Consider the following 56,935-nt stretch of genomic DNA (forward strand, 5'->3'; position numbering starts at 1 on the left):
CGCCTGTCATCGGGTTCAGTTTCCCGGTTAGCAGCTTGGTCAGATTGTCTCTGGAAATGCGGATCGTACAGTCGGTATCCTGATCCTGCGTGGTAGCTTGATTGTCGGCCAGAACGATGACCCCGTCCTCTCCGCAATCGAACTTCAACGAGCCGTCAAAGCTTTTGCCGGTCAGGCCTTTTTGAATGCCGTCCGCGATCTCTTGCAACATGGTGTTCCTCCTCGGTTGACCTTTGCGTAAAGGGAATGCGCGACGTCAGGCAAGGGTGACCCAACGGGAACTGACGCGGCAGTAATGGCACAAGAAAACCCGGCGCCGTTTCGGGCACCGGGTTTCATCAAAGATCGGTCTTGGTTACTTCGATAGACGCTTGTCGCGCGCGGCCAGCAGCTTGAGGCGTAGCGCGTTCAACTGGATAAAGCCCGCCGCGTCGGTTTGATCATAGGCACCGGCATCTTCCTCGAACGTCACGTGCGCCTCGGAATACAGCGAGTGATCCGACCAGCGGCCCACGGTCGAGGCCAGACCTTTGTACAGTTTCACGCGGACGGTGCCGGTGACATGTTCCTGGCTCTTGTCGATGGCGGCCTGCAGCATCTCACGCTCGGGTGAGTACCAGAAGCCGTTATAGATCAGCTCGGCATATTGCGGCATCAGCTGGTCTTTCAGGTGCATCGCGCCCCGGTCCATGGTGATGGATTCGATACCACGGTGCGCTTCCAGCAGGATTGTGCCGCCTGGCGTTTCGTAGATGCCGCGCGATTTCATACCAACGAACCGGCCTTCGACCAGATCCAGACGGCCAATGCCGTGCTTGCCGCCATATTCGTTCAGCTTGGTCAGGATGGTAGCCGGGCTCATCGCCTCGCCATTGATGCTGACCGCGTCGCCTTTTTCAAAGCCGATTTCGATGAACTCGGGCTCGTTCGGGGCGTCTTCGGGATGAACTGTGCGCTGATAGACATAGTCGGGCGCCATATCGGCGGGGTCTTCCAGAACCTTGCCCTCGGACGAGGTGTGCAGCAGGTTCGCATCGACCGAGAACGGAGCCTCGCCACGTTTGTCCTTGGCGATCGGAATTTGATGCGCTTCGGCCCATTCGATCAGACGGGTCCGGCTGGTCAGATCCCATTCACGCCAAGGTGCGATCACCTTGATTTCCGGGTTCAGAGCGTAAGCAGCCAATTCGAACCGCACCTGATCGTTGCCCTTGCCGGTCGCGCCATGCGCCACGGCGTCGGCCCCGGTTTCGGCAGCGATCTCAACCAGACGCTTCGAGATCAGAGGCCGCGCAATCGACGTGCCCAGCAGGTACAGACCCTCATACTGGGCATTGGCGCGGAACATGGGGAAGACGAAATCACGGACGAACTCTTCGCGAATATCCTCAATAAAGATGTTCTCGGGGCTGATCCCCAGCATCTCGGCCTTTTGGCGAGCTGGTTCCAACTCTTCACCCTGACCCAGATCGGCGGTGAAGGTGACGACCTCACAACCATATTCGGTCTGCAACCATTTCAGAATGATCGAGGTATCAAGGCCACCGGAATAGGCCAGAACAACTTTCTTGGGCGCGGACATCTGACTTCCCTTTATGCGTAGAACGACTGGCCCCTAACGGGTTTTGCCGCGCGGGGCAAGTTATCTGCGTTGACGGGCTGCCTGATTTCGGGTGAAACATTCGCACATAAAACACGAATTGGTTGAAGGGACAGATTTTACGATGTTGGGTTGGCAGATTTTTATGCACTCAGTGCGAATGGTTTTTGGAAATCTCAAACAGGTTTTGCAGATCACACTTGGTCCGGCCATCGTGGCGACCGCGCGTTTGATCGGCTTGTTTTTTTGTGCTGGATGTCCCATTGGATCAATTGGATGCCGATGCGACTGAACCGTCTGGCTCGGTTGTACTGTTTTTCCTTTGCTTGGCGGTTATTTTCATCGTGACGATGTTCTGGATCGCAGTGTCGTGGCACCGGTTCATACTGCTTGAGGAATACCCTCGGGGTCTTTTCCCGACATTCCGGTTCGACAGAATTCTTGCCTATCTGGGGCGCGTATTACTGATCGGTTTGGTGATGACGCTGGCTTTTGTGCCGGTAAGCCTTGTTGCCGCCACCGTCGGAGCCAGCGTGTTATCCTTGGTGCTTGTGGCGGTTTTTTCTGTGTTTCTGTTCATTTGCTTCTATCGCCTTTCCATCATTCTTCCCGCTGCTGCGATAGGGCAACCTCTAACGCTGGGTGAGGCGTGGGCCAAAACCGTAGGGTCCAGTGGCGCGATCGTCGTTATTGTGATCGCAGCGGCAGTTTTCCAGTTTCTGATACAGCTTGTCATTTCAGCACTGGCTATTGTGCCGGTCTTGGGTGCCTTCCTGGCATTGTTTTTCGGCGCATTGGTTCTGCCAATGATCAATGTCAGTATCCTGACCACACTGTTCGGTGTGTTTGCCGAAGGACGCGAGCTGCGCTGAAGCTACGTACACATATGTATTACTTGCCCTTTCGGCTGGGATAAGCCACTGAACGGGTCATGAGTGATTTCATGACCCGCGCCCGCGCTGCCGAACAGGCGATGCGCTCAGTCTTTCCGGCAACGCCGTTGCAGCGGAATGCCCATCTGTCTGACCGTTACGGTGCAGATATCTGGCTAAAGCGTGAAGACCTCAGCCCCGTACGGTCGTACAAAATCCGGGGCGCGTTCAATGCGATGCGCAAGCAACAAGGACAAGACCTGTTCGTCTGCGCCAGCGCGGGAAATCACGCGCAGGGTGTGGCCTATATGTGCAAACACCTGAACGTGCGCGGTGTGATCTTCATGCCAGTGACGACTCCGCAGCAGAAAATCCAGAAAACCCGAATCTTTGGTGGCGACAATATCGAGATCCACCTGACCGGCGACTATTTCGATGACACTCTGGCCGCGGCACAAGCGTGGTGCGCCGATCAGGGTGGGCATTTCCTGTCGCCCTTCGACGATGAGGATGTGATCGAAGGGCAGGCATCCTTGGCGGTTGAGATCGAGGAACAGTTGGGTCATCTACCAAACCATGTAATCCTGCCGGTGGGCGGGGGTGGTATGTCCTCGGGCGTGGCGACGTGGTTCGGGGACCGCACCCATTGCCTGTTTGTCGAACCCAAGGGTGGGGCTTGCCTGCACGCAGCTATGGCGGCTGGGCATCCGGTTGCATTGGATCACGTAGACAATTTTGTTGATGGAGCGGCCGTCGGAAAAATCGGCGCGAAACCGTTCGAGCTGTTGAAATCGCGCCACTTGTCTGACGTGCATGTCTTGTCCGAGGACCGTATCTGTACCACCATGATCGAAATGCTGAATGTCGAAGGCATCGTGCTGGAACCCGCAGGTGCATTGGCGATCGAGGCGCTGGGCGACATTCAAAGCTTTATCCGAGACAAGACCGTCGTATGCGTGACCTCGGGTGGCAACTTCGATTTCGAGCGATTGCCGGAAGTGAAAGAGAGAGCGCAGCGTTATTCGGGGGTCAAGAAATACTTCATCCTGCGCCTGCCGCAACGTCCGGGTGCGCTGAAAGAGTTTCTCAATATCCTCGGCCCTGAGGATGACATCGCCCGGTTCGAATATATGAAGAAATCGGCCCGCAATTTCGGCTCGGTCCTGATAGGGATTGAAACGCGCAAACCCGAGAATTTCGCCCGCTTGTTTGCGCATCTGGACGAGGCTGGGTTCACCTATACCGATATCACCGAGGACGAAACGCTGGCGCAGTTCGTGATCTGATTGCAAGCGCGCCGACCGCCTTGTTTGCCTTCTGGTTTTCGCCTAGGCACGTTCAGGTGAACAGGACCGGAAAGTGCACAGATGAAGCCGCTTGCAGCAGTGACCATGGTATGGCACGATTATTGGTACCTTGAGAAATGGGTCGCCTACTACACAACTCAGCTTGGCCCCGAGAATGTGTATATCCTGTCCCACGGTGCTGATCCCGAGATTGACCGGATCGGGCAGCGCTGCAACGTCATCGCCATTTTGCGCGATGGGCTGCATCAAAGCTTTGACTACGCCCGCTGGCGCATGTTGTCGGATTTTTCTGCCATGCTGACGCAGTTCTATGACCGGGTGATCGTGGCAGATTGCGACGAATTGCTGGTAACGGCGGACGGGTCTGCACTGTTGGATTACAAGTTCGACTTCCAGGAAAATGTGGCCGGGGCGGTGGGGTTCAATCTGGTGGCAACGCAGGGCAGTGATCAGGAAACACTGTTTTCGAGCGACAAGTTTTGTCTTTTGGAGGTTCCACATTCCAAACCGTCTGTCGTCCAACGGCGGGTTTCTTTTGGGACTGGCGGGCATGGTGTGATGAATGACAGCTTCGACCTGCTGCCCGGTTTGTTCAATTTGCATTTTCACTATGGAAACTTGCAGGAAGTTCAGCGCCGCGAAGATGAGCGAGTGCCGTTGGTCGACGACGCGACAGCAGACGGCGTCTCAATCCCAGTGACGCCCGGTCAATCTGTTGGTATTGTCGGTTGGCGGCGGCGAATGTACCGCCACACACGTCTGGCCCGCGATGTGAAGCGATCCCCAGAATTTCCCATGGAAGAGTGTGTGGAGATGTGTCGGAGAGATGCGCTTCGAACATTGAAGACACTGGATGACGGTTATTTCACCCACGATCGGCGGGAGGACGTCACCTTTAGAAAATTCCGCTTCCCAGAAGAATTCGCGATAAGGCTGTAGCCGCTACAAACTATCCAATCCGGACTTGAACTCTGTACGCGAAGTCTCAAACACTTCGAATACCTGCGGGACGTCTACCATCTGAGATTGCCCCTGCGCAGATTGCCTCTCTCCGTCCTGACAAAGCTTTGCCAGCGATTTGAATCCAAGACTTTGTGCGGCACCCTTCAGAAAATGAAGATTTTGTTCGAACCCGCTGCGGTTGGAGTCGGTGCGCAGGCGGGAAAGTGCCTCTTGCACTTCGTCCAGAAAAATTGCGACCACCTCGTCGAACTCACTGGTCCCGACTTCGTCCCGCAACTGTCTGACCCTGGGCCAGTCGATCATAACCAAGCCTCCACAATTTCCGCTTCAAGAATTTGATAGCGCGGGATCGGTAAAAGCCTGGTTAAAGACCGCGAACCTCATGCTTTCACCGGATATTAAATAGCCGCGCGCTAGGGTTGCCGCGCAAGGATGGACATGAGGGTTCAGGTGGCAGAGGTCAGTCAGGCAGAAACCAGGGCAGAGCTGGGGTTTGGCGGTATCAGCACGGTGCTTGTCGTTGACGACAGTCGCCTGCAGCGCCGAATCCTGGTGGCGTCGCTGAAAAAATGGGGCTTCGATGTTCTCGAAGCTGACAGTGGCGATGCCGCAATTGAGATTTGTGCGCAGGACCTGCCCGATCTAGTGCTCAGCGATTGGGTTATGCCGGGGATGAGCGGGCCGGAATTTTGCCGGGCGTTTCGGGCGTTGGAAACGGATCAATACAGCTATTTTATCCTGCTGACCGCAAAAAGTGAAAAGCAAGAGGTGGCACGGGGTCTGGATGCCGGCGCGGATGACTTTCTGATCAAACCGCTTGAGGCGGATGAGCTGCGCGCGCGCATCTCGGCCGGGGCGCGCATCTTGGACATGCAGCACGAGCTTTCGGAAAAGAACCGGTTGATCGAAACGGCGCTCAGCGAATTGCGGGTGGCCCATGATGCAATCGACAAGGACCTGATGCAGGCGCGCAAGATCCAGGAATCTCTGGTGCCCGAATTGTCGCGGGAATTCGGTAAGTCGCGTGTCAGCATGTTGTTGAAGCCCTGCGGTCACATCGGGGGCGACCTTGTCGGCATGTTCTCACCGGGCGTGAATCGCGTGGGATTTTATAGCATAGATGTCTCGGGCCACGGGATCACTTCGGCGATGATGACCGCGCGTCTGGGTGGATATCTCTCCAGTCAGCATTTTGACCAAAACGTCGCGATGGAGCGGCGCTTTGAAAAGTTCTTTGCGCTTTTACCGCCTGAAGACGTGGCCGAAACGCTCAATTCCCGTTTAATGGCGGATGCAGGGGTCGAAGAATATTTCACCATGGTCTATGCCATTGTCGATTTGCGCAACGGGCATGTCAAAATGGTGCAGGCTGGCCATCCGCATCCACTGTTGTTGCGCCGGAACGGTGGGACCGAGTTTCTGGGCGAAGGCGGTTTACCGATCGGATTGCTGTCAGACGTGTCTTTTCAGCGGACCGAAATCTATATGGAACCGGGCGACAAGCTGCTGCTCTATTCAGATGGGTTCACCGAATGCAGCTTGGCCGATGGCTCTCTGCTAGACGAAGACGGGCTGCGGCGCCTGGCAACCGACTGCGTGCCGGGTCGCAGCGGGACCGAGTTTCTGGACGACATGTTCTGGCGGTTGACGCAATCCATGGCACCGGGGAAGGGCATGGATGATGACGTCTCGGCCGTATTCTTCGAATATAACGGGAACTAGAGATCCAGCAGATATTGCGTGGCAAAGTGACGATCCCCGTCATTTCCCAACATTTGGGCTGCATCTGTGGCCTCCATCCAAAGCGCTTCGTGAAACGGCTCGGTCGGGAGGCCGATGCGCCGCACCGGACGGGCGCGGTAGATCAGGCAGACCTTTTCGGCCCACAGGTCGTATTCCGGCATATAAGTAAAGCGCCGGAAGGCACCGACGCGCCGGGGCGCGGCGATCAGCCAGCCGGTTTCCTCGGCCACTTCGCGATGCAGCGCGGTGATGGGTGATTCGCCGGGATCGATACCGCCGCCCGGAAGTTGCAGATCGGGGCCGGGTTCCAACTGACAGGTCAGCAAAAGCTGCTGCCCGCGCGGCAATAAGGCGTAAACTCCTACCCGCTGCGTGTATTTGCGCCCTGCTTGCGGGGTTTCACCGAACCGTCTGATCATGTATGGCCCCTTACAACCCGAAATCTTCGACCTATATGCTGGCGGTATGCCAATCTGTGGCGTGTAAGGAAACCCCATGTCTCTTGGAACCAAAATCGCGTGGGACGACACCGTCCTGCCCTTTCAACTCGATGTATCCGATATGCGTGGCCGCGTAGCGCGGTTGGACGGGGTGCTGGACGGCATCCTGAAGCAGCATGACTACCCTGAAAAGGTCGAGGCTTTGGTGGCCGAGATGGCCCTGCTAACCGCATTGATCGGTCAGACGGTTTCGCTGCGCTGGAAGCTGTCTTTGCAGGTGCAATCCAAGGGGGCGGTGCGCATGATTGCAACCGATTACTATGCCCCGCAGGCCGAGGGTGAACCGGCCCGCATCCGCGCCTATGCCAGTTTCGACCATGATAAGCTGACCGATGCCGCGCCGTTTGATCAGGTTGGCGAGGGGTATTTCGCCATCCTCATCGACCAGGGCGAGGGTACGCAGCCCTATCAGGGCATTACGCCGCTGGCCGGTGGCTCACTCAGCGCCTGTGCCGAAGCTTATTTCGCACAGTCCGAACAGTTGCCGACGCGGTTCTCGCTGAGTTTTGGGAAATCGACCGAACCGGGCGTCGGTGAGCATTGGCGCGCGGGCGGGGTGATGTTGCAGCACATGCCCAAAGCCTCGCCTTTTGCGGCTTCGGGTCAGGGCGCGGGCGAGATTCTGACCGCCAATGATCTGGTGGACGGGGAAGAGGGCGAAAATTGGGGCCGCGTCAACATCCTGTTGGATACGGTGGACGATCTTGAACTAATAGGACCGTCCATAGCGCCGACCGACCTGCTGATCCGCCTGTTTCACGAGGAACAGCCGCGTGTATACGATGCGCAGCCGGTGCAGTTCGGCTGCACCTGCTCCGAAGACCGTGTGCGGCAAAGCCTGTCGATCTATTCGGCCAAGGACATCGAAAAGATGACCACGCCCGAGGGTGACGTGACCGCGGATTGCCAGTTCTGCGGTGCGCATTATGTGCTGGACCCCAGCACTGTTGGTTTCGATGCTGACAACGCTTGAACTGACAGACCAGCTGCGGGTGGCCCTGCGCCGCCCCGGCAACGGGTCAAGCGATTTTGACCTGAACCCCGACACGGTTCTGCCCGAAGGGCGCAAGCTGCGACCGGCCGGAGTTCTGGTTCCGATTTCCATCGCCGATGGCACGCCGCGCCTGATCCTGACGAAACGTTCCTCGGCCCTGAAACATCATCCGGGGCAGATCGCTTTTCCAGGCGGTAAGCAGGATGAGGGGGATGTGGATGTCACCGCCACCGCCCTGCGCGAGGCACGTGAAGAAATTGGCTTGCCCGAGGATCTGCCGGAAATTCTGGGTCATCTGCCCACGCATGAGACGGTGACGTCCTTCACGGTCACGCCGGTCGTGGCAATCTTGCATGACAGGGTCCGGTTTGTATCTGAACCTGGTGAGGTGGACGAGGTTTTCTCGGTCCCGCTTGCGCATGTGCTGAACCCTGAAAACTATCTCGTTGAATCGCGCCGGTGGCGGGGTCAGAAACGGTATTATTTTACGGTGCCCTATGGTCCCTACTACATCTGGGGCGCGACGGCCCGAATGCTGCGAGGTTTGGCTGCACGGATGAGCGAATGACGGTGATCACCGAAGATTGGGTGTCAAACCCTGCGACGCAAACAGTTTGCGCGGCGCTGGTGAATGCGGGCGCGCAATCCTTGTTTGTGGGTGGTTGCGTGCGCAATGCGCTGCTGGGGGCTCCGGTCTCGGATATCGACATCGCCACGGATGCGCGGCCTGAACGCGTGGTGGAACTGGCGCAAGGTGCTGGTCTGAAAGCGATCCCCACCGGGATTGATCATGGCACCATCACTGTCGTCAGCGATGGCATCCCGCATGAGATCACGACCTTTCGCCGTGACGTGGAAACCGACGGTCGCCGGGCCGTAGTGGCCTTTTCCGATCACGTGGAAGAGGACGCGGCCCGCCGCGATTTCACCATGAACGCGCTTTACGCCCAGCCTGACGGCTCGGTTTTGGACCCGCTGAACGGGTTGGGCGATTTGCAGGCGCGACGGGTGCGGTTCATAGGCACGGCAGAACACCGCATTCGCGAAGACTACCTGCGGTCGCTGCGCTATTTCCGGTTTCATGCGTGGTATGGCGACGCTGAGGCGGGGTTTGACCCCGATGCACTGGCCGCGATTGCGTCCAATCTGGACGGGCTTGTCGCCCTGTCTCGCGAACGCGTTGGCGCTGAACTGTTGAAACTATTGGGTGCGCAGGATCCTGCGCCTTCGGTCGCGGCGATGCGGCAGGCGGGGGCTCTGTCTCAAATCCTGCCAGGGGCGGATGACCGCGCGCTTGCTCCTTTGATTGCATTAGAAGAACAGGCGGGGGTTGATCCCGAACCGATCCGCCGTCTGGCCGCCATTGCCCCGCCTGAGATCGCCAAGACCCTGCGCCTGAGCAAAACCCAGCTTCAACGCTTGACCCGGATGCGGGATGAGGCCAGCGGCACCGCATCCATTGCCGAGTTGGGCTTTCGCGACGGCGAAGAGGATGGTCTGCACGAAGCTTTGCTGCGCTGCGCTCTTCTGGAACAGCCTTGGTCAGAAGACATGCGTGCTGATCTGCGCAAAGGGGCTGCCGCCGATTTCCCAGTTCAAGCGACCGATCTGATCCCGGATTTCACCGGCCCCGCGCTGGGCAAAAAACTGGCAGAGCTTGAGACGCGGTGGATTGCGTCCGGGTTTGTCCTCACCCGTGAAGAACTGCTGGGAAGCTGAGCCAAAGTCTCAAAAAGGGATGACAATTTGGTTTCTTTGTGCTTACGTGCGCCTGTCACATGAATGGAGGGATGCGAATGTATTACGGGACCTGGTTCGGCTAAAGCCGGGACACGTTGACCCGTAAGGGTGGTGTTCTGGCACCATCTTTCTTCGCACGACCTATTATCTGCTCAATCTGGAGCACGCTTCATGTTTCGCTATTTCGAAAACCTTGTTGACCCTTTTGCCGCTTACACGGAAACCAACACGCCGCCCACGCGGCTGTGGCCGTTCATGCTGGAATATACCCGGCCCTTCTATGGGCTGTTTGTCTGGGCGGCGCTGATCTCGATCATTGTGGCTGCGGTCGAAGTTGGGCTGATCTACTACATGGGCCGCGTTGTGGACCTGTTGTCCGGCTCTCCGGCCGAAGTCTGGAAAGCCCATGGCACCGAGTTGATTCTGATGGCCATCTTCGTTCTGCTGCTGCGTCCGCTGTTGCATGTGGTGGATGTATTGCTGCTGAACAATGCAATTTTGCCCAATGTAGGGACTATTTTTAGATGGCGTGCCCATAATCATGTGCTGCGCCAGTCGGTGAAATGGTTCGAAAATGATTTCGCCGGCCGTATCGCCAACCGCATCATGCAGACGCCTCCCGCCGCGGGTGAGGCGGTGTTTCAGGTGTTTGACGCGATCTCTTTCTCGCTTGCGTATCTGGTGGGTGCGGCGATCCTGTTGATGGCCGCCGATCCGCGCCTGTTATTGCCGTTGCTGATCTGGTTTGCGCTCTATGCGCTGCTAGTACGATGGACGGTTGCGCGGGTGGGGCCCGCGTCCAAGGCGGCCTCGGATGCGCGGTCCGAAGTGACAGGGCGGGTGGTGGACAGCTATACCAACATCCATTCGGTCAAAATGTTTGCCCATGACGCGCAAGAGCTGGGCTATGCCCGCGAAGCGATCGAGGAAACGCGTCGCACGTTCCAGATCGAGATGCGGATTTTCACCATCATGGATGCTGTCCTGGTTGCGCTGAACGGGCTTCTGATCGTCAGCGTGGTCGGCTGGGCCATTGCGCTTTGGATGCAGGGCAGCGCCTCGGTCGGGGTGGTCGCGGCGGCGACGGCGCTGACCTTGCGGCTGAATGCGATGACCGGCTGGATCATGTGGGCGTTGACCAGCTTCTTTCGGGAGCTGGGTGTTGTGGCCGAAGGGATGGAGACGATTGCTCAACCCATCGACCTGCTCGATGCACCGGACGCACAGCCTTTGCAGCTGACCCACGGTCAGATCGACATCCGCGATCTGTCGCATCACTATGGGCGCGAGACCGGAGGGCTGGATCACATCAACCTGACAATTCAGCCTGGTGAAAAGATCGGTCTGATCGGGCGGTCCGGAGCCGGTAAGTCGACGTTGGTCAAGTTGCTTTTGCGGTTTTATGATGTCGAACAGGGCGCGATCCTGATTGATGATCAGAACATCGCACAGGTCACGCAGAACAGTTTGCGCAGCCATATCGGCATGGTGCAGCAGGACAGCGCGTTGCTGCACCGCTCGGTCCGGGACAACATCCTCTATGGCCGCCCCGGAGCGACAGAGGAGCAAATGATCGCCGCCGCCAAGCAAGCCGAAGCGCATGAGTTCATCCTTGATCTGCAAGACCCGCAGGGGCGCACGGGTTATGACGCGCATGTGGGTGAGCGTGGCGTGAAACTGTCTGGTGGCCAACGGCAACGGGTGACGTTGGCGCGAGTCATTCTGAAAGATGCGCCGATTTTGCTGTTGGATGAGGCGACGTCCGCCCTAGATTCCGAGGTCGAAGCCTCAATCCAGGAAACGCTCTACGGCATGATGCAGGGAAAAACCGTGATCGCCATTGCTCACCGTCTTAGCACGATCGCCCGCATGGACCGTATTCTGGTCATGGATGGCGGCAAGATCGTCGAGCAGGGTGGCCATGCAGAGCTACTGTCGCAGGGCGGACTGTATGCTCAGTTCTGGGCGCGGCAATCCGGCGGCTTTCTGAACCCGGAGGCCGCGGAATGAGGGTTGCTGACCTCATAAACCCGTTCAAACCCACGGAAACGCCCCCGCCGCAAACGCTGGGGGCGTTCATTCGCTGGAGTCTGTCGGGCGCCTGGCCGATGATCTTTGTCGCCGCGTTCTTTTCGGCGTCGGCAGGTGCGATGGAAGCCGGAACCGCTTGGATCTTGGGGCGCGTCATCGACGTGGCGACCCAAGGCGGTCCCGAGGGTTTTCTGAGCGGCAGCAATCTGTGGGTCATCCTTGGCGGTGCCGCGTTCTTCATGCTGCTGCGCCCTGTGTTTTTCGGCATGTCGGCCCTGTCGAACAACTATGTCGTGATGCCCAATATCACGCCTTTGGTGTTGGCCAAGCTAAACCGCTGGACACTGGGCCAGTCGGTTACCTATTTCGATGACGATTTCGCTGGACGGATTGCGCAGAAACAGATGCAAACCTCGAACGCGATGGCCTCGGTCGTGTCCGAGACGATCAGTGCGATTGTCTTTGCGCTGGCCTCGCTTGTGGGTTCTTTGCTTTTGTTAGGATCGATTCATCCACTGGTGATGATGCCTTTTATCGGCTGGCTCATCGTCTACTTCCTTTTGATCCGCTGGTATCTGCCGCGAATCCGGTTGCGCTCGGCCGCGCGGGCCGGGGCGCGGGCGATGGTGTCGGGGCAGGTGGTGGATACGATCACCAATATCAAGACGGTCAAGCTGTTCGCCCATTCCGCGTTCGAAGATCAGGCCGCGCGTACAGCTATGGTCGATCTGCGCGAAAGATCTCTGGAGTTCGGCAGCCTGTCTGCCGCTTTCCGGTTCATCCTGATGGTGCTGGCAGGTGTTCTGCCGGTCTTGCTGATGGGCGCGACCTTGTGGCTGTGGCGCAGCGGTATTGCGACGGCGGGTGATATCGTTGCGGCAGGCGCAGTCTCGATTCGCATTTCGCAGATGACTGGCTGGGTCAGTTTCACCCTGATGGGTCTTTACGCGAATATCGGCGAGGTCGAAAATGGCATGAAAACCCTGGCCAAACGTGACCGGGTCGAGGATGCACCTGCGGCAAAGGAACTGAAAGTGGGTCAGGGTCAGATCGCCTTCGACCACGTTAGCTTTGCCTATGGTCGTGATATCGGCGGCGTATCGGATGTGGATTTGGTCATTCACCCCGGCGAAAAACTGGGGATCGTTGGGGCCTCTGGCGCAGGTAAATCGACGCTCGTCTCGCTGCTATTGCGGCTCTATGACGGGGAAAAAGGCGCTATTCGCATTGATGGGCAGGACGTGTCACAGGTGACGCAGGACAGCCTGCGCCGTCAGATCGGCATGGTCACGCAGGAAACCGCGATGTTCAATCGCTCGGCGCGTGACAATATTCTGTACGGGCGCCCCGATGCTTCTGAGGATCAGATGATTGCCGCCGCAAAAAAGGCCGAGGCGCATGAATTCATCCTGTCCCTGCAAGATGCTCACGGTCGCACCGGCTATGACGCGCATCTGGGTGAGCGGGGCGTAAAGCTGTCGGGTGGACAGCGTCAGCGCATCGCTTTGGCCCGCGCAATCCTCAAAGACGCCCCAATTTTGGTGCTGGATGAGGCGACCTCGGCGCTGGATTCCGAGGTTGAGGCGTCGATCCAGACAGCCCTGCACCGCGTGATGGAAGGCAAAACCGTTCTGGCCATTGCCCACCGCCTGTCCACCCTCAGCGAGATGGACCGGATCGTGGTTCTGGATCAGGGCCGCGTCGTCGAATCCGGCTCGCATGACGCGCTGCTGGATCAAGGCGGGCTTTATGCGCGGTTCTGGCACCGCCAGTCAGGCGGATTCATTCAGGCCGAGGCGGCGGAATAGGGCCCAAAGGGCTTTTGTTGTGTGCAAAGCACCGGTATCAGGCCCGCATGACTCAGACATTCACCATAAACCGCCTTGGCCATCAGGGCGACGGGATAGCCGACGGTCCCGTTTATGCCACCCGAACCCTTCCGGGTGAGGTGGTCAGCGGCACGCTTAACGGGCAGGTTTTGACTGATATCCGGGTCGAATCCGCCTCGGACCAACGGGTGAAGGCACCGTGTCGCCACTATAAGGCCTGCGGTGGCTGTCAATTGCAGCACGCGGCGGATGATTTTGTCGCTGACTGGAAAGTGGTGGTGGTGCGCAACGCGCTGGCCGCGCAGGGGCTCGATGCCCTGATGCGGCCCATTCACACCTCGCCGGAACGTTCGCGTCGCCGTGCAACGATTGCCGTTCGAAGGACGAAGAAAGGCACGCTTGCCGGGTTCCATGGACGCGCGTCTGATACCATCACCGAGATCCCCGATTGTCACCTGCAGGACCCGGCCCTGATCGCTGCCATTCCCGTGGCCGAGGCGCTGGCTCTGTTGGGTGGCAGTCGTAAAGGCGTGCTGGCGGTGACGCTCACCTTGTCCGAAGGCGGACTGGACGTTGCGGTCAAAGGCGGCAAGCCGCTGGATGGCCCGTTGGAACTGGCCCTTGCGCAAGCGACCGAGAAACACGGGCTTGCCCGCCTCAGTTGGGAGGGCGAAGTTATCGCGATGCGCCACGCCCCGGTTCAGCGCTTCGACGGAGCTGCGGTTGTACCGCCGCCCGGTGCGTTTTTGCAGGCGACGAAAGAGGGCGAACAGGCTCTGTTACAGGCAGTGTTGCAGGCCACGCAGGGGGCAAAGCGGGTTGTCGATCTGTTTGCAGGATGCGGAACCTTCTCGCTGCCTCTGGCGCAAACTGCCGAAGTTTATGCAGTTGAGGGCGAGTCTGCGATGACCGACGCGTTGGATCAGGGGTGGCGCCGGGCACAGGGGTTGAAAAAAGTCACGACCGAGGCGCGCGATCTGTTCCGCCGCCCGCTGATGCCGGACGAGCTGAAACCCTATGACGCCGTGGTGCTGGACCCGCCCCGCGCCGGGGCAGAGGCACAAACTGCCGAGCTGGCGCAGGCCAAACCGCCGGTGATTGCCTATGTTTCGTGCAACCCGGTCACCTTTGCCCGCGACGCAAAGACGCTGGTTAACGCAGGCTACACCCTTGAATGGGTACAGGTGGTTGACCAATTTCGGTGGTCGTCCCACACCGAACTTGCCGCCCGGTTCGCTCTGAACCCCTAATCGCACTGGAGATCCCGAATGGGCATCAATCAGCGTCTGCTGACCATTATAGAAGCGCCGATTTTCGGCAAATTCATCACCGGTGTCATCCTGTTTAACGCCGCTCTCTTGGGCATGGAAACCTCCGAGACGTTGATGGAGGCTGCGGGCCCTTTGATCGTGACTCTGGATAAGCTTTGTCTTGCGATCTTTGTGGCCGAGATCGCGATGAAACTGGTCGCGACCGGGCGTCGGTTCTTCACAAGCGGCTGGAATATCTTTGATTTTATCATTGTGGGCATAGCTCTTGTCCCCAGTGCCGGCGCATTGTCTGTGTTGCGCGCATTGCGAATTCTGCGAGTGTTACGCGTGATCTCGGTCGCGCCGCGCCTGCGTCGGGTGGTCGAAGGCTTTATCTCGGCGCTGCCGGGCATGGCCAGCGTATTTTTGCTGATGGCGATACTGTTCTATATCGGGGCTGTGATCTCGACCAAGCTGTTCTCGGGCAGCTTTCCCGACTGGTTCGGCGATCTGGGTCTGTCGGCCTATACACTGTTTCAGATCATGACGCTGGAAAGTTGGTCTATGGGGATCGTCCGCCCAGTGATGCAGGTTTATCCCTATGCATGGCTGTTCTTTGTTCCCTTCATCATGGTCACGACCTTTGCAGTGGTGAACCTGCTGGTTGGTCTGATCGTGAACTCAATGCAGGACGCGCACCATGCCGAGGATGAAGTGAAAACCGATGCCTATCGGGACGAGGTGCTGGAACGGCTGGAAAATATCGAACGACGCCTGGCCGAGCGGGCGAACAGCAAAAAGTGATTTCAGTTTTTGTGTTTTATGGCATAATTTCGGAAAAAAATAAGTAGCAGGCAGTGAAATATGGATCGTCGAGCATTTGGATTGGGTGCTGTGGCAGCGGTAGGCCTTTCGGCCTGTGCCTCGGCCAGCCCACGTTTTCTAACTTATGATGGACCCGAAGTAACATCTTTGGTCATCAACAAGGGCGCGCGGAAGTTGTATCTTCTGCACAACGAACACGTCCTCAAGGAATACAATGTAGATCTTGGATTCGCCCCCGAAGGGACCAAGACCAAGCGCGGCGATGGGCGCACCCCCGAGGGCACCTATCTGATTGACCGCCGCAACCCCAACAGCCGATATCACTTGTCGTTGGGAATCTCGTATCCCAATTCCAACGATGTTGCGCAGGCCAAAGCCGCCGGGGTTGATCCGGGTGGGGATATCTTTATCCACGGCCAACCGAACAGACGGGCTGAACGCAAACGCGCCAAGAAAACGCCCGATTGGACGGCAGGCTGCATCGCCGTCAAGAATGAAGAGATTGAAGAGATCTACGCGATGGTAAACCGCGGCACGATCATCACCTTGCGCGCGTAACCGGTTTCCACCGATCAAATCCGAATTGCATATAGTCGCGCTGGTAGGTTTCGGCCGCCAGCGCCTCGATTTTTTCGTCACAAATGTCTGACAGGTCGTAAGGCGCATCGCGCACTACGGCCGTTGGAGTCGGGGGGGCCTCATGGCCGAAACGGCGCGCCAACTCGGGCAGGGCAGTGGTGACGTCTTCTTCGCGTAGGATCAGATCAGGGGGCGTGAAACCCGCCATCCCCTCCAGCACTTGTGCCTGGCTACACCAGACCCCGTCAACGCGCACCGGAGTCTGACCGGCCAGATTCTGGCGGAGAAAGGTCAGGAATTCGCAAAAAGCCTGATGGTGCTGCTCGATCGGATAATTGCCGTCGCGCAATTGACCGGGGATTGGCAGTTTGAACCGATTGCGCAGCATGTTGCGAATTTTCAGATAAGCGCCCGGTTCGGTGCTGAGGATATAGCGGCAATAGGCCGTATGAGCCCGCGCCAAAGGGTGGCGCAGCACCGTGAATTTGCGGTGTCCGGGATGTGATTGCAGCCAGTTCCGTGCTTGTCGCCTGTTCTGGCCCGTGGTCAGATTATCCTGCGGCACGCCATCCAGATCCGCCAGCCATTGCGTGATCGGCCCTTCCAGCCCGCCGCGCACAGGCAGATACATCAGCGGCGTTTGCGGGGCGGCCACATAGGTCGCAACAGCCGGACCGCGCCGGGGCTCGAAATTCGGCGTGCGATGCAGGTTGAACCGGTCCAGAGTGGGCAGCGCGCGCTCCATCTCATCAGGGTTTGTCACTTTGGAGCGCGCCGGTTCCGGGTTTTGCGGTTTGAGCGTGTCGTCCAATGCATCCAACCGCGCCTCAACCCCCAACCATGCGGCCAGGCCGTTCAAACTGTCCAGCCGCCGCAGATCCTCATAGGCAAGGTAGAAGGGGGTCTGACCGGTGGCTTGCATCTGGTGCAGGATCGAGGTTTGGAAGGCGTGGTGTTGATCCAGAAACCGTTCGAACTCGGCCGCGTCAAAACCAACCTGCGCTTCGCGCCGCCGCTTTATGTTCTTGAGCTGCCATTGCTTGGTTTCCCGCGCGATCTTAAGCGAAACATAGCTGTCCAAAGGATTGCGCGTCAGAATAATCTTGGCGCAGCGCGGATCGGTCAAAACAGGCTCTAACACACGATTGTCGTGACCGTCGAAAAACCGAAACCCGTTCAGACCGTCGCCCGACCGGATGGCGTCCAGCAGGGACAGCGGGTCCGCATCGCGTTCATCCAACGTGATTCCTAACAGATCGTCGTTTTTGATGCGCCCGATGAAATGCGGGTTGAACGCCTCTCCATGGCTGGTCACGCCGTCCAGCGCATTCAGGTTTGCTTCCAAAAGGTTCGAACCGGTGCGCATGGCTGCGAGAATAACGAAATTGTCGAAGGTCTTGGCCATTGCGTGCTATTGCACCAGATAGGGTTTCGGAAACGGGCGGAGTTTGGTGCCAAACACGTCATCCGCCGGAAAATCGCCCATCAAATAGGGGTGCATGCCCTGGTTTTTCAGATTTTGCAGGAATTGGCCAAATCCGCTGAGATCCACCATGGTGGGGGCTTTGGTCAAGTGGCCGTGGGGCTGTGTACCAATCTCATCAATCACGGTTTGTAGAGCTTCCATCGGCGATTCCACGAACTCGGCCAAGGTCCAGGTCCTGACCCGTGCCTTGGTCCAGACCGAGTTCAGAACCTCTAGCTGTTTGGTCTCGATTTGCTGAAGTCGCGCCGCCTCGGCCCGGATGTCGGCGAAATCCCGGTTGGACCGGAACAAGGGGATCGCCCAGGCCCCCGTGATGACCGAGATTTGGGCATTTCGGTCGCGGGCAAAGAACCAGTTGATCTTTTGCGTGTCGCGCGGGCTGAACTGAAAACATTGTCGTTCACCCCGCGTGTTCCAGATCAGGTTTGAAACGAATGCAGTGGGATTATAGTCGCGCAAAGTGGCGCAATCGCTTAAGGCACCGTTGATGACAGATGCCCCATCCACAAATTCCGCCCGCTCAGGGTCGAACAGATGTCCGTGAACACGCGTTCCGGTACAATCCGTCAGCCAGGGTGCAAAATCATCGAACAACTCGGCAAAGCCCTGAAACACAGAATAGGGGAAACAGGTCAGGCCATTTTCGCTGCCATGGCGGGGGAAGCGGCTTTGCATGTACAGCCCGTCCCGGCCGCGGGTCCGACGTTCGACCGCTTTGGAAAAGACTCGGTCAATCTTGCCGGGGTTGGGCTCTGCCCGTTCCAACGCGCCGGATTGATCCTTCAGAAAACTTTGGTACAGACGATCAGCCTCGCACCAGATTTTGCGGGCAACAAAACAGTCGGACCGGCGCAGCAATTGTAGATGGTCGTCATAGAAAATATGCGGACGACCCTGAAAATCGAATTTCGACAGAGTCAGAGACCGGCTTTCAATATGTGTCGAATACATTCGGGCCAGCGTCTGGAAATAGCTTTCATCCGGTATCCAGACCCGACTGAAATAGCGGTCATAGGTCTTGCGTTTGGGGTCTTGCAGAATGGCGGACAGAGTCTGACGGGTCAGGCACCACCATTGGCTGCCCATATGTGGTACAAGACCGTCTGGAATTCGTCGGCGCAGACCGAGCGCGCGTTGGAGCTTCACATGGACATCAAACAATTTGCGATGCTTGCGCCAGGAAAACGGAAACCGCAGGGTGAACCGTTCCTGATCCAGCCCGCCAATTGTCCAACTGACATCTGCGGTCGTGGCGCTTTCGATGAAATCGACGCGGGGCCGCCGTGCAAGGTAGTCGATGAGTTCGGCAACTGGGCGCAGAGGTAGACACGCGCCGGAGGACAGAAAAACGTGATGCACATCGGGAAAAGCGTTCAACATCATCTCGGACGCTGATTGCGTGGCTCGCACAATTCCCCAGCCACCCCAATGGCAGGTGAACCGGTCTGAAAAGCGGATCAGGGGTTCATCTTTACAAGCGGCTCTGAACGCAGCGCATGTGGGGTCGGGCACTTTGCGATCCACGTGAATGACAACAGGGCATCCGGCGGCGGCCCAATGGCGGGCAACCTGTTCGGCCCGGTTGAAGGCAGTGTGGACCAGCATGACAACCCCAAGGCTCATGCCCAGTTCCCCTTGGACATCAGGCCGAGAATCTCAAGCTGCCGCCAGTTGATGTATTTCTCGGACCAGTCACACCAGAACACCGTCTGATCCTCCAACCCTTCGGCATAAGCGCGGTATTCACCGGATTTGCGGTAGTGCTGGCCGCGTTGCATTTCTTCCAACGCCTTGGCGCCCAGCGTGTCGATCAGCTTGGCGTGAAGTAGGGCACCGCTGGCTTTTTCGCCGCCCCATTCGTCATAGACCTGATTCAACCCGCGCGGCAGCAGGGAATGGGTCGAGCTGACATAGACATAGCGCCGGTCCCATTTCACAAGCGGGATCTTGTTAAGCGCGGGGGCTTTTTCCGGTGTGTCGCGAAAAAACGTGCGTGCGCGGGGGCCGCCCTGTATCCACAGGTTCCCATACTCGGGGTTCTTGGTGATCATGTAATTGCCCGCGTCGAACCAACGGGCGATTTCGAACGGGTCCTGACCCTCGCGGTAAGGTTCATCATCCACGGGTCCGCGTGGGTACATATCGACCAGCATGGTGCCGAAACTGCGCACGGCACATCCGTTCAACCAATCGGTTAAAGCGCGGATGGGGCGCGTGTCGCAGAACGGGTAGATAAAGAACTCGTCCGGGTCGACTGTCAGTACCCAATGACCGTGGGCGTATTTCCGCAGCAGGTAGTTGGACCAGTCGATGCCAAAGGTTGCCCGCCGATAGCTGGCATCAGTTGACCAAAGCGAGACATCGGGTTGATTGGCCAGAAACGCACCGGTTCCGTCCTCGCTGTCATTGTCGACGAACAGAAAGTGATCGACCCCCAGCTTTCGGTAATAGTCCAGGAAATACGGCAGGCGAATTTTCTCGTTCCGCACGACGCTGACCAGCAGAATATCGCGGCGGCTGATCTTGTTAGTCTGGTCCAAGACAGGCGTCAGTTCGCGCCGCTTGCGCAGGCAACGCAAAAGGCGGCGCTTGCGCCGCAATCTCATGCGATACGAATCCAACAGGCTCACGTGACGGCCCAACCTTTTACTTTACGCGAGCATCTCCGGGGCCTGGATCAACCAGAGTGGTGCCGGAGCATTGCCGCGTTATGCCATCTTTCCATCTATCAAAGCAACGCATTTACAAGTCGTTAGCCCGCGCGGCGGATTTCCACTCAATTTTTCCCATCAGGCCAAGCTGCTGAAGCTGTCTCCAGCCTTTGTAACGGGCCGAGTTGGGCGTCCACATGGTGGGGCGATTAAGAATGCTGTCGTAATACGTGTTGAATTGATCGGGGTCGTGGAAATGTTGTCGGCGGGTCTTTTCGACACCTGATTTCTCAACCACTTCGGGCAGGAATTTCGTATGCAGCAAAACCCCAGAGGGCGCGTTGTCGCCCGGTCCGTTATAGGCTGCGTTCAGCCTGCGCGGCAGGGCAGAATGACACGAATTCACATATGCATAGCGCCGCGACCAGTGGATCAGCGGGATTTTGTTCAATGTGGGTGACTTTTGCGGCGTTTCGGCAAAGAACATCCGTTCCCGCGCGCCCCCTTGAACCCATAGGTTCCCCAGCGGAGCCTGCCTCTGCATCCGGTATGGCCCAGTGTCGAACCAGTTCAGAACTTCGGTTGGGTCGGCGCTGGGGTCATAGTCCTGCATCCCCAGTGACGTGTCGGGGTAGAGATCCAGCATCAATGCGCCAAATGCGTTTCGCCCGGTGCGGTTCAGCCATCCGGTGAGGTCTGGCAAAGGATGGGTGTCGTGGTCGGGATAAACTAACAGCTCATCTGCATCGACCATCAAGGTCCAATGGCCGTGACCGTATCGCATCTGCAACCATGTCAGCCAATCCAGACCAAAACGTGACGCACGATAGCTGGCCGTGGTTTGCCAAAGCGAAACGTCGGGTTGGCATTCGAGATACTCGGTTGAGCCATCGCCGCTGTCATTGTCGACGATCAGAAAATGACCGACGCCCAATGCGCGGTAATGGTTGAAAAACCACGGCAACCGATTGCGTTCATTGCGCAGGGTGGTGAAGGCCAGAATGGCACCGGGACGAATGTCGCTGGTCCGGTCTATCAGGCATGTCAGGTCATGTCGGCTGCGGAACGCACGCCACAAAAGCCGCCGACGTTTCAGGCGCAACCGGTATTTCTGCGCCCATGAGATCGGCGGGAGAGGGTTGGTGGCAGCGGTCACCGCGCCCTCATTTCTCGTAATGCCCGTTTTGATGCCAGCGCCATGCATCTGCAATCATCGTCTCTAACGTTGAGCTTTTTGGCGTCCAGCCCAGTTCAGCCCCGGCCCGAATCGAGCCGGAAACAAGCTTGGTGCAATCCCCCGCCCGACGCGGACCGATGGAATAGGGCACATCACGGTTGGTGATCGCTTTGGAATGACCGATGACCTCCATCACTGAAAAACCCGTCCCGGTGCCCAGATTGAACACGCGGCTGCCCTTGCCGTGTTCCAGCCAGTTCAGGCCCAGCACATGCGCATCGACCAGATCGCAGACATGTACATAGTCGCGGATGCAGGTGCCGTCGGGCGTGTCGTAGTCGGTGCCGAACACGGTCAACCCGTCGCGCTTGCCGTCTATGGCGTCCAGCATCAGGGGGATCAGATGAGTCTCGGGACGGTGGAATTCGCCCACTTCACCGTCGGGGTCCGCGCCAGCTACGTTGAAATAGCGAAAGATCACATGGTTCAGTACATGCGCGGCATCAAAATCGCGCAGGATATCCTCGATCGCGCGTTTCGAAGCCCCGTAGGCGTTCAGTGGCAATTGCGGCGTATCTTCGTCCAGAACCACATTGTCATGCTCGCCATAGGTGGCGCAGGTCGATGAGAATACGAAATTTTTGCAGCCCGCAGCGACCGTGGCCTCGATCAGATTGAGCGAGCCGGTGACGTTATTGGTCCAGTATTTTCCGGGCTCCGACATCGCTTCACCCACCTGGCTGAGGGCTGCGAAATGCATGACGGCGGCGGGTTTGTATTTGTCAAAGACCTCATCCAGCCTGGCTCGGTCCAGCAGGTCGCCCTGTTCGAACGGGCCGAATTTCACTGCATCCTGCCAGCCGGTGATCAGGTTGTCATAGGTGACGGGCGTGTATCCGGCCAGTTTCAACGCTTTGCAAGCATGGGACCCGATATATCCGGCGCCGCCGGTTACAAGAATATTCGTCATCGGACAGTCTTTTCCCGCGTTGTGGAAGGATGCAGTTCTGCATCAAGGCTCATGGTTTATTCCAAGCCCATTTCGGCCATCATCTGCTCTAGCTTGGGCACGTCTTGGGGGTTGTTCAGTTCCCAGAACTGGCGACCTTTGGCCTCGACCTCGACGCACAGAACTTTGCGACCATTTTCCATGAAGCGCAGCTGTTCCAGACCTTCCAGCTGTTCCAGCGGGCCCACCGGCCATGTGGGATAGGCGGCCAGCGCGTCAGGGCGATAGGCATAGACGCCTACGTGGTGAAACACCGGGGTATCCTCGGTGCCCGCATAGGTCTGCGCTGTGAAAGGCACCACCTCTTTCGAGAAATACATGGCGCTGTGATCGGACGCAAAAACCGCCGTAGTGCCGCCGACCCGGCCATGTTTGCGGTCGTTCAACAGGCTGTTGAGCGCATCGCCATCGCAGCGAAGAACAGGCGTGGCCACACCTGCCTCTGGTGCGGCGCGCAGACCCGCGATCAGGTCTTCCACAAACCAATGCGGTGTCAGTGGCGCGTCGCCCTGAAGGTTCACCACGATATCATAGCCCGCGCCCAGATTGGCATGGGTTTCAGCGCAGCGTTCGGTGCCATTCTGGCAGGTGTCTGAAGTCATCACCACCTCGGCGCCAAACCCTTCGGCCGCCTCGCGGATACGGTCGTCATCGGTGGCGACAACTACCTTGTCCACGCCCGACACTGAACAGGCCGCACGCCACGACCGTTCAATCAGCGTCATCGCCTTGCCGCTTGCCCCGGTCAGAGGCACCAGCGGTTTGCCCGGATAGCGGGACGAGGCATAGCGGGCGGGAATGGCGATCAGAACGGACATCAGGCTTCCTTCAACTCAACACCCGGAGCGTAGGCGATGAAGAATGGATTTGCATAGCCGTCCTTGCCATAGGTCAGCGGTTCGTGGTTGTCGAAGCGCACCACCTTGCCGCCGGCACCGGCCAGAACTGCGTGACCTGCGGCTGTGTCCCATTCCATTGTGCGGCCAACGCGAGGGTACAGATCGGCCTCACCGGTTGCGACTAGACAGAATTTGAGCGATGAACCCGCGCTTTTGCTGTCGCGCACTTGATACTTGTTGATGTAGTCCTCAGTTGCCTGATCGCGGTGCGACTTGGAGGCCACGATCAGAAGCGCCGAATTGTTTGGTTTAGAGACGAGTATCGGCGTCACGTTGCCCACAACATCCTTGTCCAGAGCGCCGGTTTCCTCAACTGATTGTCCATCGGGCTGGGTATAAAACATGCGTCCCTTGGCCGGGGCGTAAACCACCCCGCGCGTCGGTACGCCATTTTCCACCAGCGCAATGTTCACTGTGAAATCCCCGCGACGGTTGATGAACTCTTTGGTGCCGTCCAGCGGGTCCACGATCAGGAACGTGTCGCCTTTCTCAGAGTGCGAGGCCGCCTGTTCCTCGGTCACCAGCAGGATATCGGGGAAGGCTGCGCGCAGGCCGGCCGAGATAAGAGCGTCCGCAGCCTCATCCGCTTCGGTTACAGGGCTGGCATCAGATTTGACCTTCACGTCGAAATCATCCGAGTTATAGATCTCCATGATCTTGTCACCGGCTTCCAGGGCCAAACGTCGAATGACGGGGATGAGGGCGTCGTAGGTCACAAAAAGGCTCCGTTCCTGTGATTTGTTGATTGAAAATCCTGACGGCCTTATGATGTCCCGGTTACGGAACAGCAAGAATTTCGTGCCAGATTGCTGGCAATAAAGCAGGAAAGACCGCGCAGGTGTATTACTTTAAGCGAAACCGGACGCTTTTGGGTGGTGCCTTCACCACCTCAGAACTGGTGTTTCATTCGGTGGTGCGCAGCATTCGTTCGCAACGATCGAACGCGGTGCTGGCGGTGATCATGAACATCGTCCAGATTCTTGCACTGGTGACGGTGTTCTATCTGATCATGACGCTGGTCGGAAGGGTAACCGGCTTGTCCAAGATTCGCGGCAATTCGATCCTGTTCTTGCTGTCTGGGGTGTTTCTTTTCCTGACGCACGTGAAATCCGTAAGCGGCGTGGCCGGGGTTGCGACCGGAAACAACCCAATGATGCTGCATTCGCCAATGAACATGATGGTGTCGCTTCTGGCAGCGGCGTTCGGGACGTTCTACACGCAACTGGTTTCGATCCTGGTCATCCTGTTCATGTATCACGTCGCCATCGAACCGCTTGAAATTCAGGATCCGGGTGGCGCGTTCTATATGCTTGTGCTGGCCTGGTTTACCGGCAGCGCAGTTGGCGTCCTGTTTATGGCGCTCAAGCCCTGGCTTCCGACATTTGTGTCCATTTCGTCCGTCGTCTACCGTCGGATCAATATGATCTTTTCTGGCAAGATGTTTGTGGCCAACAGTCTGGGTGGGTTCACTTTGACCATGTTTATCTGGAACCCGCTGTTTCACGTCATTGACCAATGCCGCGGGTTCGTGTTTCGCAACTATTTCCCGCGCCAGACCAGCTGGGAATACGCGCTTTGGGTAGGCATTATCCTGCTTTTGATCGGTTTGCTGGGCATTTTCTTCACCCGTCAGCACGTGTCGAAAAGCTGGGGGGCGCGCAGCTAGGTCGCCACGCGCAACGTCAGATTGATCCGACCACCCTTGGGCAACAGTTTGGATGATCCGAACCGGATACGGTCCACCCCGTGATAGGTCAGGCGCGCGGGGCCGCCCATGATCACTACATCGCCCGAGTTCAGCCAGATCGACTCGGTCTTGCCGCCACGGGTGGTGTTGCCGATGCGAAACAAAGCATCATCGCCCAGCGAGATTGACAGGACTGGCCAGGAAAAGTCAGCTTCGTCCTTGTCCTGATGCAGGCCCATGCGGGTGCCCTCGCCATAATAGTTGATCAGGCAGCAATCTGGGTCGCGCTCGACGCTGGCGAGGGCGTGCCAGATTTCAAGGATCGGATCGGGGATCGCGGGCCATGCCATCCCCTTGGGATGGTGATCCTGATACCGGTACCCCGCCCGGTCCGACACCCATCCCAGCGCCCCGGCCGAGGTCATTCGGACCGACATCTCTTTGCCTGATGGCGTCGTCGGGCGGAACAGGGGTGCGGATTTCAGAATCGGGCGCAACAGGTCGATCAGCGCGGTCTGCGCCGCCACATCCAGATAGGTTTTTCTGATATCGAAATCGCGCAAAAGCAGCCGCGTCATCGAAGATTCCTCAATCCTTGCCGAAACGTTGCAAAAAAGGCCCCGGATTCCCGAAAACCTGCGATTTACACCGCTTGCAGGCTTTTGGTCTCGCCCTTATATACGCCGGGACGCGTGATGGTGTAGGGCCATTGCGCAATTGAGATCGAGGCAGGGATGCCATAACGGGTCCCGGCCTCGGGACATCGCCTTGAAGAGAAAGGGATCGAACATATGAGTAAAGTAATCGGGATTGACCTGGGAACCACCAACTCGTGCGTGGCTATCATGGACGGCTCGCAGCCGAAGGTCATCGAAAACGCCGAAGGGGCGCGGACCACGCCCTCGATCGTCGCCTTCACCGAAGATGAGCGACTGGTCGGACAGCCTGCAAAACGTCAGGCGGTCACCAACCCCGACAACACGATCTTTGGCGTCAAGCGTCTGATCGGTCGTCGTGTGGATGATGCCGAAGTCGAAAAAGATAAGAAAATGGTGCCGTATGCTATCGTGAACGGTGGCAACGGCGACGCGTGGGTTGAAGCTCGCGGCGAAAAGTACTCCCCAAGCCAGATCTCGGCCTTCACTCTGGGCAAGATGAAGGAAACCGCAGAAAGCTATCTGGGTGAGGAAGTCACGCAAGCGGTTATCACTGTTCCGGCATACTTCAACGATGCTCAGCGTCAGGCCACCAAAGACGCCGGCAAAATCGCCGGTCTGGAAGTGCTGCGGATCATCAACGAACCGACAGCTGCTGCTCTGGCCTATGGTCTGGACAAAGAAGAAACCCAAACCATCGCGGTCTATGACCTTGGTGGCGGTACCTTCGACGTGACCATCCTCGAAATCGATGATGGTCTGTTCGAGGTCAAATCGACCAACGGCGACACCTTCCTGGGTGGTGAAGACTTCGACATGCGTATCGTCAACTACCTGGCTGATGAGTTCAAAAAGGAACACGGTGTCGACCTGTCTCAGGACAAGATGGCCCTGCAGCGTCTGAAAGAAGCCGCCGAAAAAGCCAAGATCGAGCTGTCCTCGACCTCGCAGACCGAAATCAACCAGCCTTTCATCTCGATGGGTGCCAACGGTCAACCGCTGCACATGGTCATGAAACTGACCCGCGCCAAGCTTGAATCGCTGGTGGGCGACCTGATCAAAAAGTCGATGAAGCCCTGTGCGGCCGCTCTGAAAGACGCCGGTCTGTCGGCCAGCGATGTGGACGAGGTTGTTCTGGTCGGTGGTATGACCCGGATGCCGAAAGTGATCGAAGAGGTCACCAAATTCTTCGGTAAAGAGCCGCACAAAGGCGTGAACCCGGACGAAGTTGTTGCCATGGGCGCCGCTATCCAAGCCGGTGTTCTGCAAGGCGACGTCAAGGACGTGGTTCTGCTGGACGTGACCCCGCTATCGCTGGGCATTGAGACGCTGGGTGGCGTGTTCACCCGTCTGATCGACCGCAACACCACGATCCCGACCAAAAAGTCTCAGGTCTTCTCGACCGCCGAGGACAACCAGAACGCCGTAACTATCCGCGTGTTCCAGGGGGAACGCGAAATGGCTGCGGACAACAAGATCCTGGGTCAGTTCAACCTCGAAGATATCCCGCCCGCGCCGCGCGGTATGCCTCAGATCGAGGTGACTTTTGACATCGATGCCAACGGCATTGTCTCGGTTTCGGCCAAGGACAAAGGCACCGGCAAAGAGCAGAAGATCACCATCCAAGCCTCGGGCGGTCTGTCCGACGCGGATATCGAAAAGATGGTCAAGGACGCCGAGGAAAACGCCGAGGCCGACAAGGAACGCCGCGAGCTGGTCGACGCCAAGAACCAAGCGGAAAGCCTCATCCACTCGACTGAAAAGTCGATGGAAGAGCATTCCGACAAGGTCGACCCGACCACTATCGAAGCGATCGAACTGGCGATTGCCGCGCTGAAGGACGAGCTGGAAACTGAAAACGCCGACAAGATCAAGTCGGGCATTCAGAACGTCACCGAAGCCGCGATGAAGTTGGGCGAAGCCATCTACAAGGCGCAGTCCGAGGAAGGCGAAGAAGAACCGGCCGCAGCCGATGCAGCGCCGGGCGATGATGACATTGTCGACGCCGAGTTCGAAGATCTGGACGACGACAAACGTAACTAACGGCTCACCGGGCCAATGCGGGCCGGTCCGTTCTCCGGGCCGGCCTATTTACGTTGAGGCAGAAGGACATACTGATGTCAAAACGCGACTATTACGATGTGCTCGGCGTAGCCAAGGGCGCATCGGCGGATGAGATCAAAAAAGGTTTTCGCAAGAAAGCCAAGGAATTGCATCCGGACCGCAACAAAGACAACCCGGATGCCGAAGCGCAGTTTAAAGAAGCAAATGAGGCTTATGACGTGCTGCGCGATGCTGACAAAAAGGCGGCCTATGATCGCTTTGGCCACGCCGCTTTTGAAAATGGCATGGGCGGTGGTGGCCGTCCTGGCGGCGGCTTCGGTCAGGGCGATTTTTCCAGCGCCTTCTCGGACGTGTTCGACGATCTGTTCGGCGATTTCATGGGCGGCCAACGTGGCGGAGGCGGTGGACGTCGCGCCGCCCGCGGCTCGGACCTGCGCTACAACCTGCGCGTCACGCTAGAAGAGGCGTTCTCAGGTCTGCAAAAAACCATCAACGTGCCGGCCGCTGTGGCCTGTTCTGCCTGTGACGGTTCGGGCGCCGAAGGTGGTGTAGAACCGACAACCTGCCCGACCTGCTCGGGTATGGGCAAAGTTCGGGCACAGCAGGGTTTCTTTACTGTGGAACGCACCTGCCCGACTTGCTCGGGTCTGGGCCAGATCATCAAGAACCCCTGTAAATCCTGTGGCGGTGCGGGTCGCGTGGAAAAAGAGCGCGCGCTATCCGTCAACATCCCCGCCGGGGTGGAAACGGGTACCCGTATACGTCTGGCGGGCGAGGGTGAGGCCGGAATGCGCGGCGGCCCTCCGGGTGATCTGTACATCTTCGTCGAAGTGTCGGACCATAAACTGTTCGAACGAGACAGCGTAAACCTCTATTGCCGCGTGCCAGTCAGCATGGCCAAAGCAGCGTTGGGCGGTTCGATCGAAGTTCCCACCATCGACGGTGGCCGCGGTCGCGTGCAAATCCCGGCGGGCAGTCAGTCAGGTCGTCAGATGCGCTTGCGCGGTAAGGGTATGCCGGCTTTGCGCGGCGGCGGTGTAGGCGACATGTTTATTGAACTTGCAGTGGAAACGCCAGTGAACCTGACTAGCCGTCAGAAAGAACTGTTGAAGGAGTTCGACGACTTGGGTGAAGATAACCACCCAGAGTCCAAAAGCTTTTTCTCATCCGTCAAGTCTTTCTGGGACGGAATGAAGGGCTGAAAAGTCGAATAGGGGGCCCTGCCCCCTCCGCCTGTTCCAGGCGACTCCCCCGGTATACTTTTGGCCAGGTAAAGTGGGATCCGCTCTTCATCTGGCCGTAAATATCCCGGAGCGCGAGGCAGAGCCTCGCAGAATCCTCTTGATTATTTCTTGCGCGCCTGAGATGTTCCGCGCCAACCGTTGGGGTGCCTCCTAGAAGGGGCTGAGAGGTGCTTTCGCATCAACCCATCGAACCTGATCCGGGCAATTCCGGCGGAGGGAACGGTCGTCAAACTATAGACGGTTTCTACGCCGCGATTGCCCCAAGAATTTGGAGCAACGATATGGCCGCTATTGCATTGACGATTGCCGGTTCGGACAGCGGCGGTGGGGCTGGAATTCAAGCTGACCTCAAGGCCATGTCGGCGCTTGGCGTATACGGCGCCAGTGTGATAACGGCAGTGACGGCGCAAAATACCAGGGCGGTTACGGCGGTTCATGGCATCCCGCTGGATGTGATTTCGGCGCAGATCGAAGCGGTTCTGACGGACTTGGACGTGGGTGCCATCAAGATCGGAATGCTCGCAACGCCAGACATTATCCACACTGTGGCCGGCAGCATCGCCGAATTCGACGGCCCGATTGTGTTAGACCCTGTGATGATCGCCAAATCCGGCGACGCTTTGCTTGCCGAGGATGCTGTTCAAACGCTTAGGGATGTGTTGGTGCCTCGCGCCTCGGTCTTGACTCCGAATTTGCCCGAGGCTGCGTGTTTGCTGGGGTCTTCTGATGCACAAAGCCCCAATGAGATGGTTGAACAAGGTCGCGCCCTATGTGGGTATGGGGCGCAAACTGTTCTGATGAAAGGGGGGCATGGGCAAGGCGAGATCTGCCATGATCTTCTGGTCGGTCCGGCAGGGCTGATCGCCGAGTTCACCGCACCGCGCCGCCAAACCAGAAACACGCACGGTACCGGGTGCACCTTGTCCTCGTCAATTGCGGCCGGATTGGCCAAGGGTCTGACGATCCCGGACGCAGTCGCGCAGGCTCATGGCTATTTGCAAGGTGCGATTGCCAAGGCGGATGCATTGGATATTGGGCAGGGTCACGGCCCGGTTCATCATTTTCATGAGGTTTGGCCTGCGTGACGATCTGGTCGGTCATAGGTGCCGGTGTTGCCGGATTGGCCGTGGCTAGCGAGATGGTGTCGCGCGGCGCCAAGGTGCAGGTCTTTGATCCCGGCGGCCCGCCCGGTGCGCATGGGTGTTCGTGGTGGGCTGGCGGGATGCTGGCCCCGTGGTGCGAATATGAAAATGCCGAAGAGCCGGTGTTGCGATTGGGAAAGACCGCGTTGGACTGGTGGGCCGCGCGTACACAGGTGCAGCGGCGCGGAACTCTGGTCGTGGCCAATCCGCGCGATTTGCCGGATTTGCGGCGATTTGCGCGCAGGACCCAAGCATTCGCAGACGTTGATCAGCCCCAAATCCATGAATTAGAGCCTGATCTGCATGGCTTTTCCAAAGGTTTGTTCTTCCCGGATGAGGCGCATCTGGACCCTCGACAAGCGTTGCTGGACCTCTATCGGCAGTTGCAGGGTCAGGGAGTGGAAATTCACCGGAAACTCGCCCCGCCCCGTCTGGAAAACGCGATTGACTGCCGGGGGTTACATGCACGCGAGGTTTTGCATGATCTGCGCGGCGTGAAGGGTGAGATGCTGGTGATCCGCTGCCCGGATATCCACCTGACCCGCCCGGTGCGGCTGTTGCATCCGCGGATGCCGCTCTACATCGTACCGCGCGGAGATGGCGTTTACATGCTGGGCGCAACGATGATCGAGTCTGAGGACAGCAGTCGGATCACCGCGCGCTCCATTCTGGAGTTGCTCAGTGCAGCCTATGCGCTGAACCCGGCCTTCGGTGAGGCCGAGGTTCTGGAGATTGGTGTCGATCTACGTCCTGCTTTTCCCGACAACCTGCCGCGTATCCGGCGCTTGGGCCACATGATCTACGCCAACGGCCTGTATCGCCACGGCTATCTGCTGGCCCCGGCTTTGGCGCGGGGTGTGGCCGATCTGGCACTTGAGAACAAACATTCGGAGATGGTCGATGAAGATCGTGCTTAATGGCGAATCCCGCAAAATTACAGCTCTGACACTGGCCGATATGCTGGTTGAGTGCGGATTCTCGGGCCGGGTCGCAACGGCGGTGAACGAGGAATTCGTTCCTTCGAGCCTGCGCATCTCGCACAAATTGGTGGATGGCGACCGGGTCGAGGTCGTCGCACCGATGCAGGGGGGCTGAGGATGAAGACGTTCTACAGTACCGAATTGCCCAACCCCTTGATGCTGGGCACAGCACAATATCCAAGCCCGGCCATTCTGGAGCAGGCGTTTCGGGAAAGCGGGGCCGGGGTGGCCACCGTGTCGCTGCGGCGCGAATCCGGGGCGGGTCAGACCTTTTGGCAGATGATCCAGGACCTCGGCGTGCTGATCCTGCCAAACACTGCCGGGTGCCATACGGTCAAAGAGGCTGTGACTACTGCGCAGATGGCGCGTGAGGTGTTCGACACCAAATGGATCAAGCTGGAACTGATCGGGCACACGGATAGTCTGCAGCCGGATGTGTTCCAACTGGTCGAGGCTGCCCGCATCCTGACCGAGGAAGGGTTTCAGGTCTTCCCCTACACCACCGACGATCTGATCGTGGGTGAACGTCTGCTGGCTGCAGGGTGTGAGGTGCTGATGCCCTGGGGCGCGCCGATTGGGTCGGGGCGCGGGCTGAACAACGAATACGCGTTGCGGGCGATGCGGGCAGAATTCCCGGATGTGCCGTTGGTGATTGATGCGGGCATTGGCCTGCCCAGCCACGCCTCGCGCGCGATGGAGCTGGGCTATGACGCGGTACTGCTGAACACCGCCGTGGCGCGCGCGGGTGATCCGCCGGCGATGGCGCGGGCCATGATGCAGGCGATTGAGGCCGGGCAACTGGCCCATCAAGCCGACCCGATCGAGGCGCGCGATATGGCCGAGGCCTCGACCCCCGTGATCGGAAAGGCGTTTCTGTCATGAGCCTCGACCGCTTTTACCCGATCTTTGATCACTCGGACTGGCTGCGGCGGATGTTGCCGCTGGGCGTGAAACTGGTGCAGCTGCGCGTCAAGGATCAGCCCGATGCGGTGGTGCGTGAACAGATTGCCCAGTCACGCGATCTGTGCCGCCAGCATGGCGCGGTTCTGGTGGTGAACGACTATTGGCAGGCCGCGATTGAGGCCGGATGTAATTGGATTCACCTGGGGCAGGAGGATCTGGACGATGCCGATCTGAAAGCTATCCGCAAGGCTGGGCTGAAGCTGGGCGTGTCGACCCATGATGACGACGAACTGGAACGCGTTCTGGCGATGGACCCGGATTATGTAGCGCTTGGGCCGGTCTATCCGACCATCCTGAAAAAGATGAAATGGCATCAGCAGGGTCTGCCGCGCGTCACCGAATGGAAGGCGCGGGTGGGTGATATCCCTCTGGTCGGGATCGGCGGGATGAGCGTCGAGCGCGCGTCCGGTGTTCTGCAGGCGGGGGCTGATATCGTCTCGGTCGTCACAGATATCACCCTGAACACTGACCCCGAAGCGCGCGTGCGCGAATGGATCGAGGCCACCCGATGAGCCGTTATGCCCGCCAAACCATCCTGACCGAGGTAGGCGCAGAAGGGCAGGCGCGTCTGTCCTCGGCGCATGTGCTGGTTGTGGGGGCCGGAGGGCTGGCTGCGCCGGTCTTGCCATTGTTGGCTGGGGCTGGGGTAGGGCGGATCACGGTGATGGATAGGGATACAGTTGATCTGTCCAACCTGCATCGCCAGACTCTGTTCGCGCAGGCGGATTGTGGGCGACTCAAGGCCAAAGTGGCCGCCGAGAGGTGTCGGGCCTTAAACGATGAGATCGAAGTTGAGGCGCTAGAACATGCTTTAACAAGTGCAAATGCGCCCAATATGGCCGCGCAGGCGGATGTGATCCTGGATTGTGCTGACAGCTATGCGGCCAGCTATATTCTGTCCGATACTTGTTTAGCGCAGGGGAAACCGTTGATCAGCGCCTCGGTGCTGGGGCTGTCGGGCTATGTTGGTGGGTTCTGCGGAGGGGCGCCCTCGCTGCGCGCGGTGTTTCCTGACGCGCCCGATAGCGGAGCGAGCTGCGCCACGGCGGGCGTTTTGGGTCCGGTCGTGGGCACGATTGGCGCGATGCAGGCGCAGATGGCGCTGAACCTGATCCTTGGGATTGTGCCCTCGCCTTTGGGGCAGATGGTGCAATATGACGCCAGAACGCTGCGCACCAGCGCTTTCCGGTTCGACAACGCGCCCGAACCCAATAGCTGTTTTCGGTTTATCTCGGCAAGTCAACTCAGCGCAGACGACCAGATTATAGAGCTGCGCGATGAGGCCGAAGCCTTGACCCCAGCGCACCCGAATGCGCAGCGTGTTTCGCCTGACGGTCTGCACAAATTGGACACTAATAAAGGCAAAAGACTGGCCCTGTGCTGTGCGACCGGTCTGCGGGCATGGCGCGCTGCCGAACAGATTCAACCGAATTGGCCGGGCGAGATTGTCCTCGTCGCGGCCTCGACCTCGTAAGCGAAAAGGAAACGCGAGATATGAAAAAGTTGATCACCGCCATCGCCCTGCTGGCCGCTGCGCCAGCCTGGGCCGAGGATAAGATGACCGTCCTGCTGGACTGGTTCATCAACCCCGATCACGGCCCGATCATCGTGGCGCAGGAAAATGGCTATTTCGCCGAGCAGGGGCTTGAGGTTGAAATCGTCCCGCCCGCCGATCCTTCTGCCCCGCCGCGTCTAGTGGCGGCAGGTCAAGCTGAACTGGCAGTGTCCTACCAGCCGCAGCTGCACCTGCAAATCCACGAAGGCCTGCCGCTGAAACGCGTGGGCACGCTGGTTGCGACCCCGCTGAACTGCCTTCTTGTGTTGGAAGACGGTCCGATTAAATCTTTGGCCGACCTGAAGGGTAAAAAGATCGGCTTCTCGGTCGCGGGCGTGGAAGAAGCGATCCTGACCGCCATGCTGAATGCTCATGGTGTGGCGCTGGACGATATCGAATTGATCAATGTGAACTTCTCGCTGTCGCCGTCGCTGATGACCGGGCAGGTGGATGCGGTGATCGGTGCGTTCCGCAATTTCGAACTGAACCAAATGGATATCGAAGGTGTCGCGGGCCGCTGCTTTTACATCGAGGAAGAAGGCGTGCCGCCCTATGATGAGCTGATCTATGTGGCCAACCCCGAAACCATGGATGCCGACATGATCGCGCGTTTTCTGGTCGCGACCGAAAAAGCTACGCAGTATATCGTCAACAACCCTGAAAAAAGCTGGGAGATTTTCGCCGCCACCTCGCCCGAGCTGCAGGATGAGCTGAACGCGCGCGCATGGGTCGACACTCTGCCCCGTTTCGCGCTGCGTCCGGCTGGTTTTGACGCTGGTCGGTACGCGCGGTTCGAGGCGTTCCTGAAGGACAGCGGCATGATCGACAGCATCAATCCGGTCAGTGACATCACCATTGATGTGACCGCGCAATGAGCGACTATGGCAAAGCCTTCACGCTGATGCGTGATGCGGCGCAAGACCCGTGGCGGGATTATACCCGCCACGCCTTTGTCGAAGGGATGAAGGACGGCACGCTGCCGCGTGAGGCGTTCCTGCACTATCTGCGTCAGGATTACGTTTTCCTGATCCATTTTAGCCGCGCCTGGGCTTTGGCGGTGGTGAAATCGGAAACGCATTCCGAGATGTTGACCGCTGTGGGAACAGTGAACGCTCTGGTCGCTGAAGAAATGCAGCTGCATATCGGCATCTGCGAGGCTGCCGGAATTTCGCAGGAGGAGCTGTTCGCGACTCCCGAGCGGGCCGAGAATCTGGCCTATACACGGTTCGTGTTAGAGGCCGGGTATAGCGGAGATCTGCTGGACCTGCTGGCCGCCCTTGCGCCCTGTGTCATGGGTTATGGTGAGATCGGCGCGCGGCTGGCTGCTGAAGCGACATCCGAGACCTATCGCGATTGGATCAACACCTATGCCGGTGAAGATTACCAGAGCGCGTGCAAAGCGGTCGGAGAGTTGTTGGATCAGGCTCTAACACGACGTATAGGGGCTGATTTTGAGGCTTCTCCGCGTTGGGGCCGTCTCTGTGAGACGTTCAAGACAGCCACAGCTTTGGAGGTCAATTTCTGGCAAATGGGCCTGACCCCGTGACCCAAGCGCCTGATCTGACCATCAGTGGCTCGGCCACAATCGACGGCGCGCCCTTATTCGCGCCTTTGACCCTGACCCTTGGGGCCGGGCAGTGGACCTGTTTGCTGGGTGGATCGGGCGTAGGGAAAACCACCGTACTGCGCCTGATCGCGGGGTTGGAAACGGGTGCTGCGTTTGCTGGGCAAATCACTGCCAGCGACGCGCAGCCGGTGCCGAGTCGTGTGGCTTATATGGCGCAGGATGATTTGCTGCTGCCTTGGGCGACGGTGGCGCAGAATGTTTCTCTGGGTGCGCGTCTGCGGGGCGAGAAACCTGATCTCGCGCGCCGGGATCGGTTGATCGAACGAATGCGCTTGCAGGATCATCTAACCAAGAAACCCGGCGAATTGTCGGGCGGTCAGCGTCAGCGCGTGGCCTTGGCGCGTACCTTGATGGAGGACCGGCCCATCGTGTTGTTGGATGAGCCATTCTCGGCCCTCGACGCCCGCACCCGCGCCGATATGCAGGATCTGGCGGCCGAGGCGCTGGCCGGGCGCACCGTATTGCTGGTGACGCATGATCCGGCCGAGGCCGCGCGTCTGGGTCAATCCATCATGGTGATGACCGCGCAGGGGTTGACGCCCTGCGAGCCACCTTCGGCACCAGCCCCGCGCTATGTGGATGATCTGGAAACACTGGAGACGCAGGGCGCGTTGCTGCGGTTGCTGAGAGAGGCTGCATGAAGATCCTGTCCGCCCTTGCCGCAACTGTATTCGCGCTGGCCGTCTGGCAGGCGATTGTCAGCCTAACGGGCCTGCCGAAATTCATCCTGCCCGGTCCGGCACTGGTGGCTGAGACATGGTGGCAGAACCGCTGGGTGATTGCCGAACATACGTGGATTACAGCGGTAGAGGTAGTGATCGGGCTCGCTCTCGGCACGGTTCTGGGCGTGATCACCGCGCTGCAACTGGCGAATTCGCGAGCGGCGCGGGTATTGGTGCAGCCGATGCTAGTCTTCACACAGGCGCTGCCGGTGTTTGCTCTGGCCCCGTTGTTGACCCTGTGGCTGGGTTATGGGCTGTGGTCCAAGGTCGCGATGGCGGTGCTGATCATCTATTTCCCGATCACCTCGTCCTTTTTTGACGGATTGATGCGCACGCCCCCCGGCTATCTGGACCTTGCACGCACCATGCAGGCCAGCCCGCGTGCAGTGTTGTGGCATATCCGCATTCCGGCTGCGCTGCCCTCGCTGGCGTCGGGGATGCGGCTGGCGGCGGTTTATGCGCCCATCGGGGCGGTGATTGGCGAGTGGGTGGGCTCGTCTCAAGGCTTGGGCTATCTAATGCTGCTGGCCAATGGGCGCGCCAAGACCGATCTGATGTTTGCCGCAATGCTGACCTTGGGCGTGTTTTCGATTCTGCTGCATCTGATCATCCGCCGCGCGACGGCGCGCATAGCAGGTGAAGTGCGTTAACGGTTTGGAAACCGATTCGGCGTCAGGGTGAGAACATGACCAAGGACGCCTTTGCCGAAGCCCCAATGCTGTTTGAAACGGATGAAGCGCCCGCGCAGCCGCTGCCAAGTGGTCGATTGCCCTCCTATATCAAAGACCATCGCAAGCGGCTGCGCGAAAGGTTCATGTCGGGCGGGTCCGCTGCAATGCCGGATTACGAGTTGTTGGAGCTGGTGCTGTTCCGGTCCATCCCCCGGCAGGATGTGAAACCGCTGGCGCGGGCGCTGATGGATACGTTTGGGGATTTCAACCGCGTGCTGACCGCGCCCGAAGAACGGCTGCGTCAGATCAAAGGTGTGGGTGAGACGGTCATCACCGACCTGAAGATTCTTGAGGCTTGCGCCCATCGTATGGCCCGTGCGCGAGTAATGCAGCGGCATGTGATCTCGGGCTGGGACGCGCTGCTGGATTACTGCCACACGACCATGGCCCATCGCGAGACCGAGCAGTTCCGGGTGTTCTATCTGGACCGTAAGAACGTGCTGATCGCGGATGAAGAGCAGGCTAAAGGCACCGTCGATCATGTGCCGGTCTACCCGCGGGAGGTGGCGAAACGGGCGCTGGAGCTGAATGCCTCGGCGCTTATTCTGGTGCATAACCATCCGTCAGGTGACCCAACGCCCTCGCAGTCGGATATCGATATGACCACCCGGATTCAGGATGCCTGTGTCGCGTTGGGTCTGACCTTGCATGACCACCTGATCATCGGGAAATCGACAGAACTGAGTTTCCGGTCGGAAGGATATTTGTAGGGGCTTTGCTTTTCTTGGCCTTTGGGGACGATTCACCCCCGCCGTATTTGGAACGAGAAGAAGGGCCGGGCTATTGGACCCAAACCTCGACCCTACGATTGACCTTTCGCCCCCATTCGGTGTCGTCGCAGGCCATGGGCATGGCTTCGCCAAAACCGTCGACATTCAGTTCCACCTTTTCGGAGATCGAAGCTTCAATTGCGGCCAGAACGGCGTTGCGCACGGTTTTGGCGCGCAGCAGGGCGATCTGGGCGTTAGCTTGTGCCGATCCGTCGCCGTCGCTGAAGCCGATAAATGTGAGGCGCCGGGTGTCGAATTGGCCGGATTCCACCAGCTGAGCCAAAAGCTGGATGTTGGCGCGCGATTGCGCGTCGGGGCGAGAGGAGCCTGTCTCGAACCGGAAGGACAGCGACAGCCGAGATTGGGCGCGCAATGTACCTACTATGCGTTGTAGCTCGTCCAGCCCAATTTCAGCCCCGCCCGAGGCGACGGCGTTGGCCAGGCGATGTCCCTGCTGGTCGATGGACAACAGCTCGGGGGCTTGATCGACGAAACCTGCATCTCGGATTGCGACTTGCGCCTCGGGGCTTTGGGCGAAAGACAGAAACTGCCTTGCGATCCGGGGCAGGCGACGGTTGGGCAAGTAAAGGAACATGGGCGAGGTGAGGGGGTAGTCCTCGGTCTTGATGGATTGTCGGGTCGCCGCCAGCGCGTGACCGCAGCCGCCGGTCAGGGGCAACGCGCGGACCGTGTCGACCGCCGCCTGGCTGGCGATGCCGATGGCGAACGGATCCCGTGCAACTGCCTGAACCAGAGCGCTGCTGCGGTTATGCTGGTTGATCCTTGCGGGCAGGGAGGCGTTTACCGGTGTCAGCAAACTGTCCTGCAAGGCTTGCGACGGGTCGGTGTCCGGCAGATGCACGGCAATTGGCGCGTCGGGTCCGCCCAGGCTGGTCCAGTTCGTGATCTCTCCGGTGAAGATGCGGACCAGATCAGCGGGTGATATCTGTCGGATCGGATTGTCTGGTGACACCACCGGCACCAACGCGTCCAATGCCACGATGCGGGACCGCCGGGCCAGGGACAGATCGCCCAAACCGGCCTTGATGGCGCTGTCTTGCTCGGTTGGTCGAACCTCGCGCAGGGCCATGACGATGTCGGCCTTACCTGACAATTGATCGGCAAACCCCTGGTCGGTGGTTGTGGGGGTGAATACGAACCGACCCAGCGGCGCCGCGCGGTCGGGTCTAGTCAGCTCATAGGCAAATTGCCCGCCCTCCAGATGTCGTGGGGTCGCGGCCCACCCTTCGTGTCGGGCAAAGGCCACCAAAAGCGCGGGCAAGATGTTCTCGGCCATGACTGACGCGCCGGACAGGCGAACCTCGGCCACAAAATCTGTCAGGCTGGGGCAAGCGGGACCCGTGCAGGTCACGCCCGAGCCGTCAACGGTAAGCGCGCCGAACCGGGTGTCGATGCGATAGAACTCGCCGTCATAGCCTAGCAGATTGCCGATTACCTCGACCTTGCCGTCATGCGAGGTCAGGGTGATGTCTTGCGCAGCCGCCTGCGACGCAGATGCCAAGGAGAAGAGTGCGGCGGTCGCCACACGAAGAAATGTCATAAGATGCCCGAGCCTGCCTGCGGTTTTACTTTGCCGCGATTTTCAGGTCTTCGAGCAGATTATTCAACACCAGAAACTCACCCGCTTTCGAACATTCCGGCAGAGTGACGGACAGGTCGCGCGCGCTGAGGCGCTGATCGCCGCGCAGTTCCAGCGATTGCAGGTGCAGTTCCTGGCCGCAATTTGCCCGGGTCACTTCGGCCTCGACCGACAGGGTGATCGAGCCGGTCTGATCGGATTGCCCTGCAGGGTAGGAATAGACCTGAACGTTCTGCGCGTCGTTCAGGTCGGGTTGACCCAGATGGACAACTTGCCCGGCGCCCTGTGTTTTGGCGTCAACCGAGACATGGCCGGTGCTGCCATAGCTTGCGCCAAACTCCAGCGCATGGATTTGCAGGTCCGTATTGCCTTGCCAGTGCAGGGCCACGCGATCGAAATGGGTGATATCGGGGATATGTGTGGTCGCAACAGTGCCCGCCTGATCCCCGACCGAGATCAGGAAGATCGCATATTCGCTGAGCGCCGGGATTGTCACTTCCAGACGACCGGTCGCGTCTGTTTGTTGCGTGACGGTCAGGCCGCTGTGATGCACATCAATCCGTTCGCCCGCGTGGCAAGGGGCAAGGACGGTCAGTTGCGCTGCAGCACCGGGTACAGCCCGCGCCCGTGCGCCGATAGCGCAGTCCGTCGGGCCCGAGGGGGCAGACCCGTTGGCGTGCAGCTTGCGATGTCCGGTTGTGGTGTCGTCCGGCGTTTCGTGGGCCGGAGTCGAGGAGGTCAGAACGATATCCTCCAGCCCTGCGATGATCGCCGTGTGATCCATGACAGAACTGATCTGCGTCTGCGGGACGTCAGGTTCCGCAGGCGTTCCATTCTGCATCAGGTAACCAATGGCCAGGGCACAGGCAACGGTACCCCCAGTGGTCACGTAGTTCTTAATTACAAACAAGACACCCTCCCCAGTTGAAGGAGCGAGTCGCACGTTGCCCACCAATCACGGCCAATATGTGGCCGTGACAGGGGTTAATTGTGTCTGAACTGAGGTGATGTCAGGTCAAGCGCCCGTGACAATGTTTGAATTTCTTGCCCGATCCGCAGGGGCATTTGTCGTTGCGCGACGGGTTGCCCCATGTGCTTGGATCGTTTTCATCGAAACCGGGTCGCGCATCACCCGAGGCTTCGGCCTCGGCCACAGCTTCGGCCTGGCCTGCGGCCTGATCGACCGCCTGCCGCGCTTGGGCCTGTTGTGCCTGCATCTGCGCCAACATCTCGCGCTGTTCTTCCTCGGTCAGAGGGCGCACGCGCGACAATTGCTGGGTAACGGTTTCGCGCAAACTGTCCAACATGCTTTCGAATAGTTGGAAGCTTTCGTTCTTGTATTCGTTCAGCGGATCGCGCTGGGCATAGCCCCGGAACCCAACGACCGAGCGCAGATGTTCCAGCGTCAGCAGGTGTTCGCGCCATTTGCTGTCGATGGTGTTCAGCAGAACCTGCTTTTCGATGTTGCGCATGTTTTCGGGGCCAAAGGCAGCGGCCTTTTGCGCCATCATCTCATCTGCGGCGTTGACCAGACGCTCACGCACCTGTTCGTCATCCACGCCTTCTTCGGCGGCCCAATCCTGTACGGGCGCGTCGATGGTCAGCTTGTCCTTGATCGCCTCGTGCAGTCCGTCAGTGTCCCACTGATCGGCATAGGATTTCGGCGGCATGTATTCGTCGATCAGGTCGTCGATCACCTGTTCGCGCATATCCGAGACGATATCCGACAGGTCATCGGCCGACATGATCTCGCGCCGTTGGCTGAACACCACTTTCCGCTGGTCGTTCATCACATCGTCGAACTTCAGAACATTCTTGCGCATGTCAAAGTTGCGGCCTTCGACCTTGGATTGCGCCCGTTCCAGCGATTTGTTGACCCAAGGGTGAACGATGGCCTCGCCTTCTTTCATGCCCAGGGTGTTCAGAACCTTGTCCAGACGTTCCGAGCCAAAGATGCGCATCAGGTCGTCTTCGAGGCTGAGGTAGAACACAGTGCGGCCCGGATCGCCCTGACGGCCCGAACGTCCGCGCAACTGGTTGTCGATGCGGCGGCTTTCGTGGCGTTCCGAGGCCATCACGTAAAGACCACCGGCTGCCAGAACCTTTTCCTTTTCCTCGGCATGGGTTGCTTCTTCGGTAGCGCGCAGTTCGGCGGGGTCGGCCTCGGGGTTTTCTGCCAGCGCCTTTAGCACCTTCATTTCCACATTGCCGCCCAACTGGATGTCGGTGCCGCGACCGGCCATGTTGGTGGCGATGGTGACTGCGCCCAGACGGCCCGCATCGGCGACGATCTGCGCCTCTTGCTCGTGTTGGCGGGCGTTCAGAACGTTGTGCTGGATGCCTTCCTTGGTCAGCATCTGGCTGAGCAGTTCGGATTTCTCGATCGAGGTTGTGCCCAGTAGGACCGGCTGGCCCTTTTCCTGTGCTTCTTTGGTTTGTTCGATCATCGCGCTGTATTTCTCGCCGGCGGTACGATAGACCTGATCATCCTCGTCCAAACGCGCAATCGGCTTGTTGGTGGGGACTTCGACGACGCCCAGACCATAGATTTCGGCAAATTCCTCGGCCTCGGTCAGGGCCGTGCCGGTCATGCCGCCCAGTTTGTCATAGAGGCGGAAGTAGTTCTGGAAGGTCACGCTGGCCAGCGTCACGTTCTCGGGCTGGATCGGTACGCCTTCCTTGGCCTCGATGGCTTGGTGCAGACCTTCGGACAACCGACGGCCCGGCATCATGCGGCCGGTGAATTCGTCGATCAGAACGACATTGCCGTCGCGCACGATATAGTCTTTGTCTCGCTGGAACAGTTTATGCGCACGAAGGCCCTGGTTCACGTGGTGAACGACAGTGGTGCTTTCGGGATCATACAGCGAATGGCCTTCAGGGATCAGGCCAGCAGCAATCAGTTGCTGTTCCAGGAACTCATTGCCTTCATCGGTGAAGGTTACGTTCCGTGACTTCTCGTCCAGCGTATAGTGATCGTCCTGCAACGAAGGGATCAGCCCGTCGATCGTAGTATACATGTCAGACCGGTCCTGCGACGGGCCCGAGATGATCAGCGGCGTGCGCGCCTCGTCAATCAGGATCGAGTCGACCTCGTCCACAATCGCGAAATTGTGGTATTTTTGATAAATCTCGGCCAGATCGGACTTCATGTTGTCGCGCAGATAGTCGAATCCCAACTCGTTATTGGTGGCATAGGTGATGTCACAGGCATAGGCGGCTTTCTTTTCCGCATCTGGCTGACCAGACCAGATCACACCCGTGGTCATGCCCAAAGCGCCAAAAACCTTGCCCATCCAGTCCGAGTCGCGCTTGGCCAGGTATTCGTTCACGGTGACCACATGCACGCCCTTGCCGGTCAGAGCGTTCAGATAGGCCGGGAACGTGGCGACCAGCGTTTTGCCCTCACCTGTTTTCATTTCCGAAATGTTGCCCTGATGCAGGAACGCGCCGCCCATCAACTGCACGTCAAAGGCGCGCAGACCCAGCGCGCGCTTGGCACCTTCGCGTACGTTGGCAAAGGCTTCGGGCAGCAGGTCATCCAGGCTCTCGCCGTCCAACGCCCGTTTACGCAATTCCTCGGTCTTTTCCTTCAGACCGTCATTCGACAATTTCTCGAACTCGGGTTCCAGCGCGTTGATCTGGTCGATCAGGGGGCGGGTCGCCTTGATCTTGCGGTCGTTCGGTGTTCCGAACACCTTTTTGGCGAGCGTTCCGAGTCCCAGCATGTTCACTCCAGCGGATCTGTTCTTGTCTTGGTTGCGACAGGCTTGCCCACCTTGCGCGCAACCCATAGATACGGGGGGTGAAAGGCGGCCCTGTCCAAGGCTTCAAAGCGATGTAAGCGGCAGGTTCCACAGTGTCAACGCTGCGCCCCGTCGCGGCTAGAAAATAGGATGAATCCATGCCCAAAGGCCTCACTTTTCTGCCATCGCTGGCCCTGACTGCCGTGCTGGCCCTGCCACTGGCCGCCGAAACCCAGCCCGAGCCCAGCGCGGTCGTGGCCCGTGTGAACGGGGAAGAGATCACATTGGGTCACATCATCGCTACTGCCGCAGCCTTGCCCGAGCAATATCAGCAGATCGAAGACGATGTTCTCTATGATCTGATTGTCGATCAGTTGATCCAGCAGCAATTGCTGGGCCAACAGCAGGACGCGCTGACCCGGCTGAACGCACTGGGCATCGAGAATGAAACCCGATCTCTGCGTGCGGTGCAGACTGTGAATGCGTTGATCGAGGAAAATCTGACGGATGAGGCGATCCAGGCCGCCTATGATGCGCAATATGCTGATTTCCAGGGCGCGGATGAATATAACGCCAGCCACATTCTGGTCGAAACCGAAGAAGAAGCGAATGAAATCAAGGCTCAGCTTGATGACGGTGCTGATTTCGCGCAACTGGCGCGCGAGAAATCCACCGGCCCGTCCGGCCCGAATGGGGGTGAGTTGGGTTGGTTCGGCCCGGGTCGCATGGTGCCTGCCTTCGAGGCTGCCGTTGTCAGTCTGGAAAAGGGCCAGGTTTCGGACCCTGTGAAAACTCAGTTCGGCTGGCACGTTGTCACCCTGAACGACAAGCGCAAAACCGAAGCCCCGGATATTGAGGCTGTCCGCGCCGAACTGTCCCAAGGTCTTCAGCAGGAGATCATTCAGGCGCGCATCGACGAGCTGACCCAGCAGGCCGAGATCGAGCGCCCCACGACCGAGGGTGTCGGACCCGAGGCACTGCGTCAGATCGAACTGCTTCAGGAGTAACCGTCCGTGGCAACGATTACCAAAGTTTCGCCTCTGGCTCCGGCGGCATTCCCCGACCTGCCCGCAATTGACGGCGTGCGCTTTGCCACTGTTGAGGCGGGTGTGCGCTACCAGGGCCGCACCGATGTGATGCTGGCGGTGCTGGATCCCGGTACCTCGGTGGCGGGGGTGTTCACGCGTTCCGCCACCCGCGCGGCCCCGGTGCTGGATTGTCAGGACAAGATCGGTGGGGCCAGCGATGGTCCGGCGGCTATTTTGGTGAACTCGGGCAATGCCAATGCATTCACCGGGCACTACGGCCAGACCTCTGTGGCCGAAGTGACGCAGGCCGTGTCCAAAGCCACCGGCGTCGGGGTCGAGCGGGTATTTACATCGTCCACCGGCGTGATCGGCGAGCCGCTGCCCCATGGTCGCATCGTATCGCAGCTTGAGACGCTTAAAATGGGTCTCAGCCGCCACGCCATTGAAGACGCCGCGCGGGCGATCATGACGACCGACACCTTCCCCAAGGGGGCAAGCGCACAGGTCGAGATTGACGACAAAACAGTCTCTATTTCTGGGATCGCCAAGGGTTCAGGCATGATCGCGCCGGATATGGCGACGATGCTGGTTTACATCTTCACCGATGCGCAAGTCGAACAATCGGCGCTACAAGCGATGCTGGGCGCGCAGACCGACCGCACCTTCAACTGCATCACGGTGGACAGTGATACTTCGACCTCGGACAGCTTGCTTTTGTGCGCGACCGGGGCTTCTGGCGTGGATGCCACCGGAAACGCCGCGTTTGCGCAGGCGCTTGAGACGGTGATGCTGGACCTTGCGCAGCAGGTGGTGCGCGACGGTGAAGGTGCCACGAAATTCGTAGAAATTCGTGTGACCGGAGCAGCCACGGACGCGGATGCCAAGGTGCATGGGTTGGCGATTGCCAACTCGCCGCTGGTGAAAACGGCGATTGCGGGCGAAGACCCGAACTGGGGCCGCGTGGTCATGGCCATCGGCAAATCCGGAGCGGCTGCGGATCGCGACCTTCTGAGCATCTCTTTCGGCGATATTCTGGTGGCTGAGAAAGGCTGGGTCAGCCCCGACTACCGCGAGGAAGACGCTGCCGCCTATATGAAAGGTCAGGATCTGGTGATCGCGGTCGATCTGGGGCTGGGTGAAGGCGCATCCACCGTTTGGACCTGCGACCTGACGCACGGCTATATCGAGATCAACGCGGATTATCGTTCATGAAGACCGTTTTGGTGTCGGCCGTCGCCCTGATCGACGTCGAAGGCCGGGTGCTGCTGGCGCAGCGCCCCGAGGGGAAGTCCATGGCCGGTCTGTGGGAATTCCCCGGCGGCAAGGTCGAACCCGGCGAAACCCCCGAGGTCGCCCTGATCCGCGAGCTGGAGGAAGAACTGGGCATCAACACCTGGGCCTCCTGCCTAGCACCGCTGACCTTTGCCAGCCACAGCTATGACAATTTCCACCTGTTGATGCCGCTGTTCGCTTGCCGGAAATGGGAGGGGATACCACAATCAAAAGAAGGTCAGGCGCTGAAATGGGTCCGCGCTAATGATCTGCGGAACTATCCTATGCCCGCAGCTGATGTGCCGTTGATCCCGATTCTGCGGGATTGGTTGTAGTGTCGCGGCAGGGCGCATGCCCCCTGTGGCCAAAAGAGAGCACGCGGTGGTCGGAATTGCGTGATTTGTGACCTGTACCCCTGATCCTAAAGTATTAGGCCCAGCCGAGCTGTTTCAAGGAATGCGCATCATTCCATATCTTGGTCATGTGTTTGATTTTGTCACCGTCAAACTCAATGGCATAGACGTATTCCGCGGCCAGAGTTTTTCCCGTAGCAGGCACTGGGCCATCCACGGAATGAGTTCCATGGAACACGGCAAATATGCTTGCAATTCCACGCTCTTCATCAACAGAAAATGATTTGAGCTCATAATGACCATCCGGGATCGGAGTCAGCAGGTTTTTCATCCAGTCTGCGTAACTTTCCAGGGAAGTGACGTCGGCCAATGCGTCGGCTTGTGCTGAAAACGTCGCGCCCTCATGGCAAAAGTTTTTGCAGGCGTCCCAGCCTTTGCCTGTATCGCAGGCCTCAAAGAATTCTCTTGCGGCTTTTCGGATAGACATGTGTTTCCCCCCTACGAAACTGTGGCCAACCGTGTTGGCCATCAACTGAAGCAGTAAGAAACAGGGTACGCTGAAATAGCTCATTATCAAAATGCGCGGAAATATCGTGGCTTGGTGACGACATTTTGACTGATGTGCTCCGGCGATCCATCCAATCCATCACCCTTCCACCCCTGTTACAATTCGTAAGAATTGAGAAAACATCAGGCAAAACTTGCCGCTGATCCTCCGCCTGTCCCTTCGTGGGGCATTGGCGTTCGGGCACCATCCCGAACCCGCCATTTCCGACCCAAGGGAGGGGTCGGGTGGGGAGGAGAGAAAGATTGGCTCAGACGCAATCGGGCGCTGAAGGGTTGGTTTCCCTTCCGGCGCTGTTACATCGCAATGCGACGCAGTTCGGGGATGCCCCGGCCTACCGGGAAAAGGAATTCGGGATCTGGCAATGCTGGTCCTGGGCTGAGACCGCCGCCGAGGTGCGTAAACTGGCGTTGGGATTTCTGGAGATCGGCGTTGAGAAGGGCGACCATATCGCCGTCATAGGCCGCAACCGCCCGGCGCATTACTGGTCGATGGTGGCCGCGCAGATGGTGGGGGCGGTGCCGGTGCCGCTGTATCAGGACTCGGTCGCGGAAGAGATGGCCTATGTGCTGGAACATTGCGGCGCAAAATACGTCGTCTGCGGTGATCAGGAGCAGGTCGACAAGGTCATCGAGATTCAGCAGGGGCTGCAACAGGTCAAGCATATCCTCTACACTGACAAGCGCGGGATGCGGAAATACGACCACAGTCAGATGAACGCGCTGGACGACATCATGGCCGAGGGCAGCGCCGGTCACGCACGGTTCGACGCGGAACTGGACAAGCGTATCGCGGCGATCACCTATGACGATACCTGCGTGATGCTCTATACCTCGGGCACTACGGGCAAGCCCAAGGGCGTGGTGCTGTCGAACCGTAATGTGATCGAAAGCGCCAAGAACTCGGCCGAGTTCGATCATCTGACCCGGAACGAAGATATTCTGTCCTACCTGCCGATGGCGTGGGTGGGCGATTTCATCTTCTCGATCGGTCAGGCCTATTGGTGCGGCTTCTGCGTGAACTGCCCCGAAAGCGCCGACACGATGATGACCGACCTGCGCGAGATAGGGCCGACCTATTTCTTTGCCCCTCCGCGCGTGTTTGAGACGCAGCTGACCAATGTGATGATCCGGATGGAGGATGCGGGCAAGCTGAAGCAACGCATGTTCCGACACTTTATGGATCACGCCAAAAAGGTGGGCGGTCTGTTGCTGGATGGCAAGCCGGTCGGGTTTGGCGACAAGGTAAAATACGCGCTGGGCAACATGCTGGTTTATGGTCCGTTGAAGGATACGCTGGGTTATGGCCGGTTCCGCGTCGGCTATACGGCGGGTGAAGCCATTGGGCCTGAGATTTTTGATTTCTACCGCTCGCTGGGGATCAATCTGAAACAGCTTTATGGTCAGACCGAAGCCACCGTCTTTATCACCGTACAGCCGGACGGTGAGGTGCGCGCGGATACGGTTGGTGTTCCTGCGCCGGATGTCGAGTTGAAGATCGACGATAAGGGCGAGATTCACTATCGCTCGCCCGGTGTGTTTGTCGAGTATTACAATAACCCGGATTCGACCGCGTCGACCAAGGATGCCGAGGGTTGGGTGGCAACCGGGGATGCCGGGTTCATCGAGGAAGGGTCCGGCCATTTGCGGATCATCGACCGTGCCAAGGACGTGGGCAAAATGGCCGACGGGTCGATGTTTGCGCCGAAATATGTCGAGAACAAACTGAAGTTCTATCCCGATATTCTGGAGGTTGTTCTGTTTGGTAATGGCAAGGATCGCTGCGTGGCCTTTATTAATATCGACCTGACAGCGGTGGGTAACTGGGCTGAGCGCAACAATGTGGCTTATGGGTCCTATCAGGAACTGACCAGTCATCCCCGTGTGTTAGAGACGATTAAGTCGCATGTGGAAGAGGTCAACAAGTCGGTTGCGGCAGATGAGATGCTGTCGGGCTGTCAGGTGCATCGCTTTGTGGTCCTGCACAAAGAGTTGGATGCGGATGATGGTGAAATGACCCGGACCCGAAAGGTGCGCCGCGGGTTTGTCGAGGAGAAGTTCCACGACATCATTGATGCGCTTTATGACGGATCATCCAGCGTTTCGACTACGACTGAAGTAACCTATGAGGACGGGCGTAAGGGGTCGATCTCGGCCACGCTGGAAATTGTGGACGCGCCGGTTGTTGCTGCGACCTCGCACAAGGTGGCGGCGGAATGAGGGCCGTTCGAGCGCCGCTCGACCTGACGGTCATCGCCCCGCCCGCCGTCCCGTTTTTTTACAGCTCAGGGAGGATCTGATGCTGGATAGTTCCGAAGGATATGTCACCGAAGACGGCCGCAAGATCGGCGGTGTGGTGATGGAGATGAAGAACATCACCCTGCGTTTTGGCGGTGTGGTGGCAATCAAGGATATCTCGTTCGACATTCGCGAGGGTGAGATCCGGGCAATTATCGGACCGAATGGGGCGGGCAAGTCCTCGATGCTGAACGTGATCTCGGGGTTCTATGTGCCGCAGGAGGGTGAGGTTTGGTTTCACGGATCAAAACGCCCGCAGATGCGACCCTTTGAGGTGGCGCAGCAGGGGATTGCACGGACGTTCCAGAATATCGCTCTTTTCGAGGGGATGAGCGTTTTGGATAACGTCATGACAGGGCGTTTGGGCTTCATGAAGACGAATATTATCCAACAGGCCTTGTGGAAGGGCAAAGCCGAGGCGGAAGAGACGGAAAATCGCGAGGCGGTCGAGAAGATCATCGATTTCTTGGAAATCCAGCACATCCGCAAAACACCTGTGTCTCGCCTGCCCTACGGGCTGAAGAAACGGGTCGAACTGGCGCGAGCCTTGGCGGCGGAGCCAAAGCTGCTGCTGCTGGATGAGCCGATGGCGGGCATGAATGTCGAGGAAAAAGAGGACATGAGCCGCTTTATCCTGGACGTGAATGACGAGTTTGGCACCACCATCGCGCTGATCGAACACGACATGGGCGTTGTGATGGACCTGAGCGACCGCGTGGTGGTGATGGATTATGGCCGCAAGATCGGTGACGGCACACCCGATGAGGTGCGCAACAATCAGGAAGTCATCGACGCTTATCTGGGGGTGAGCCATGACTAAGCATCTGACAGACATGAGAGGGGGCGGACATGCCTGATCAGTTGGTATTCGCGATGGAGGTCATTCTGAATGGCCTGATGGCCGGGGTCCTTTATGCGCTGGTCGCGCTGGGCTTTGTGCTGATCTACAAGGCTTCGGGGATTTTCAACTATGCCCAAGGGGTTATGGCGCTGTTTGCGGCGATGACTCTGGTGGGCATCATGAACGGGCAGGTACCGTTTGCGCATCTGATCAATGCCACCTTCGGCACGCATATCCATCACTTCGGCTGGAACGTGCCTGCGCTGCTGGCGATTATTCTGACCATGGCGGTAATGGTGTTGCTGGCCTGGGCGGTGCAGCGCTTTGTGATGCGCCATCTGGTGGGTCAGGAGCCGATCATCCTGTTCATGGCAACGATTGGTTTGGCCTATCTGCTGGAAGGTGTGGCTGACCTGATGTGGGGGTCCGAGATCAAGACGCTGGATGTGGGCTTGCCGCAGGGCATCAACCTTTGGATCGATGAGAGCACGTTCAACATCTTCGGCTACGGTTTCTTCATCGACAATCTGGACATTGTTGCAACAGTTATCGCGGCATTGCTGGTGGCGGCGCTGGTGGCGTTCAGCCAGTACACCAAGCAAGGCCGGGCGATGCGTGCGGTGGCCGATGACCACCAGGCGGCGCTGTCCGTGGGGATTTCGCTGAATTTCATCTGGGTGATGGTTTGGTCGGTCGCCGGGTTCGTGGCCCTTGTCGCAGGCATCATGTGGGGTACGAAATCGGGTGTGCAGTTCTCGCTATCGCTGATCGCGCTCAAGGCGCTGCCGGTGCTGATGCTGGGCGGGTTCACCTCGATCCCCGGAGCGATTGTCGGAGGGTTGATCATCGGTGTGGGCGAGAAACTGTTCGAATTTGCCATCGGCCCGCTTGTGGGCGGTGCGACCGAGAACTGGTTTGCCTATGTGCTGGCGCTGATCTTCCTCGTGTTCCGGCCGCAGGGTCTGTTCGGTGAGAAGATCATCGAGAGGGTGTAGCGATGCAAAAGTTCCTCGCCATCACCAACGTGATCGCATGGGCCGGGTTCTGGGCCTTTGGATATATCGCTCTGACGTCGGATGATCTGACGGACGGGCAGGTGACAATCGCAGCGATCCTGGCTTTTGCCGGACTGGTCATGGGCATCCTGGCTTACCTCAAGCTGGTCCGTGCGTCCGAGGCGACGGGATATGCCAAGGGATCGAACCAACTGGATGCCGCAGCCCGCAACCGGGCGCAGGAAGAATGGGGAAAGTAAGACATGTTCTATCGTGAGGCCGGAGATTTCAAAGTCTCTTACGTGGATGACAGCCAGACCTTCCCGATCAAGTTCGACCGGTATCGGTACTATGTGGTGCTTGCCGTGGCGTTTGGGATCATCCCGTTCATCATCAACGACTATTGGGCAAATGCGCTGCTGCTGCCGTTTCTGATCTATGCGATTGCGGCGATCGGACTGAACATTCTGGTGGGCTATTGCGGGCAGGTTTCGCTGGGCACCGGCGGGTTCATGGCTGTAGGGGCCTATGCTTGCTATAAGCTGATGACGGCCTTCCCGGATGTCAGCATGTTCATCCATGTGATCCTTGCCGGAGGTATCACCGCGTTGGTCGGTGTGCTGTTTGGCCTTCCAAGCCTTAGGATCAAAGGATTCTATCTGGCCGTGGCGACTTTGGCGGCGCAGTTCTTCCTTGTCTGGCTGTTCAACAGGGTGCCGTGGTTCTACAACTATTCGGCCTCGGGGCAAATTAATGCGCCGGAACGCGATGTGTTTGGTATCATCATTACCGGCCCGAATGCGCCTGCATGGGCAACCTATCTGTTTTGCCTGATCTTCCTAGCAGTCTGCGCCGTCGTCGCTCGCAACCTGACGCGTGGTACCACAGGACGTAAATGGATGGCGATCCGGGACATGGACATCGCGGCCGAGATCATTGGTGTGAATCCACTTCGGGCTAAGCTGACGGCTTTTGCTGTCAGCTCGTTCTTTGTGGGTATTTCGGGTGCGTTGTTCTTTGCGGTTTATCTGGGCGCGGTCGAGGTCGGCGAAGTCTTCGGTATTCAGAAATCGTTCCTGGTGCTGTTCATGATCATTATCGGTGGACTGGGATCCATCTTTGGATCTTTTGCCGGGGCTGCGTTCCTTGTGCTTTTGCCCGTTGTCCTGAAGGTTGTCGGCGCGGACATGCTAGGCTGGCCCACCGATATCGTGGCTCATTTGAATCTCGTCATCGTTGGCGCGCTGATCATCATGTTCCTGATCCTTGAACCGCATGGGCTGGCGCAGCTGTGGCGCGTGGCCAAAGAGAAACTCCGACTCTGGCCGTTCCCGCACTAAGCGGTCCGGCCCAATCAGATAACGGGTGCAAAGCCCGAACTCACCATCGGACCAACCAAGGGAGGAGACACCCGATGAAATTGAAACTGGCAACCATGGCGCTCGGCGCCGCAATGGCGGCAGGTCCGGTTATGGCCGACCTCGTATTCCCGTCGCTCAGCTATCGGACCGGGCCTTATGCGGCGGGCGGTATCCCGTTCGCGGATGGCTATGCTGATTACTTTACCCTGCTGAATGAACGCGATGGCGGTATTGGTGGCGTGGCGACCAAGGTGATCGAATGCGAAACCGGCTATAACACCGAAAAAGGTGTGGAATGCTATGAATCCACCAAGGGCGAAGGCTCGCTGGTGTATCAGCCGCTGTCGACTGGTATCACCTATCAGCTGATCCCCAAAACCACCGCAGATGGCATTCCGATGCACACGATGGGATATGGACGCACCTCGGCCAAAAACGGCGATGTGTTCAGCCATACGTTCAACTATCCTGCGAACTACTGGGATGGGGCCTCGGGCGCGATCAACTACCTGTTGGATACAAACAATGGCGACTTGAGCGGCAAGAAAATCGCGCTGGTCTACCACAACTCGGCCTATGGCAAGGAACCGATCCGCACGCTGGAAGAGCTGTCTGCCAAGCACGGGTTCGAGCTGGTTGCCCTGCCGGTGGATCATCCTGGTCAGGAGCAGAAGTCGCAGTGGCTGCAAATCCGCCGTGATCGTCCCGATTTCGTCCTGATGTGGGGCTGGGGCGTGATGAACCAGGTGGCGGTGCAGGAAGCTGCCAACATCCGTTACCCGATGGAAAACTTCATCGGCATCTGGTGGTCGGGCTCGGAAAACGACGTGCTGCCAGCGGGTGAAGCTGCGAATGGCTACAAGGCGCTGACCTTCCACAATGTGGGCACCGATTTCCCGGTCTTTGATGACCTGCAGAAATATGTCGTCGATGCCGGTAAAGCCGCTGGCGCGGGCGATCAGGTGGGTACGGTTCTGTACAACCGTGGCCTCTATGCCGCAATGCTGGCTGCCGAAGCTGCCAAGAAAGCGCAGGAAATCCACGGCACCGCTGACATCACCCCTGCGATGATGCGCGACGGCATGGAAGCGCTGGAAATCACCGAAGCCAAAATGACCGAACTGGGCCTGCCAAACTTTGGCCCGACCTTCTCGGTTTCGTGTGAAAACCACGGCGGCGACGCTCTGGTCGGTGTGACCCAGTGGGATGCGACCAACAAGACCTGGAGCCTGATTTCCGAGTTCAAAGCCACCGATGGCGACGTGATCGGTCCGCTGATCAACGAGGATTCGGGTGCATATGCGTCGGAAAACAACATCGGTTCGCGCTGCTGATCCGGTGATCTGAAACACGGGGCGGCGGGCTCTCGCCGTCCCGACGTAAACACAAGGCTTGAGGACACGCGCTGATGCTGGATGCGGCTCAAAACACCGAAGTGCAGACCGAAACCCTGCTTGAGGTCAACAATATCGAGGTGATCTACAATCACGTGATCCTCGTCCTCAAAGGCGTCAGCCTGACCGTGCCCAAGGGCGGTATTACCGCGCTGCTGGGTGGAAACGGGGCTGGCAAGACGACGACGCTCAAGGCGGTGTCGAACCTGCTGCATTCCGAACGCGGCGAGGTGACGAAAGGCACGATCAAGTATCGCGGCACCAGCGTGCATGAAAGCGATCCGGCGGATTTGGTTGAAAAGGGTGTCATCCAGGTGATGGAAGGCCGCCATTGCTTCGAACACCTGACGGTTGAGGAAAACCTGCTGACTGGTGCCTATACCCGCAAGGACGGTGCGGCGGCGATCCAGAAAGACCTTGAGCTTGTCTATTCCTATTTCCCACGGCTGGCCGAACGCCGCAAATCCCAAGCCGGATATACTTCGGGTGGTGAGCAACAGATGGTCGCCATGGGGCGCGCATTGATGTCGCGGCCCGAGACGATCCTGCTGGACGAACCCTCGATGGGTCTGGCCCCGCAGCTTGTCGAAGAGATTTTCGGAATCGTGAAGGACCTCAATGAAAAAGAGGGTGTGTCCTTCCTGTTGGCCGAACAGAACACCAATGTGGCGCTGCGGTTTGCGCATTACGGCTACATTTTGGAATCGGGTCGCGTTGTGATGGATGGCCCGGCGGCGGAACTGCGCGAGAACCCGGACGTGAAGGAATTTTATCTCGGCATGTCGGATGAGGGCCGCAAAAGCTTCCGCGATGTGCGGTCCTATCGCCGCCGCAAGAGGTGGCTGTAAGCGGATGGAGGATCTGGCGATGACCTATTTCGACGCACTCGAGACCCGATCAGCCGACAAACGCGCCGCTGATCAGGCCGAGGCGCTGCAAAAACAACTTGCTCGGGCCCTTTCCGCCCCCGGTTTTCAAACGCATCTGACGGATGTGGAGACGGGTGGTGTTGCGTCTGTCGAGGACTTGCCCAAACTACCGGTACTGCGCAAATCCCATCTGGCGCAGGCGCAGGCTGCGCGTCCACCGTTCGGGGGGTTCACGGTCAAACCTGCGCGGCATTTTCACCATGTGTTTCAGTCTCCGGGTCCGATCTATGAACCGGGTAGCACCGATCCCGACTGGTGGCGTATGGGCAGGTTCCTGCACGCTGCTGGTGTAGGGCCGGGCGATATCGTTCAGAATTGCTTTGGCTATCACCTGACGCCCGCGGGTATGATCTTTGAAAGCGGCGCGCGCGCGGTCGGAGCGGCTGTTCTGCCCGCAGGCACCGGCCAGACCGAGTTGCAGGTGACAGCAGCGCGCGATGTAGGCTGCACCGCCTATGCCGGGACGCCGGACTATCTGAAGGTGATACTGGACAAGGCGGATGAGATGGGTGTCCAGCTTCATTTCACCACCGCCGTCGTAGGGGGCGGGGCCTTGTTCCCGTCACTGCGGCAGGAATACGCGGATCGTGGAATCTCGTGCCTGCAATGCTATGCGACCGCCGATCTGGGTAACATCGCCTACGAAAGCCCCGCCATGGAGGGGATGATCATCGACGAACATGTCATTGTCGAGATCGTGACCCCCGGCACCGGTACCCCAGTGGCAGAGGGTGAAGTGGGTGAGGTCGTCGTGACCTCTTTGAACCCCGATTATCCACTGATCCGTTTCGCGACAGGCGATCTATCGGCGATCATGCCCGGCCAGTCATCTTGCGGGCGCACCAATGCACGGATCAAGGGCTGGATGGGCCGCGCCGATCAGACCACCAAGATCAAGGGTATGTTTGTGCGCCCCGAACAGGTGGCCGCGCTGGTCGATAAACATGCCGAGATCGTCAAAGCTCGCGTCATTGCCGCCCGCCAGGGTGAGATGGACATGATGACCGTTCAGATCGAAAGCCCCGGTGGCGATGACATGGCCTATGCCAAATCGGTTGTCGAGCTGCTGAAACTGAAAGGCGCGATCGAGGTCGTCGCACCGGGATCACTGCCTAAGGATGGGTTGGTGATCGAGGATCAGCGCGTTTACGAATGACGCCAAGCAGGTCTGCGGCAGTATGTGCCGCAGATTTGTATCCCTGCCCACTGGTGTTTCCGACCGTTTTGGTCGATTAAAGACGAAACCTGCGCCTTAGCCAGTAACAAGCCGGGATCATGGCCGACGTCGAATTCTCAGAACATGGAACGCGCAATCGCGGCGCGTTGGGCACCCGGTTGGTGGCGACCGTGGCTTGTCTGGTGGCGGCGGCCTGCCTGCTGCCTATGCTGGCCGTCGTTCTGGCGGCGGTGACGGGCGGGACGGACACGATCTCGCACCTGATGGACACGGTCTTGCCGGGCTATGCGCTGACTACTGCGGTGCTGGTTGTTTTGGTGGCGATGGGGACGTTTGCCATCGGTGTCGGTGCGGCGTGGCTGGTAACGATGACGCGCTTTCCCGGAGTTCGGTTTCTGGAAATCGCTCTGGTGCTGCCGCTGGCCTTTCCGGCCTATGTTCTGGCCTATGCCTATACGTTTATTTTGGACCACCCCGGTATCGTTCAGACCACCCTGCGCGACATGACCGGCTGGGGTCCGCGCGACTATTGGTTCCCCGAGATCCGCTCGACCGAAGGCGCGGCGGTTATGCTGATCCTCGTGCTGTACCCGTATGTCTATCTGCTGGCTCGCGCGGCTTTTTTGCAGCAAAGCGCCACTGCCTTTCTGGCGGCCCGCGCGCTGGGTAACAGCCCTTGGGGCGCATTCTGGCGCGTGTCGTTGCCAATGGCGCGCCCGGCGATTGCAGGGGGCGTGTTGCTGGCGATCATGGAGACCATCGCAGATTTCGGCACCGTCGCCTATTTTGGCGTGCAGACCTTTGCCACCGGCATCTACACGAGTTGGTTTTCTATCGGAGACCGTGCCGCCGCCGCGCAACTGGCCTTGTGCCTGCTGGGTTTTGCGCTGGTCATGGCCGTGGCCGAACGGATGCAACGCGGCAAAGCGAAATATTATCAGGCGGGCAAAAGCCACGCCGCGCTGCCCTCGGCCCAATTAAAGGGATGGCAGGCGGCAGCGGCGTTCACGCTGTGTATCATCCCGGTGTTGCTGGGGTTCCTATTGCCTGTGTTCATCCTGGTTCAGATGGGGATGGAATCGGAACAAAACCTGCTGTCGCGACGCTATATCGGGTTCATTCAAAACTCGCTGATTTTGGCAGGGACGGCTGCGGTCGTGACAGTTTTTGCTGCGATCTGCGTTGGGTTCTTTCAGCGGCTTCGGCCTGGTCGGGTATCCTCTAGCACAGGGTATATGGCGCGGCTGGGCTATGCGGTGCCGGGCGGCGTTATCGCCGTCGGACTGATCGTGCCCTTTGCCAGTTTCGACAATGCTCTGGATGCGTGGATGCGGCAGACTTTCGATATCTCGACCGGGTTGCTTGTCACCGGCTCGATCTGGCTGCTGGTTGCGGCCTATATGGTCCGGTTCCTGGCCGCTGCGCTAAGTGCCTATGAGGGCGGTCAAAGCACAGTCCACGCCAATATGGACGCGGCCTCTCGGTCCTTGGGGCAAAGCCCGCTGGGCACGTTGCGCCGCGTGCACTTGCCGATTCTGACACCATCGCTGCTGACCGCGCTGCTGATCGTGTTTGTGGACGTGATGAAAGAGCTGCCCGCGACCCTGATCATGCGCCCGTTCAACTTCGACACACTGGCGGTGCAAGCCTATCGGCTGGCCTCGGACGAACGGCTCGAGGGGGCTGCGGTGCCGTCGCTGGTTATTCTGGCTGTGGGGCTGTTGCCGGTTATTCTGATCTGCCGGCAAGTGGGGCGCAGACGCTAGGTCGCTTCAAAATTA

At 58.6% G+C, this 56,935-nt stretch carries 54 protein-coding genes and 1 riboswitch (1 of these 55 running past the window's edge); of the genes, 38 read left to right on the top strand and 16 right to left on the bottom strand.

Annotated elements, in window-relative coordinates:
• Both ACR0CA_RS14025 and ACR0CA_RS14030 read right to left on the bottom strand, forming a co-directional pair.
• Window positions 1-211, bottom strand: the 5' portion of a protein-coding gene (locus ACR0CA_RS14025) for an SCP2 sterol-binding domain-containing protein (RefSeq protein WP_170771368.1). 71 nt of this gene lie to the left of the window's left edge; only the first 211 of its 282 coding nucleotides appear in the window; the start codon lies at window positions 209-211; its stop codon lies off the left edge, out of view.
• A 144-nt stretch (window positions 212-355) separates the two neighbouring features.
• Entirely contained in the window at window positions 356-1,582 is a 1,227-nt protein-coding gene (locus ACR0CA_RS14030) for an argininosuccinate synthase (protein WP_170771370.1), read from the bottom strand.
• A 266-nt stretch (window positions 1,583-1,848) separates the two neighbouring features.
• Here ACR0CA_RS14030 and ACR0CA_RS14035 point away from each other — a divergent pair, with 266 nt between their 5' ends.
• From ACR0CA_RS14035 to ACR0CA_RS14045, 3 genes are all read left to right on the top strand, one after another.
• Window positions 1,849-2,472, top strand: a complete 624-nt coding sequence (locus ACR0CA_RS14035) for a hypothetical protein (protein WP_480899702.1) — start codon at window positions 1,849-1,851, stop codon at window positions 2,470-2,472.
• A gap of 59 nt (window positions 2,473-2,531) precedes the next feature.
• Window positions 2,532-3,758 carry a threonine ammonia-lyase IlvA gene (gene ilvA, locus ACR0CA_RS14040; RefSeq protein ID WP_480899704.1) on the top strand — a complete coding sequence of 409 codons (1,227 nt, stop codon included), beginning with the start codon at window positions 2,532-2,534 and terminating at the stop codon, window positions 3,756-3,758.
• A gap of 81 nt (window positions 3,759-3,839) precedes the next feature.
• The gene (locus tag ACR0CA_RS14045; protein ID WP_480899705.1) at window positions 3,840-4,718 is read left to right on the top strand and encodes a glycosyltransferase family 2 protein; all 879 of its coding nucleotides are present in this window, start codon (window positions 3,840-3,842) and stop codon (window positions 4,716-4,718) included.
• Window positions 4,719-4,721: 3 nt separating this feature from the next.
• Here ACR0CA_RS14045 and ACR0CA_RS14050 read toward each other — a convergent pair whose 3' ends face one another.
• Window positions 4,722-5,045 (bottom strand): Hpt domain-containing protein, encoded by a 324-nt coding sequence (locus tag ACR0CA_RS14050; RefSeq protein ID WP_480899707.1) that lies wholly within the window; start codon window positions 5,043-5,045, stop codon window positions 4,722-4,724.
• A 135-nt stretch (window positions 5,046-5,180) separates the two neighbouring features.
• Between ACR0CA_RS14050 and ACR0CA_RS14055 the strand changes: the two genes are divergently transcribed.
• Window positions 5,181-6,464, top strand: a complete 1,284-nt coding sequence (locus tag ACR0CA_RS14055; RefSeq protein WP_480899709.1) for a PP2C family protein-serine/threonine phosphatase — start codon at window positions 5,181-5,183, stop codon at window positions 6,462-6,464.
• On the opposite strand, the gene ACR0CA_RS14060 is transcribed toward ACR0CA_RS14055, so the two are convergent.
• Window positions 6,461-6,904 (bottom strand): NUDIX hydrolase, encoded by a 444-nt coding sequence (locus tag ACR0CA_RS14060; protein WP_170771379.1) that lies wholly within the window; start codon window positions 6,902-6,904, stop codon window positions 6,461-6,463. The two genes, ACR0CA_RS14055 and ACR0CA_RS14060, sit on opposite strands and share 4 nt — an antisense overlap.
• A gap of 76 nt (window positions 6,905-6,980) precedes the next feature.
• Between ACR0CA_RS14060 and hslO the strand changes: the two genes are divergently transcribed.
• The 8 genes from hslO (at window position 6,981) to ACR0CA_RS14100 (ending at window position 16,212) form a co-directional block, all read left to right on the top strand.
• Window positions 6,981-7,958: an Hsp33 family molecular chaperone HslO gene (hslO, locus tag ACR0CA_RS14065; protein WP_170786151.1), complete on the top strand. Its 978-nt coding sequence runs from the start codon at window positions 6,981-6,983 to the stop codon at window positions 7,956-7,958.
• Entirely contained in the window at window positions 7,942-8,547 is a 606-nt protein-coding gene (locus ACR0CA_RS14070) for a CoA pyrophosphatase (RefSeq protein ID WP_480899819.1), read from the top strand. Before hslO ends, ACR0CA_RS14070 begins: the two co-directional genes overlap by 17 nt.
• Window positions 8,544-9,698: a CCA tRNA nucleotidyltransferase gene (locus ACR0CA_RS14075; RefSeq protein WP_480899711.1), complete on the top strand. Its 1,155-nt coding sequence runs from the start codon at window positions 8,544-8,546 to the stop codon at window positions 9,696-9,698. Before ACR0CA_RS14070 ends, ACR0CA_RS14075 begins: the two co-directional genes overlap by 4 nt.
• A 192-nt stretch (window positions 9,699-9,890) precedes the next feature.
• Window positions 9,891-11,729, top strand: a complete 1,839-nt coding sequence (locus ACR0CA_RS14080) for an ABC transporter ATP-binding protein (protein WP_480505413.1) — start codon at window positions 9,891-9,893, stop codon at window positions 11,727-11,729.
• Window positions 11,726-13,558, top strand: coding sequence for an ABC transporter ATP-binding protein (locus ACR0CA_RS14085; protein WP_480899714.1), 1,833 nt, complete (start codon window positions 11,726-11,728; stop codon window positions 13,556-13,558). Before ACR0CA_RS14080 ends, ACR0CA_RS14085 begins: the two co-directional genes overlap by 4 nt.
• A gap of 47 nt (window positions 13,559-13,605) precedes the next feature.
• Entirely contained in the window at window positions 13,606-14,829 is a 1,224-nt protein-coding gene (locus ACR0CA_RS14090; protein ID WP_480899716.1) for a class I SAM-dependent RNA methyltransferase, read from the top strand.
• Between the two features lie 18 nt (window positions 14,830-14,847).
• On the top strand, window positions 14,848-15,633 hold the full coding sequence (locus ACR0CA_RS14095; protein WP_170771393.1) for an ion transporter: 786 nt from the start codon (window positions 14,848-14,850) through the stop codon (window positions 15,631-15,633).
• Between the two features lie 60 nt (window positions 15,634-15,693).
• Window positions 15,694-16,212, top strand: coding sequence for a L,D-transpeptidase family protein (locus ACR0CA_RS14100; protein ID WP_170771395.1), 519 nt, complete (start codon window positions 15,694-15,696; stop codon window positions 16,210-16,212).
• Here the strand turns inward: ACR0CA_RS14100 and ACR0CA_RS14105 are convergent.
• The 7 genes from ACR0CA_RS14105 to cysQ form a co-directional block, all read right to left on the bottom strand.
• On the bottom strand, window positions 16,196-17,638 hold the full coding sequence (locus tag ACR0CA_RS14105; protein WP_480899719.1) for a nodulation protein NodH: 1,443 nt from the start codon (window positions 17,636-17,638) through the stop codon (window positions 16,196-16,198). The genes ACR0CA_RS14100 and ACR0CA_RS14105 overlap by 17 nt on opposite strands.
• A gap of 6 nt (window positions 17,639-17,644) precedes the next feature.
• Window positions 17,645-19,342 carry a DUF5927 domain-containing protein gene (locus ACR0CA_RS14110; protein WP_480899721.1) on the bottom strand — a complete coding sequence of 566 codons (1,698 nt, stop codon included), beginning with the start codon at window positions 19,340-19,342 and terminating at the stop codon, window positions 17,645-17,647.
• Window positions 19,339-20,325, bottom strand: coding sequence for a glycosyltransferase family 2 protein (locus tag ACR0CA_RS14115; protein ID WP_170786542.1), 987 nt, complete (start codon window positions 20,323-20,325; stop codon window positions 19,339-19,341). Before ACR0CA_RS14115 ends, ACR0CA_RS14110 begins: the two co-directional genes overlap by 4 nt.
• 136 nt (window positions 20,326-20,461) lie before the next feature.
• Window positions 20,462-21,526 carry a glycosyltransferase family 2 protein gene (locus tag ACR0CA_RS14120; protein WP_331252619.1) on the bottom strand — a complete coding sequence of 355 codons (1,065 nt, stop codon included), beginning with the start codon at window positions 21,524-21,526 and terminating at the stop codon, window positions 20,462-20,464.
• 7 nt (window positions 21,527-21,533) lie between these two features.
• Window positions 21,534-22,517 (bottom strand): UDP-glucose 4-epimerase GalE, encoded by a 984-nt coding sequence (galE, locus tag ACR0CA_RS14125; RefSeq protein ID WP_170790224.1) that lies wholly within the window; start codon window positions 22,515-22,517, stop codon window positions 21,534-21,536.
• A gap of 56 nt (window positions 22,518-22,573) precedes the next feature.
• Window positions 22,574-23,374, bottom strand: a complete 801-nt coding sequence (locus tag ACR0CA_RS14130; protein ID WP_170790225.1) for a 3-deoxy-manno-octulosonate cytidylyltransferase — start codon at window positions 23,372-23,374, stop codon at window positions 22,574-22,576.
• Window positions 23,374-24,171 (bottom strand): 3'(2'),5'-bisphosphate nucleotidase CysQ, encoded by a 798-nt coding sequence (cysQ, locus tag ACR0CA_RS14135; RefSeq protein WP_170790226.1) that lies wholly within the window; start codon window positions 24,169-24,171, stop codon window positions 23,374-23,376. Before cysQ ends, ACR0CA_RS14130 begins: the two co-directional genes overlap by 1 nt.
• Window positions 24,172-24,293: 122 nt before the next feature.
• On the opposite strand from cysQ, the gene ACR0CA_RS14140 reads away from it, so the two are divergent.
• Entirely contained in the window at window positions 24,294-25,121 is an 828-nt protein-coding gene (locus ACR0CA_RS14140; RefSeq protein WP_170786131.1) for an ABC transporter permease, read from the top strand.
• Here ACR0CA_RS14140 and ACR0CA_RS14145 read toward each other — a convergent pair.
• Complete coding sequence (locus ACR0CA_RS14145; protein ID WP_480899726.1) at window positions 25,118-25,720, bottom strand: alpha-ketoglutarate-dependent dioxygenase AlkB family protein; 603 nt, start codon at window positions 25,718-25,720, stop codon at window positions 25,118-25,120. The two genes, ACR0CA_RS14140 and ACR0CA_RS14145, sit on opposite strands and share 4 nt — an antisense overlap.
• A gap of 213 nt (window positions 25,721-25,933) precedes the next feature.
• Between ACR0CA_RS14145 and dnaK the strand changes: the two genes are divergently transcribed.
• The 13 genes from dnaK to radC all read left to right on the top strand — a co-directional run bounded on the left by dnaK (window position 25,934) and on the right by radC (window position 37,536).
• Window positions 25,934-27,841 (top strand): molecular chaperone DnaK, encoded by a 1,908-nt coding sequence (dnaK, locus tag ACR0CA_RS14150; protein ID WP_480899729.1) that lies wholly within the window; start codon window positions 25,934-25,936, stop codon window positions 27,839-27,841.
• A 74-nt stretch (window positions 27,842-27,915) separates the two neighbouring features.
• Complete coding sequence (gene dnaJ / locus ACR0CA_RS14155; RefSeq protein WP_170771415.1) at window positions 27,916-29,064, top strand: molecular chaperone DnaJ; 1,149 nt, start codon at window positions 27,916-27,918, stop codon at window positions 29,062-29,064.
• Window positions 29,065-29,235: 171 nt separating this feature from the next.
• Window positions 29,236-29,342: riboswitch (TPP riboswitch) on the top strand.
• 45 nt (window positions 29,343-29,387) lie between these two features.
• Window positions 29,388-30,191, top strand: a complete 804-nt coding sequence (gene thiD / locus ACR0CA_RS14160; RefSeq protein ID WP_480899731.1) for a bifunctional hydroxymethylpyrimidine kinase/phosphomethylpyrimidine kinase — start codon at window positions 29,388-29,390, stop codon at window positions 30,189-30,191.
• The gene (thiO, locus tag ACR0CA_RS14165; protein ID WP_480899734.1) at window positions 30,188-31,165 is read left to right on the top strand and encodes a glycine oxidase ThiO; all 978 of its coding nucleotides are present in this window, start codon (window positions 30,188-30,190) and stop codon (window positions 31,163-31,165) included. The genes thiD and thiO overlap by 4 nt, the downstream gene beginning before the upstream one ends.
• Complete coding sequence (gene thiS, locus ACR0CA_RS14170; protein ID WP_480899736.1) at window positions 31,149-31,343, top strand: sulfur carrier protein ThiS; 195 nt, start codon at window positions 31,149-31,151, stop codon at window positions 31,341-31,343. The genes thiO and thiS overlap by 17 nt, the downstream gene beginning before the upstream one ends.
• A gap of 2 nt (window positions 31,344-31,345) precedes the next feature.
• The gene (locus ACR0CA_RS14175; protein WP_170786117.1) at window positions 31,346-32,110 is read left to right on the top strand and encodes a thiazole synthase; all 765 of its coding nucleotides are present in this window, start codon (window positions 31,346-31,348) and stop codon (window positions 32,108-32,110) included.
• The gene (locus tag ACR0CA_RS14180; protein ID WP_170786115.1) at window positions 32,107-32,703 is read left to right on the top strand and encodes a thiamine phosphate synthase; all 597 of its coding nucleotides are present in this window, start codon (window positions 32,107-32,109) and stop codon (window positions 32,701-32,703) included. Before ACR0CA_RS14175 ends, ACR0CA_RS14180 begins: the two co-directional genes overlap by 4 nt.
• Window positions 32,700-33,665 carry a ThiF family adenylyltransferase gene (locus ACR0CA_RS14185; protein WP_480899739.1) on the top strand — a complete coding sequence of 322 codons (966 nt, stop codon included), beginning with the start codon at window positions 32,700-32,702 and terminating at the stop codon, window positions 33,663-33,665. Before ACR0CA_RS14180 ends, ACR0CA_RS14185 begins: the two co-directional genes overlap by 4 nt.
• 20 nt (window positions 33,666-33,685) lie before the next feature.
• Window positions 33,686-34,621 carry an ABC transporter substrate-binding protein gene (locus ACR0CA_RS14190; protein ID WP_480899741.1) on the top strand — a complete coding sequence of 312 codons (936 nt, stop codon included), beginning with the start codon at window positions 33,686-33,688 and terminating at the stop codon, window positions 34,619-34,621.
• Complete coding sequence (tenA, locus tag ACR0CA_RS14195; protein ID WP_480899743.1) at window positions 34,618-35,292, top strand: thiaminase II; 675 nt, start codon at window positions 34,618-34,620, stop codon at window positions 35,290-35,292. The genes ACR0CA_RS14190 and tenA overlap by 4 nt, the downstream gene beginning before the upstream one ends.
• Window positions 35,289-36,014, top strand: a complete 726-nt coding sequence (locus tag ACR0CA_RS14200; protein ID WP_480899745.1) for an ABC transporter ATP-binding protein — start codon at window positions 35,289-35,291, stop codon at window positions 36,012-36,014. The genes tenA and ACR0CA_RS14200 overlap by 4 nt, the downstream gene beginning before the upstream one ends.
• The gene (locus ACR0CA_RS14205; RefSeq protein WP_480899748.1) at window positions 36,011-36,745 is read left to right on the top strand and encodes an ABC transporter permease; all 735 of its coding nucleotides are present in this window, start codon (window positions 36,011-36,013) and stop codon (window positions 36,743-36,745) included. Before ACR0CA_RS14200 ends, ACR0CA_RS14205 begins: the two co-directional genes overlap by 4 nt.
• A gap of 35 nt (window positions 36,746-36,780) precedes the next feature.
• Window positions 36,781-37,536 carry a RadC family protein gene (gene radC / locus ACR0CA_RS14210; protein WP_480505450.1) on the top strand — a complete coding sequence of 252 codons (756 nt, stop codon included), beginning with the start codon at window positions 36,781-36,783 and terminating at the stop codon, window positions 37,534-37,536.
• 70 nt (window positions 37,537-37,606) lie between these two features.
• Here the strand turns inward: radC and ACR0CA_RS14215 are convergent, their stop codons facing one another.
• From ACR0CA_RS14215 to secA, 3 genes are all read right to left on the bottom strand, one after another.
• Window positions 37,607-39,157, bottom strand: coding sequence for a substrate-binding domain-containing protein (locus ACR0CA_RS14215; RefSeq protein WP_170790239.1), 1,551 nt, complete (start codon window positions 39,155-39,157; stop codon window positions 37,607-37,609).
• A gap of 25 nt (window positions 39,158-39,182) precedes the next feature.
• Window positions 39,183-40,106: a hypothetical protein gene (locus ACR0CA_RS14220; protein ID WP_170786098.1), complete on the bottom strand. Its 924-nt coding sequence runs from the start codon at window positions 40,104-40,106 to the stop codon at window positions 39,183-39,185.
• A 100-nt stretch (window positions 40,107-40,206) separates the two neighbouring features.
• Window positions 40,207-42,924, bottom strand: a complete 2,718-nt coding sequence (gene secA, locus ACR0CA_RS14225) for a preprotein translocase subunit SecA (protein ID WP_480899751.1) — start codon at window positions 42,922-42,924, stop codon at window positions 40,207-40,209.
• A gap of 176 nt (window positions 42,925-43,100) precedes the next feature.
• Between secA and ACR0CA_RS14230 the strand changes: the two genes are divergently transcribed.
• From ACR0CA_RS14230 to mutT, 3 genes are read left to right on the top strand one after another with little or no spacing between them, the layout of a single operon-like run.
• Window positions 43,101-43,949, top strand: a complete 849-nt coding sequence (locus ACR0CA_RS14230; RefSeq protein WP_480899753.1) for a peptidylprolyl isomerase — start codon at window positions 43,101-43,103, stop codon at window positions 43,947-43,949.
• A 6-nt stretch (window positions 43,950-43,955) separates the two neighbouring features.
• On the top strand, window positions 43,956-45,182 hold the full coding sequence (gene argJ / locus ACR0CA_RS14235) for a bifunctional glutamate N-acetyltransferase/amino-acid acetyltransferase ArgJ (RefSeq protein WP_480899755.1): 1,227 nt from the start codon (window positions 43,956-43,958) through the stop codon (window positions 45,180-45,182).
• The gene (gene mutT, locus ACR0CA_RS14240) at window positions 45,179-45,577 is read left to right on the top strand and encodes an 8-oxo-dGTP diphosphatase MutT (protein ID WP_480899757.1); all 399 of its coding nucleotides are present in this window, start codon (window positions 45,179-45,181) and stop codon (window positions 45,575-45,577) included. The genes argJ and mutT overlap by 4 nt, the downstream gene beginning before the upstream one ends.
• A 94-nt stretch (window positions 45,578-45,671) precedes the next feature.
• Here the strand turns inward: mutT and ACR0CA_RS14245 are convergent, their stop codons facing one another.
• Window positions 45,672-46,082: an ester cyclase gene (locus ACR0CA_RS14245; protein WP_480899759.1), complete on the bottom strand. Its 411-nt coding sequence runs from the start codon at window positions 46,080-46,082 to the stop codon at window positions 45,672-45,674.
• Window positions 46,083-46,405: 323 nt separating this feature from the next.
• On the opposite strand from ACR0CA_RS14245, the gene ACR0CA_RS14250 reads away from it, so the two are divergent.
• The 9 genes from ACR0CA_RS14250 to ACR0CA_RS14290 all read left to right on the top strand — a co-directional run bounded on the left by ACR0CA_RS14250 (window position 46,406) and on the right by ACR0CA_RS14290 (window position 56,920).
• The gene (locus ACR0CA_RS14250) at window positions 46,406-48,379 is read left to right on the top strand and encodes an AMP-binding protein (RefSeq protein ID WP_480552187.1); all 1,974 of its coding nucleotides are present in this window, start codon (window positions 46,406-46,408) and stop codon (window positions 48,377-48,379) included.
• A 79-nt stretch (window positions 48,380-48,458) separates the two neighbouring features.
• The gene (locus ACR0CA_RS14255) at window positions 48,459-49,277 is read left to right on the top strand and encodes an ABC transporter ATP-binding protein (protein ID WP_170355671.1); all 819 of its coding nucleotides are present in this window, start codon (window positions 48,459-48,461) and stop codon (window positions 49,275-49,277) included.
• Window positions 49,278-49,306: 29 nt separating this feature from the next.
• Window positions 49,307-50,293, top strand: coding sequence for a branched-chain amino acid ABC transporter permease (locus tag ACR0CA_RS14260; protein WP_480899761.1), 987 nt, complete (start codon window positions 49,307-49,309; stop codon window positions 50,291-50,293).
• Between the two features lie 2 nt (window positions 50,294-50,295).
• The gene (locus ACR0CA_RS14265) at window positions 50,296-50,553 is read left to right on the top strand and encodes a hypothetical protein (protein WP_170771457.1); all 258 of its coding nucleotides are present in this window, start codon (window positions 50,296-50,298) and stop codon (window positions 50,551-50,553) included.
• Between the two features lie 3 nt (window positions 50,554-50,556).
• The gene (locus tag ACR0CA_RS14270) at window positions 50,557-51,633 is read left to right on the top strand and encodes a branched-chain amino acid ABC transporter permease (RefSeq protein ID WP_170771459.1); all 1,077 of its coding nucleotides are present in this window, start codon (window positions 50,557-50,559) and stop codon (window positions 51,631-51,633) included.
• 74 nt (window positions 51,634-51,707) lie between these two features.
• The gene (locus ACR0CA_RS14275; RefSeq protein ID WP_170771461.1) at window positions 51,708-52,988 is read left to right on the top strand and encodes an ABC transporter substrate-binding protein; all 1,281 of its coding nucleotides are present in this window, start codon (window positions 51,708-51,710) and stop codon (window positions 52,986-52,988) included.
• A gap of 74 nt (window positions 52,989-53,062) precedes the next feature.
• Window positions 53,063-53,896 (top strand): ABC transporter ATP-binding protein, encoded by an 834-nt coding sequence (locus tag ACR0CA_RS14280; protein WP_170771463.1) that lies wholly within the window; start codon window positions 53,063-53,065, stop codon window positions 53,894-53,896.
• Between the two features lie 19 nt (window positions 53,897-53,915).
• Complete coding sequence (locus ACR0CA_RS14285; RefSeq protein ID WP_170790244.1) at window positions 53,916-55,133, top strand: phenylacetate--CoA ligase family protein; 1,218 nt, start codon at window positions 53,916-53,918, stop codon at window positions 55,131-55,133.
• 119 nt (window positions 55,134-55,252) lie between these two features.
• Window positions 55,253-56,920, top strand: a complete 1,668-nt coding sequence (locus ACR0CA_RS14290) for an ABC transporter permease (RefSeq protein ID WP_480899767.1) — start codon at window positions 55,253-55,255, stop codon at window positions 56,918-56,920.
• The last annotated feature ends 15 nt before the right edge of the window (window positions 56,921-56,935 follow it).

This window comes from Ruegeria sp. F12 (assembly GCF_056533885.1).

Bases quoted from the DNA above. Each gene is read 5' to 3' on its own strand.
- ACR0CA_RS14030 (WP_170771370.1), bottom strand. From the start codon at position 1,582: ATGTCCGCGCCCAAGAAAGTTGTTCTGGCCTATTCCGGTGGCCTTGAT.
- ilvA (WP_480899704.1), top strand. From the start codon at position 2,532: ATGAGTGATTTCATGACCCGCGCCCGCGCTGCCGAACAGGCGATGCGC.
- ACR0CA_RS14045 (WP_480899705.1), top strand. From the start codon at position 3,840: ATGAAGCCGCTTGCAGCAGTGACCATGGTATGGCACGATTATTGGTAC.
- ACR0CA_RS14050 (WP_480899707.1), bottom strand. From the start codon at position 5,045: ATGATCGACTGGCCCAGGGTCAGACAGTTGCGGGACGAAGTCGGGACC.
- ACR0CA_RS14055 (WP_480899709.1), top strand. From the start codon at position 5,181: ATGAGGGTTCAGGTGGCAGAGGTCAGTCAGGCAGAAACCAGGGCAGAG.
- ACR0CA_RS14060 (WP_170771379.1), bottom strand. From the start codon at position 6,904: ATGATCAGACGGTTCGGTGAAACCCCGCAAGCAGGGCGCAAATACACG.
- hslO (WP_170786151.1), top strand. From the start codon at position 6,981: ATGTCTCTTGGAACCAAAATCGCGTGGGACGACACCGTCCTGCCCTTT.
- ACR0CA_RS14070 (WP_480899819.1), top strand. From the start codon at position 7,942: ATGCTGACAACGCTTGAACTGACAGACCAGCTGCGGGTGGCCCTGCGC.
- ACR0CA_RS14075 (WP_480899711.1), top strand. From the start codon at position 8,544: ATGACGGTGATCACCGAAGATTGGGTGTCAAACCCTGCGACGCAAACA.
- ACR0CA_RS14080 (WP_480505413.1), top strand. From the start codon at position 9,891: ATGTTTCGCTATTTCGAAAACCTTGTTGACCCTTTTGCCGCTTACACG.
- ACR0CA_RS14085 (WP_480899714.1), top strand. From the start codon at position 11,726: ATGAGGGTTGCTGACCTCATAAACCCGTTCAAACCCACGGAAACGCCC.
- ACR0CA_RS14090 (WP_480899716.1), top strand. From the start codon at position 13,606: ATGACTCAGACATTCACCATAAACCGCCTTGGCCATCAGGGCGACGGG.
- ACR0CA_RS14095 (WP_170771393.1), top strand. From the start codon at position 14,848: ATGGGCATCAATCAGCGTCTGCTGACCATTATAGAAGCGCCGATTTTC.
- ACR0CA_RS14100 (WP_170771395.1), top strand. From the start codon at position 15,694: ATGGATCGTCGAGCATTTGGATTGGGTGCTGTGGCAGCGGTAGGCCTT.
- ACR0CA_RS14105 (WP_480899719.1), bottom strand. From the start codon at position 17,638: ATGGCCAAGACCTTCGACAATTTCGTTATTCTCGCAGCCATGCGCACC.
- ACR0CA_RS14110 (WP_480899721.1), bottom strand. From the start codon at position 19,342: ATGAGCCTTGGGGTTGTCATGCTGGTCCACACTGCCTTCAACCGGGCC.
- ACR0CA_RS14115 (WP_170786542.1), bottom strand. From the start codon at position 20,325: ATGAGATTGCGGCGCAAGCGCCGCCTTTTGCGTTGCCTGCGCAAGCGG.
- galE (WP_170790224.1), bottom strand. From the start codon at position 22,517: ATGACGAATATTCTTGTAACCGGCGGCGCCGGATATATCGGGTCCCAT.
- ACR0CA_RS14130 (WP_170790225.1), bottom strand. From the start codon at position 23,374: ATGTCCGTTCTGATCGCCATTCCCGCCCGCTATGCCTCGTCCCGCTAT.
- ACR0CA_RS14145 (WP_480899726.1), bottom strand. From the start codon at position 25,720: ATGACGCGGCTGCTTTTGCGCGATTTCGATATCAGAAAAACCTATCTG.
- dnaK (WP_480899729.1), top strand. From the start codon at position 25,934: ATGAGTAAAGTAATCGGGATTGACCTGGGAACCACCAACTCGTGCGTG.
- dnaJ (WP_170771415.1), top strand. From the start codon at position 27,916: ATGTCAAAACGCGACTATTACGATGTGCTCGGCGTAGCCAAGGGCGCA.
- thiD (WP_480899731.1), top strand. From the start codon at position 29,388: ATGGCCGCTATTGCATTGACGATTGCCGGTTCGGACAGCGGCGGTGGG.
- thiS (WP_480899736.1), top strand. From the start codon at position 31,149: ATGAAGATCGTGCTTAATGGCGAATCCCGCAAAATTACAGCTCTGACA.
- ACR0CA_RS14175 (WP_170786117.1), top strand. From the start codon at position 31,346: ATGAAGACGTTCTACAGTACCGAATTGCCCAACCCCTTGATGCTGGGC.
- ACR0CA_RS14180 (WP_170786115.1), top strand. From the start codon at position 32,107: ATGAGCCTCGACCGCTTTTACCCGATCTTTGATCACTCGGACTGGCTG.
- ACR0CA_RS14185 (WP_480899739.1), top strand. From the start codon at position 32,700: ATGAGCCGTTATGCCCGCCAAACCATCCTGACCGAGGTAGGCGCAGAA.
- ACR0CA_RS14190 (WP_480899741.1), top strand. From the start codon at position 33,686: ATGAAAAAGTTGATCACCGCCATCGCCCTGCTGGCCGCTGCGCCAGCC.
- tenA (WP_480899743.1), top strand. From the start codon at position 34,618: ATGAGCGACTATGGCAAAGCCTTCACGCTGATGCGTGATGCGGCGCAA.
- ACR0CA_RS14205 (WP_480899748.1), top strand. From the start codon at position 36,011: ATGAAGATCCTGTCCGCCCTTGCCGCAACTGTATTCGCGCTGGCCGTC.
- radC (WP_480505450.1), top strand. From the start codon at position 36,781: ATGACCAAGGACGCCTTTGCCGAAGCCCCAATGCTGTTTGAAACGGAT.
- ACR0CA_RS14215 (WP_170790239.1), bottom strand. From the start codon at position 39,157: ATGACATTTCTTCGTGTGGCGACCGCCGCACTCTTCTCCTTGGCATCT.
- secA (WP_480899751.1), bottom strand. From the start codon at position 42,924: ATGCTGGGACTCGGAACGCTCGCCAAAAAGGTGTTCGGAACACCGAAC.
- ACR0CA_RS14230 (WP_480899753.1), top strand. From the start codon at position 43,101: ATGCCCAAAGGCCTCACTTTTCTGCCATCGCTGGCCCTGACTGCCGTG.
- mutT (WP_480899757.1), top strand. From the start codon at position 45,179: ATGAAGACCGTTTTGGTGTCGGCCGTCGCCCTGATCGACGTCGAAGGC.
- ACR0CA_RS14245 (WP_480899759.1), bottom strand. From the start codon at position 46,082: ATGTCTATCCGAAAAGCCGCAAGAGAATTCTTTGAGGCCTGCGATACA.
- ACR0CA_RS14255 (WP_170355671.1), top strand. From the start codon at position 48,459: ATGCTGGATAGTTCCGAAGGATATGTCACCGAAGACGGCCGCAAGATC.
- ACR0CA_RS14260 (WP_480899761.1), top strand. From the start codon at position 49,307: ATGCCTGATCAGTTGGTATTCGCGATGGAGGTCATTCTGAATGGCCTG.
- ACR0CA_RS14265 (WP_170771457.1), top strand. From the start codon at position 50,296: ATGCAAAAGTTCCTCGCCATCACCAACGTGATCGCATGGGCCGGGTTC.
- ACR0CA_RS14270 (WP_170771459.1), top strand. From the start codon at position 50,557: ATGTTCTATCGTGAGGCCGGAGATTTCAAAGTCTCTTACGTGGATGAC.
- ACR0CA_RS14275 (WP_170771461.1), top strand. From the start codon at position 51,708: ATGAAATTGAAACTGGCAACCATGGCGCTCGGCGCCGCAATGGCGGCA.
- ACR0CA_RS14280 (WP_170771463.1), top strand. From the start codon at position 53,063: ATGCTGGATGCGGCTCAAAACACCGAAGTGCAGACCGAAACCCTGCTT.
- ACR0CA_RS14285 (WP_170790244.1), top strand. From the start codon at position 53,916: ATGACCTATTTCGACGCACTCGAGACCCGATCAGCCGACAAACGCGCC.
- ACR0CA_RS14290 (WP_480899767.1), top strand. From the start codon at position 55,253: ATGGCCGACGTCGAATTCTCAGAACATGGAACGCGCAATCGCGGCGCG.